Genomic DNA, 51,657 nt, shown 5'->3' on the forward strand with positions numbered 1-51,657 from the left:
GGGGGGGGGGGGGGGGGGGGGGGGGGGGGGGGGGGGGGGGGGGGGGGGGGGGGGGGGGGGGGGGGGGGGGGGGGGCGCGGGGGGGGGGGGGGGGGGGCGCCCCCCCCCGGGGGGGCGGGCCGGGGGCCCCCCCCCCCACCCACCCGCCCGGCCCAGTCCGGAGATCGCCGTTCGAGACCCAGCCACGAGGGGCCCCGCCGTTGGCTGGAACCCATCATTCCATGACGGAATTGGCGCCCAGGCCCCGCTGGGCCTACCATCGGCGGTCCCCCCCCCCCCCGCCCCTTCCATGTCCGCTCCCGCTCCCGCCGCACCGCGCCGCTGGTTCGTCGCTGGCGACTTCAATGGCTTCTTCGGCCTGGTCGTCGACAACCTCTCCATCCTTGGCTTCATCGCCATGGCCCTCATCGGCATGTTCCAGTTCCCCGCCGATGTGGTGTTTGGCCGCATGTTCCCCGGCACGGCCTTCGGCGTGCTGGTCGGCAACCTGCTCTACACCCTGATGGCGCGCCGCCTGGCCGCACGCACCGGCCGCGACGATGTCACGGCCATGCCGCTGGGCCTGGATGCGCCGACCAGCATCGGCATGGCCCTGCTGGTGCTTGGCCCGGCCTTTGCTGCCTTCAAGCAGCAGGGCATGGACCCGCACGCCGCGGCAATCGCCACCTGGCAGCTGGGCATGGCCGCGCTGGTCATCATGGGCGTGCTGAAGCTGATCCTGTCCTTCTTCGGTGAAGCGGTGACCCGCGCGCTGCCGCGTGCGGCGCTGCTGGGCTCCATCGCCGGCATCGCCCTGGTGCTGATGGGCCTGCTGCCGCTGCTGGAAACCCTGCGTTCGCCGCTGGTCGGCTTCACCACGCTGGGCCTGCTGCTGTACGTGCTGATCGCCAAGGGCAAGCTGCCGGTGCGTGGCCCGGGCGTGTTGCTGGCCTTCGTGTTCGGCACCGTCCTCTATTACGGCCTCGGCCTGGCCGGGCTGGGCGTGCCGGGCTTCCAGGTGCCGGCCTGGGTGCCGCCGCAGGTGGTGCTGCCGCTGCCCACGCTGGGCTTCATCGATGGCCTGCCGACGGCGATGACCTATCTGCCGCTGCTGCTGCCGTTCGGCCTGCTAATGGTCGTGGGTGGCATCAACGTGTCCGAGAGCGCGCGCGCGGCCGGCGATGACTACCGCACCCGCGACATCCTGCTGGTGGAAGCGGTGGCCACGCTGGTGGCCGGTGTCTGCGGCGGCGTTGCCCAGACCACGCCGTACATCGGCCAGCCGGCCTACAAGCACATGGGCGCACGCAGCGGTTACACGCTGCTGACCGGCCTGTTCGTCGGCATCGGCGGCATGCTGGGCATCATTTCCGGCCTGGTGCAGTGGCTGCCGCTGGCGGTGCTGGCGCCGATCATCGTCTACGTGTCCATCGACATCACCACCCAGGCGTTCCAGGCCACCCCGCGCCAGCACGCCGGTGCGATGGTGCTGGGCTTCCTGCCCTCGGCGGCGTATCTGCTGGCGATCAAGGCGCCGGGCTGGATTCCCGCCGACCAGATGGGCGCGCTGCTGACCCACGTCGATGGCCACGGCCTGCCGGAACTGGCGGTGATCTTCGCACTGGGCAATGGCTTCATCATCACCTCGATGCTGTGGATCGCCACCGTATCGGCGATGGTCGATGGCCGCCTGCGCCGCGCCTGCGGTTTCCTGCTGGTGGCGGCCGGCCTGACCCTGTTCGGCCTGATCCATTCGGTCGACCCGCGCGGTGGCATCTACCTGCCGTGGGATCTGCAGGGCCTGGCGCGCATCATCAGCTGGCAGTTTGCCGGGGCCTACGTGGCGCTGGCCGTGCTGCTGGGGCTGCTGTCGCTGCAGAAGCAGCCGGTGAAGCCGTTGGCTGACACCGGGCATTGATGGGGCGCCGGGCATGGCCCGGCGTCAGGTGTCCCCGTCCAGCTCGGGGTAATGGCGGAAGATGCCGTTGGTGTTGAACGCCAGCCGCCGCTCCGAGTCCAGGTAGGCGGCGATGTTCGGCCGTTTCGCCACCCGCTCCTGCAGCGCCCGCAGCAGGGGCAGGGTGGGCGCCAGGGCCTGCATCCGCTTCGGGAACATGTAGTCCAGGCCGCTCAGCAGCTGGAACAGCGAGAGGTCCACGTAGGAGTGCTCGCGCAGCGGGTGGCGACCGCCGTTGGCCTCGATCACCTGCTCGAAGTAGCCGAGGAACTTCGGCAGGCGCTCGCTGCGCATCGTTGCCGCGCGCGCCTTGGCCTCGGCCTTCTGCTCCTCGTAGTACTGCGAGGCGGCAATCGGATGATGGGTGTCGTGCACTTCGGCCACCAGATCGGCGATGGTCAACTGCAGCTGCAGCGCCTGCATCCGCCGCGAGGCCGCCTGCGGTACCAGGTCCAGCGTGGGGCCGAGGAAGTCCAGGATCGCCGCAACCTGTGCGATCACCTGCCGTCCGGCCTTCAGGAACGGGGGTGCAAATGGCTGCCCGCCCTCGGCCTGGCCCTGCAGGAACGGCTCCATGACCGCATCACCATGGACGCGTGCCATGTCCACGTACCCGGCGCCGGCATCTTCCAGTGCCAGCCGCACGAACTCGCCACGGCCCTGGATGCCGGTCCAGTAATACAGCGCGTAGTGCATGGCGTGTTCCTTCGCAACGAACCAGCTCCCAGAGTCGCTGCATCGACGCAAAGCAGGCGTGAGCGCCGGGCGTGGGCGACGTCAGTATCTGGCTTCAGGCCCGCGGCGGTGCGATGGGCAGGGCAAAGTCGAAATCGTCCGCTACTCGCATCGCGGACAGTTCGGCCACGGCCCGCAGCTGCAGTCCATAGCCCTGTGCAGGGTGCGGCTGCGGCAGGCCGGTGTACCCATGGATGGCGACGTCGTAACAGCCTGGAACCACGTCCAGATAGTCGCTGTTTGGCAGGCGCTCCTGCAGGCGCTGGCGGTAGTGCAGGAAGAAGTCCGCATCCCACGCCATCAACGCGTGCAGGTCGGCGGCGATCAACACGCCGCTGTCCACCCGCAGCGGGGCGCCGGGATGGCTGAAACAGCGTGTCGCACCCTCGGGAATAGGCGAGGGTTCAACGAAAACCGCGTAGTCGTCTTCTTCGATGGGGTACATCGGGAATACCGCGCCGGCCCGCGTGGCCGCATCACCGACCGCCGGGTCATCAACGAACCTGCTGAAAGGTGCTTCGCCCGGTGCAAGGTGCTGCCGCAGGAGTGCATCCAGCACCTGCGGATCAAACAGCACGATGCCGGGCTGGAACAGGCGTAGTGCCGCGGTGTGTTTCATTGGAACTCCAGAGTGGGCGAAGCGGGCATTCATGCGGCCTGCGCGAAGATGCAGTGTAAACGCGTCAGTACACGGTCGAGTGCGGCGGGGAACCCCGCAAACGCGTGCCGGTCTGACGTAGTCCAAGCAGTTTGCAGAGCGAGGTTGCGCATCATGCAGAAGAGTGGAAAAGCAGTGTGGCCCTGGGTGTTGGGCGTCGTGGTGGTTGGCGGTGCGGGTGCGTGGTTGTTCCGCGACCAGTGGCAGGGTCTGGCCGATCGCGTGGAGGTACCTGCCCAGACGGCACCGCCTTCGACCGCGGCACCCCCTGCGGCACCGGCCACGGAGGCCGCGCCCTCGGCACCGGCCATCCAGCATCCGTTGGACACCGACGTTGCTGCCGATCCGGCGCTGCCAAAAATGGAAGACAGCGATACTGCTGCATGGACCGCGCTGAGCGGCCTGTTGCAGGGGGAAGGCGGGCTGGCGCTGCTGCTGCGGGATCACCTGATCCAGCGCCTGGTCACCCACGTGGACAACCTGGACAAGACCAGCGTGCCACCGTCTGCGCTGGCCACGCGGCCGCTGCCCGGCGGCCTGCAGGTGGAGGCCGGCGAAAACGGCGAGCAGATCGCCGCAGGCAACGCGGCGCGCTATGCACCCTACGTGCAGGCATTCACCGCGCTCGATCCTGCGGCAACGGGTACGGCGTACAAGCGCTTCTATCCACTGATCCAGCAGGCCTACGTCGACCTCGGGCGGCCGCAGGGCTACTTCAACGACCGCCTGGTAGCGGTGATCGATCATCTGCTGGAAACCCCGGAACCGGCGCGGCCGGTGGCGGTGGTGCGTGATGAGCGGGGCCGCTATCGCTTTGCCGATCCCGATCTGCAGTCGCGCTCGGTGGGGCAGAAGGCGCTGCTGCGCATGGATGCCACGCAGGAGCGTGCGGTGAAACAGCAGCTGCGCGCGATCCGCAGTTCAATCACGCGCGGCTGAAGGCTGCAGCGGCAGATGTCATCACCACCGTGATACGGTCGGCGTCGGGTAGACAGGAGTAACCTCGATGCATGCAATGTGGTTGGGAGTGAGTGCGTTGTTCGCCACGGCGGTGGCTTCGCCCGCCACCGTGGACACAGCGAACGCCGAACTGAGCGATCCCTATCGCTACACCCGCAGCGTGCGCCTGGCCGAACTGGGCAGGCTGCAGGCGCTGGGCAAGACCCAGGGGGCAAAGGGACTGCTGGGCCAGGCAGGCTTCTACCGGGTGCGTGGGGAGCTGGAACGCTCCAGCAAAGCCGCCCAGCAATGCCTGCAGGCCGTGGCCAGTGAACCGGCCGACAGCGTGAAGGGCGTCGAGTACCTGTGCTCGGCCACCTTGGCCGGCAATCTGCTGCTGCAGGGCGATATCGCCGGATGGGCAACGCAGATGCTGCAGGTCCGCACGCTGTTGGAGCGTGATATCCGGCCGTTGTTGAAACGCCAGGTGGGCGACATCCATCTTGCCGGCATCAGTGAGCCGCATTTCGAGCGCTTCACCTCCTGGCCGCGCAATGCGCTGGTAGTGCCGGCACCTGCCAGCGATGTCAGCGTTCCCCTGCAGATGAACAACGAACTGCCGACGTTCGCCCTGAAGGTCCGTACCGCCACCGGCGAACGCGAGGTGCGCGTGCATCTGGACAGCGGCGCGGCGCATTCGCGCATCGGGCGCACGTTGGCGGCCGAACTCGGGCTGGCGCTGACCGAGGGTTTCATGGTGGCCGATGGCAAGCCTGGGCAGTTGTATGCGCTGGCGGCGCCGGCCGATCTCGAGATCGGCGGTCTGTCGGTACGCGGCGTGTCCTTCGCAGTGCTGGGCCAGGACGACCTGCCACGCATCGGCCTGGACGTGCTGCGCGCGCTGGGCCGGGTGCGCATCAACAAGGATGCGCTGGTGATCCAGGCCACTGCCACCCCGGTGCCGTGCACGCGGCGGATGGCCACGCTGTCGACGCTGTGGGGGAATGCATATGACGTCCGTTATCCGATCCGCGCCGGCAAGCAGAACGTGCTGGTCAAGGTGGATACCGGCTTCAATGGCGCCTTCCAGGCCCGTGGAACGCTGCCGGCAGCGCCGCCCGCGTCTGCGATCCGGCGCAAGAACGTGATCACCACTGCGGGCAGTGAAGACATCCAGTACGTCGAGGCGACCACGCCGGTGATGATCGGCGAGGAAGTACTGAACCTGCCGGTGGACATCGGCCTGGCACCGGGGCCTGACCCCCTGTTCAACCCGGACTGGCGGGTGGGTTTCGCCGCGACCCAGCGCTACAGCCTGTACATGGACGTTGCCGGCACCTATGGCTGCCCGGTTGCCGTTGCTGCCGCGCCGCCGCTGCTGCCACCGAAGCCGGCTGCCGCGCCACCCGCCGGCGGCTGATCGCAGCTACAGGGTCTGCAGGAATGCCTCGATGTCCTGCAGGTCCTGGCGGCTGAGCCCGCGTGGCCGCAGCAGTGGATCACGCGCAGGGAAGGGCGCCGCATCGGCCGCAGGCGAGGCCGGTGCCCGCGGGCGCGCGCCGCCGACGTTGTAGAACGCCAGTACGCCCGACAGGCGCGGGATCAGGCCGTTGTGCATGTACGGCGCGGTGCTGGCCACGCCACGCAGCGATGGCGTGCGGAAGCGGCCACTGTCGGCGGGATCGCCAGTGACTTCGTAGCGGCCCAGGTCCTGGCGTGGGCGTCCGTGGAAGTGCAGGCCGAGATTGTGGAAGCCGTTGTCGGTGAGCGCGGCCCCGCTGTGGCAGTTCATGCAGCCGGCCTGCATGCGGAACAGGTGCAGGCCGCGCAGCTGGGCATCCTCCAGTGCACCCGCATTGCCACGCAGGAAGCGATCAAAGCGGCTGTTGCGTGGCGACAGGCTGCGCTCGAAGGCCGCGATGGCCTGGCCGAGCTGGGCGGCATCGATGCGCGGTTGCGCGAACACCTCGTTGAACGCACGGCGATAGGACGCGTCGCGGCGCAGGCGGCGCACGGCGCCCTGCGCGCTGAACCCCATTTCGATGGGATCGGCGATGGGGTGCAGGGCCTGGTCTTCCAGCGTTGCGGCGCGCCCATCCCAGAACAGCGGTGATGCGTGTGCGCTGATGGCAACGCTGGGTGCATTGCGGCGGCCGGGTTGGCGGTCGTGGCCGAACGATACGCGGCGGCCATCGGCCCAGCCCAGATCGGGATCGTGGCAGCTGGCACAGGCCAGTTGCCGTGATTTCGACAGGACCGGATCGAAGAACAACCGGCGCCCCAGCGCGACCTTGGCCGGGGTGGATGGATTGCCTGCAGGATCGACCGGTGCCGGCAACGGCGCGAGTTCCTGCCAGGCAACACCGGGGTCGACCTCCGGCGCGGGCCAGCGCGTGCTGGGGCCGCTGTAGAGCGCGCGCAGGCAGGGACCGTCCGGGCGGGCGGGCAGCACCTCGGGGCAGGGCGTGTCGCGCGCAGGCGCAGGCCCGCCCGCGCTGCCCAGCAACAGGGCAGCGACGGGCAGGGCCAGGCGCAGTGGGTGCAGGCGCTTCATCGACAATGGCCCGGCAGATGCCTGCCGGGCCGCCGGCTCAGAACGAATAGCCCATTTCCAGCCAGAAGCTGCGGCCAGGTTCGAAGTACATGGTGCCGGCGGCGGCACCGCTGGCTGTGGTCAGGTTGGTGCGGTTGAGCACGTTCTGCACTTCCACCCGCACATAGGCTTCCTGCCCGCGCGGCAGGGCCCGGCGGTATTCCAGGTTGGCATCCCAGGTCCAGCTGCCGGAGAAGCGGCGCGTGGTCAGGTTGCGTACGCTTTCGCCGTCGATGACTTCCAGGGCTCCCTCGGTGGTGCCTTCGAAGCCTGCGCGGTAGCGGAAGAAGTTGTTCCAGCTCAGGCCCCAGGCTGGAATGTCGGTGCGGGTGCTCAGGCGTGCGCTCCAGGGCCGCAGGTACTGGGTGGCGGGCAGTTCATAGCGGTACATCAGCTTGCCATCCAGGCGCACGCGCTCGAACAGGTCAGGGTGGTCTTCGTAGCTGTTGTAGTTGCGGTTCACATCGGTGTGGTCGGCCGAAAGCTGGAAGCTGTTGCGGGTGCCGGCAAACTCCAACGGGCGCTGCGGGCTGACCGACAGCGTCCACGTCTGCGAATCGCTGCGGCCTTCATTGGTGTATTCGAAGGTGTTGAGGTTGTAGAGGTCGCGGTCCGGGCTGTCGACCTTGCGGCGCAGGATGTCCTTGCGGCTGCTGCGGTCCACGTACTTCAGGTGGAACTGCAGGCCGAACGCCTGCTGGTCCACGCCCAGGGTCCATTCGTCGGTGTAGGGCGAATCGACATCGCTCAGGCGGTTGGTGGCCACGTTCCTGGTGCTCTTCGCATCTTCCCAGCGGGTGCTTGCGCTGGTGCGGTCCAGCGTGTCGCGCAGGCGCTCGCGGCCATCGCGCAGCAGGTAGCTGTAGAAGCTGCGACCGTAGTAGCGGTTCACGCCGGCGTTGATGACCGTACGCTGGTCACCCAGCACATCCCACGACGCGGCCAGGCGCGGTGACACATTGGTCTGCTTCCACAGGTTGTTGCGGTCCAGGCGCAGGCCGGGACGGAGGTTCCAGTTGCCGATGCGGATGTCGTCCTGCAGCCAGGCTTCGTACTCTTCGCCGCTCACCTCGAACTGGCCGGCATGGAACAGGAACATGCGCTTGAAGTACTGGCCGGTGCCGCCGCTTCTGGTCGGCGACAGTGAGCAGCTGAAATCATCCACGCTGCCGTCGGACAGCGTGCAGCTGCGGGTGGTGGCGGTGCTCAGCAGTACCCGGTGGTCGTTCAGGCGTTGGTAGTCGCCATCGCGGCGCTGCACGCCGGCACCGAACTGCAGGGTGTGTTCACTGCTGCCCAGCTGCAGCGGTTCGCGGTCGGCCACGAAACGGTAGCCGATGCGGCGGTCGTGCTGGTCGATGTTGCCCCAGCTGCCCTCGGTGCTGATACCCGACACGCCCCAGTCGAAGTCGTCGGAGATCAGCCAGTTGCGCATGTAGTCCAGGTCGCCGCGGCGGCTGGTTTCCACCTCGCTGTAGTTCAGGGTGTTGCGCAGGGTCCAGGCCGTGCCGGTCCAGTTCGCGCGCAGGCTGGCAGTGGGCCCGCCGGACTTGATGCTGAAGTACGAATCGCGCGAATTGGAGATGAAGTAGACATCGTCGGTGGGCGCGTAGGACAGGTTGGCACCGAGCTGCAGGCCTTCACCATTGCTCCAGTCCAGGGCCACCGTGGCGCTGGTGTTCTCGCGCGTCTGGGTGCGGGTGTTGACGTCCGCGCCGGTGGTTTCACGGCCGCCGGCGTAGGCGCGCAGGGGGATCTCCGAGCGCGTGCGGGTGAAGGTGCCGATGATGCCCAGGCCGCCGCGCGTGCGTCCTTCCAGCCGCGCGCCGACGCGGTACTTGTCGTACTGCGGCTGGTATTTGTACGTGTCGGATTCCTCGAAGTTCTCCTGCTGCGCGTCGTTGGCGATGATGCTGTCCCAGGCCGAGCGGGCCATGCGGAACCAGACCTTGCCGTGCAGGCCGTCGGTTGCAGAACGGCTGCGCGCGTCCACGACGCCGCCCAGGAAGTGGCCGAACGAGGCCGGCACATTGGCGTCGTAGACGGTCAGCGATTCCAGCAGGTCCACATCCACGGCGATGCCCTGCGCGCCGCCGGGCACATCGAAGTTGTGCGCGGGGTTGCCGTTGTCGGGCGTATCGGCCGGATCGAGATCGTTGTTGATCGTGGCGCCATCGAGCAGCAACAGGTTCTGGTAGTACGGCGCGCCATTGATGCTGAAATCATCCGGGCGGATTTCGCCCATGTTGCGGCTGCTGCGGTTGGTATCGCTGAACTGCACCGCCGGGTTGCTGCGCAGGGCCGTGGCGATGTCCCCATTGCCCTTCACCTGCGCATCCAGGGCATCGGCATCCAGGGTGACGCCCTGGCCGAAGGGCAGCGCCTGCGGCAGCGCCACCTTGCCATCGGACGCCCCCACGCGCAGCGGCTGCGTCTGCCGCGTGGTCTTCGCGCCCTGCAGGGTGTAGCTGCCATCGGCCCGTCGCACTGCACGCAGGCCCGTGCCCTGCAGCAGCGTGCTGAAGCCTTCGTCCACGCCCGCTGCCTCATCGACTGGCGGCGCGGTGCGGCCCTGGGTCAGCGCCGGATCGAAGGACAGGGCGACGCCATGCTGGGCGGCAAAGGCGCTCAGCGCACTGCCCAGCGATGCCGAGGCCGGTGCGTTGGCGGGCTGCCCGGCGGGTGCGGTCTGGGCGAAGGCGGGTGTGGCAGCCAGGGCGATGGCCAGCAGGCTGTAGCGGAAACGGGGTGGCATCACAGGCATGGAGGGAGCCGGCAGAAGAAGGATTCACTTCCTCTGCCACGCAGGATCGAAAAAAGTGTCATTGCGTCGAGGCGGCCGCGCGCACGCGTACTGTCAGGCCCTGATCGATGCGCAGCGGATAGGTGGCGGCCAGCATCGACAGGCTGCGCGGCAGGTCATCCAGCGGGAATGCGCCGGACACCGGCAGGGCCGCCACGGTGTCATCCACCCGCAGCCAGCGCCGGTGGTAGCGGCCCAGTTCATGCAGCAGGACCTGCAGCGGCAGGCTGTCGGCCACCAGCATGCCGTGCAGCCACGCGTCGCTGCCGGGCGCAGCGGCCTGCGGTGCGGCCAAGCCGGCGTCCCCCCAGCGCAGTTGCTGGCCGGCTGCAACGCGCTGCGTGGCACCGGCGGCGGTGGTCACCTGCACCGCGCCTTGCTGCACCACCAGCAGGGTGGCATCGTCGAACAGGCGCACGTTGAAGCGGGTGCCCAGCGCCTGCAGCATCCCCTGCGGGGTAGCCACCCGCAGGGGCCGCGCGGGGCGGTGTGGATCGGGCGCGGTGTCGATATGGATCTCGCCGCGCCGCAGCCGCAGCAGGCGCTGCTGGCCATCGAAGGCGATATCGACGGCGCTGGCCGTGGCCAGGTGCAGCACGCTGCCGTCGTCCAGCACGCGGCGCAGGCGTTCGCCCACGGCGGTGCGCACGCTGGCGTCCCAGGCCGCATCGTCGTACAGGCGCCAGGCCAGCCAGCCGCCCAGCGGCGCCACCAGCAGCGCGGCAACGCTGCGCAGCACGGCGCGTCGGCCGGGCGATGCAGGGCGCTGCAGCGCGCCATGGGCGAGGGCGGGTGGCACCAGGCCACTCAGCGCCAGCAGCCGCTCCGCACGCTGCCAGGCGCGTGCGTGCTCGGGATCGGCATCGTGCCAGCGCTGCCACTGCGCACGCTGCACGGCATTGCCGTCCTCGTGCAGGCGCATCAGCCAGTCGGCCGCCTGTTCCAGCACACGGGGCGACAACGCCCGTTCGCCTGCAGCCTCCACGCCCATCGTCAGCAGGCGTGTGCCAGGCAGCCCATCAGGGCGCGCTTCATGTGCCGCTTCACCGTGGACAGCGACAGCCCCAGCTGCTCACTGATGGCCTCGTAACGCAGTCCATCGAACTGTGCGAGCAGGAACACCCTGCGCGCCATCGGCGGCAGGCCGTCCAGCATCGCGTCGATCTGCTGCAGCGCCTCGCGCATCAGCGCCTGTTCTTCCAGTGACGGCAGCACCGGTTCCGGAAACTGCGCCAGGTACTCCAGGTAGGCGCGTTCCAGCGCCTGGCGGCGGAACCAGTTGGCCGCCAGCCCGCGCGCGACGGTGGTGAGGAACGCCCGCGGCTCGCGCAGCGCGGCCAGATCGCGGCCCTGCAGCAGCCGCGCGAAGGTGTCCTGGGTGAGGTCGTCGGCCACATCGCGATTGCCCACGCGGCCGCTCAACCAGCCCTGCAGCCACCGGTGGTGGTCGCGGTACAGCGTGCCCAGTTGCTCGTGGTGTGCGTGCATGCGGAAGGCGCGGTCGCGCATGGATCGAAATGAGAATGATTCGCAATTATGGCATTGGCGAGGCCGGCATGCCAGCCCTGGCGCGCGGCTTGCGCTGGATCAACGCGCTGCCTACGCGCCCGGGCGCATGCTTGCCACAGGCTGACCAACCCAATGGTGCAGTCGCAGCCACCCTTGAAACCGGGTGGGGCAACCGCATCTTCCCTGCATCGCCGGCGCGGGCCGGCACTGATGACCGATGAGGATTCGCAATGCGGATGGACAAGCTCACCTCGCGTTTCCAGCAGGCGCTGGCCGACGCGCAGTCGCTGGCCGTGGGCCGCGACAACAGCATCATCGAACCGGCACACCTGTTCAGCGCGCTGCTGGACCAGCAGGGCGGCAGCACGCGTCCGTTGCTGGCCCAGGCCGGCGTCAACGTCCCGGTGCTGCGCGAGCGCCTGGCCGAGGCGCTCGACGCGCTGCCCAAGGTGTCCGGCCAGGCCGGCAACGTTTCGATGGGCAATGACCTCGGGCGCCTGCTCAACCACACCGACAAGCTGGCCCAGCAGAACGGCGATGCCTTCATCGCCAGCGAGTGGTTCGTGCTGGCCGCGCTGGAAGACAGCGGCACGCTGGGCATGGCGCTGCGCGCCGCCGGCGCCGACAAGGCGCGCCTGCAGGCCGCCATCGACAAGCTGCGTGGCGGCGAGAACGTGCAGTCGGAAAACGCCGAAGAACAGCGGCAGGCGCTGGAGAAATACACCATCGACCTGACCGCGCGTGCCGAGAGTGGCAAGCTCGACCCGGTGATCGGCCGCGATGAGGAAATCCGTCGCACCATCCAGGTCCTGCAGCGCCGCACCAAGAACAACCCGGTGCTGATCGGCGAACCGGGCGTGGGCAAGACCGCGATCGTGGAAGGCCTGGCCCAGCGCATCATCAACGACGAAGTGCCCGAGGGCCTGCGTGGCAAGCGCGTGCTGTCGCTGGACATGGGCGCGCTGATCGCCGGTGCCAAGTTCCGCGGCGAATTCGAGGAGCGCCTGAAGGGCGTGCTCAACGACCTGGCCAAGAGCGAAGGGCAGATCATCCTCTTCATCGACGAGCTGCACACCATGGTGGGTGCGGGCAAGGCCGATGGTGCGATGGATGCGGGCAACATGCTCAAGCCGGCGCTGGCCCGGGGCGAGCTGCACTGCGTGGGTGCCACCACGCTGGACGAGTACCGCAAGTACATCGAAAAGGATGCCGCGCTGGAGCGCCGCTTCCAGAAGGTGTTCGTGGGTGAGCCGTCGGTGGAGGACACCATCGCCATCCTGCGTGGCCTGAAGGAAAAGTACGCGGTGCACCACGGTGTTGAGATCACCGATCCGGCCATCGTCGCCGCCGCCACGCTGTCCAACCGCTACATCACCGACCGCCAGCTGCCGGACAAGGCCATCGACCTGATGGACGAGGCCGCTTCGCGCCTGCGCATGGAGATCGACTCCAAGCCGGAGGAGCTGGATCGCCTGGAACGCCGGGTGATCCAGCTGAAGATCCAGCGCGAGATGCTGAAGAAGGAGAAGGACGACGCCTCGCGGCAGCGCCTGGCCGATCTTGAGAATGACATCGACGGCCTGGAGCGCGAGTTCTCCGACCTCAATGAAATCTGGAAGTCGGAGAAGGCTGCGCTGCAGGGCGCCACGAAGATCAAGGAACAGGTGGAGCAGGCCAAGCTGGACCTGGAAGCCGCACAGCGCCGCCAGGATTTCGCCCGCATGAGCGAGATCCAGTACGGCCTGCTGCCGCAGCTGGAAAAGCAGTTGGCTGCTGCGCAGGCACTGGATGCCAACGACTTCAAGCTGGTGCAGGACAAGGTCACTGACGAGGAGATCGCCGAGGTTGTTTCGCGCTGGACCGGCATCCCGGTCAACAAGATGCTCGAAGGCGAGCGCGACAAGCTGCTGCGCATGGAAGAGGTGCTGCACAACCGCGTGGTCGGCCAGGAAGAAGCGATCAAGGTCGTCTCCGATGCCGTGCGTCGTTCGCGTGCCGGCCTGTCCGATCCGAATCGTCCGGGTGGCTCGTTCCTGTTCCTCGGCCCGACCGGCGTGGGCAAGACCGAGCTGTGCAAGTCGCTGGCCGAGTTCCTGTTCGACAGTGCCGACGCGATGATCCGCATCGACATGAGCGAGTTCATGGAGAAGCACAGCGTGGCCCGCCTGATCGGTGCGCCGCCGGGTTACGTGGGCTACGAGGAAGGTGGCTACCTGACCGAGGCCGTGCGCCGCCGCCCGTACTCGCTGATCCTGCTGGACGAGGTGGAGAAGGCGCATCCGGATGTGTTCAACATCCTGCTGCAGGTGCTGGACGATGGCCGCCTGACCGATGGCCAGGGCCGCACCGTGGACTTCCGCAACACCGTCATCGTGATGACCTCCAACCTGGGCTCGCACCAGATCCAGGACATGGGCAGCGATGACAGTCCGGAGGCCTACACGCAGATGAAGGCCGCAGTGATGGGCGTGGTGCAGGCGCACTTCCGCCCGGAGTTCATCAACCGCCTGGACGACATCGTGGTGTTCCACCCGCTGGACAAGCAGCAGATCAAGCAGATCGCCCGCATCCAGATGCGTGGCCTGGAGCGGCGCCTGGCCGAGCGTGGCTTGAAGCTGGTGGTGTCCGATGCAGCGTTCGACCTGCTCGGCAACGTGGGCTTCGACCCGGTGTATGGCGCGCGCCCGCTGAAGCGCGCGATCCAGGCGCAGCTGGAAAACCCGTTGGCGCAGAAGATCCTCTCGGGGGCCTTCGTCAACGGCGACACCATCGAGGTCGGCAACGATGGCGGCCACCTGGTGTTCGCCAAGGCCTGATCCAGAGGTAGTGCAAGACGGGGCGCCGCGCGGTCATCGCGCGGCGCCTTTTTTGTGCGCTGATAACGGCGGGTAAGGGCGATATGCCGAGCTGATCTGACCCGTGCGCAACGGCTGCCCTATGGTGGCCGTTTCCCGGATGGAGTCAGGTGCGATGAGTGACCCGCAGTGGCAACTGGAAACCCTGGCCGTGCATGGCGGCTACCGTCCCGACCCGACCACGCGCGCGGTGGCGGTGCCGATCTACCAGGCCGTGGCGTACGCCTTCGATGACACCCAGCATGGCGCGGACCTGTTCGACCTGAAGGTGCAGGGCAACATCTACACCCGCATCATGAACCCCACCACCGACGTGCTGGAACAGCGCCTGGCGGCGCTGGAAGGCGGCATCGGTGCACTGGCGCTGGCATCGGGGCAGGCGGCCATCACCTATGCCATCCAGACCATCGCCGAGGCCGGCGACAACATCGTGGCGGCCAGCGCGCTGTATGGCGGCAGCCTCAACCTGCTGGCGCACACCCTGCCGCAGTACGGCATCCAGGCACGATTCGCCGACCCGGCGGACCCGGCCGCCTTCGCTGCGCTCATCGACGAACGCACCAAAGCCGTATTCGTCGAATCCATCGGCAACCCGCGCGGGAATGTGACCGACATCGCCGCGATCGCCGAGGTCGCCCACGCCGCTGGCGTGCCGCTGATCGTCGACAACACCGTGGCCACGCCGTTCCTGCTGCGCCCGTTCGAGCACGGCGCCGACATCGTGGTGCACTCGCTGACCAAGTATCTCGGTGGGCACGGCACCAGCCTGGGCGGGGCGATCATCGACTCGGGCCGCTTCGACTGGGCCGCGCAGCGCGCACGCTTCGCCCGCCTGAATGAACCCGACCCCAGCTACCACGGCGTGGTCTATACCGAAGCGCTCGGGCCGGCGGCGTACATCGGCCGCGCGCGGGTGGTGCCGCTGCGCAACACCGGCGCCGCACTGTCGCCGTTCAACGCCTTCCTGATCCTGCAGGGCATTGAAACCCTGGCCCTGCGCATGGAGCGCATCAACGCCAACGCGCTGGCGGCGGCGCAGTACCTGCAGGCGCACGCGAAGGTGGCCTGGGTGCGCTATGCCGGCCTGGCCGACGACCCCGAACATGCCGCTGCGCAGCGCTACCTGGGCGGGCACGGCTCCGGCGTGCTGACCTTCGGCCTGCCCGGTGGCCGCGATGCGGGCGCGCGCTTCCTGGATGCACTGAAGTTGTTCACCCGGCTGGTGAACCTGGGCGACGCGAAATCCCTGGCCACGCACCCGGCCTCCACCACGCACCGCCAGCTCGACGCCGCCGAACTGGCCCGTGCCGGTGTCAGCGAGGACACCGTGCGCCTGTCGATCGGCATCGAACATATCGACGACCTGCGCGCAGATCTCGAACAGGCCCTGGCGGCGGCCTGATAGCCACCGGCTTGGTCGTCATCGCCAGCGGCGATCACCACCCCGCGCAGGATGGGGTACGGTGGAACTGCCTCTCCAAGGCGTGGCAGAACTGGCAATCCCCAGCAGTACAGATCCCCGACGGGTGCGGGCCCGCCGGGGATTTTTTTTTGAGATAGATCCACGCCATGCGTGGATGGATGGCCATCGAAGAGCATCCACGCATGGCGTGGATCTACCGTGTCGACCAAGGTCGACACCTACCAGAGCAGGACCAGATCGAGCCTGTTGTGCAGTAACGGGATACGACCCAGTGCCGACCAACGGTCGGCACCCACCAACAGCAGCATCCCCAGCAGCAGCATCCCCAGCAGCAGCATCCCCAACAGCAGCATCCCCAACAGCAGCATTCCCAGCAGCAGTTCCAACAGCAGCATTCCCAGCAGCATTTCCAGCAGCATTTCCAGCAGCAACATTCCCAGCAGCAGTTCCAACAGCAGCAGTTCCAACAGCAGTTCCAACAGCAGCAGTTCCAACAGCAGCGGGAACCTGTCGAAGGCGGGGTGGGTCCGGTGGCAGGGGTGTGAGCGGCATGGATGCCGCGACCAAGCCCCCATGGACGGGTTTACGGCGTCCCCTGCCACCGGACCCACCCCGCCATCCCACGGAATGCAGGCTTTTGACGTTGACGTTGACGTTGACGTTGCCTTGGCTCGCAGCAGGTGCAGGGCTGCAAGCCCTGCCGCCCGCACACCCCTCACACCACCGGAATGCTGTGCTGCCCCAGGTTCCGGTACGGCGGCGTCGACATGATCATCTCCGCCAGCGAATACGCCAGCTCGCGCTCGGCCATCACCGTGCCATCGGCACCGTGTTCCAGCAGATGCTTCACTTCCGCATCGCTGTGCGCCCGCGCCAGCAGGGTCAGGTCCGGGTTGATCGCCCGCAGCTTGGCCAGGGCCTCACCCGCTTCCAGCGGCTGCGGAATGGCCAGCACCGCGATCTTCGCGCGCTCCGGGTGGGCCTCGGCCAGTACCCGGTCGGCAGCGGCGCTGCCGCGGATCGCCGCCAGGCCCCTGGCGTGCGCCTGCTCGACGTGTTCCTTGTTGTCATCGATCACCAGCACCGGCACGCCACGGTCGCGCAGCACCTGGGCCAGCTCGCTGCCAACGCGGCCATAACCGATCACGATGGCGTGGTCATGCAGGTCGCGCGACGGGCCGGTGGCCTCTTCGGGCTCGGCCGACTGCGGCGACTGCTCCTGCTTGGCCTGCCAGCGGTCCAGCAGGCCGAACACCAGCGGGTTCAGCATGATCGATACCAGCGCACCGGCCAGCACCAGCGACTGGCCTTCCTTGGGCAGGATCTGCAGCGCCACGCCGAGGCCGGCGATGATGAAGGCGAATTCGCCGATCTGCGCCAGGCTGGCCGAGATGGTCAGCGCGGTGCTGGTCGGGTGGCCGAAGGCGCGCACGATGAAGAACGCCGCCGCCGACTTGCCGAACATGATGATGGCCACCGTCGCCAGCACCTGCCACGGGTGCTGCACGATGATGTTGGGGTCGAACAGCATGCCCACCGACACGAAGAACAGCACCGCGAACGCATCGCGCAGCGGCAGCGAGTCATGTGCCGCCTTGTGGCTCAGTTCGGATTCGTTGAGCAGCATGCCGGCGAAGAACGCGCCCAGCGCGAACGACACGCCGAACAGCATGGCCGAGCCGAACGCCACGCCCAGCGCGATGGCCAGCACGGACAGGGTGAACAGCTCGCGCGAACCGGTGCCGGCGATGCGCTCCAGGATCCACGGGATGACCCGGCGGCCGACCACCAGCATCACCGCCACGAACAGGCCCAGCTGCACGAAGGTCCAGCCGATATCGGCCAGCACGCTGCCGATGCTGTGGGTTTCCTTCGAGGCGTCGGGGCCGAACACGCCGGCCAGCACCGGCATCATCACCAGCGCCAGGACGCAGGCCAGGTCCTCGACGATCAGCCAGCCCACTGCGATCTTGCCGCGCAGGGTTTCCAGCAGGCGGCGTTCTTCCATCGCCCGCAGCAGCACCACGGTACTGGCGGTAGCCAGCGAGAAACCGAAGATGACCCCGTGCAGGGCCGGCCAGCCCATCAGCCAGGCCACGCCCCAGCCCAGCAGGGTGGCCACGGCGATCTGGCCGATGGCACCGGGGATGGCGATGGCCTTCACCGCCATCAGGTCCTTCAGCGAGAAGTGCAGGCCGACGCCGAACATCAGCAGCATCACGCCCAGTTCGGCCAGCTGGTTGGCCAGCGCCTGGTCGGCGACGAAGCCGGGGGTGAACGGGCCGACGCAGATGCCAGCCACCAGGTACCCGACCAGAGGAGACAAGCGCAGCTTGTTGGCCAGCGCGCCGAAGATGAAGGCGAGCCCCAGGCCAACGGCCACGATGTTGATCAGGTCGGTGTCATGGTGCATCGGCACTCGCAGGAAATCGGGGGGATGTCCCGATTTTCACCTAATGAGCCAGATGCAGCAAACCCTGCAAGCAAATGGGGTCAGATCCATTTTCCCGCGGGAAAAGGGCTCTGACCCCATCAGGGCCCGGGAATGCCGGCCAGCGGCCGGCACTACCGCTTACCAGTTGTACTTGATGCGGCCGTAGACGTACGCGCCGTTGAAGCCGAACGGCGAGTAGTTGCTGTAGGGCAGCATGCCGAAGGTCGAGTTCTGCAGGTCTTCGGTGCGGTCCGGGTACTCGTCCAGCAGGTTGTCGGCGCCCAGGGTGAGGGTCCAGTTGCTGCTCGGCTTGTAGCTCACCGATGCGTCCAGCACCCACTTGTCGCCGTAGGTCTGGTCGCGCAGGGCGGTGGCCGAGTTGCGCACGGTGAACTCACCGTAGCGGGTGGCGGCCAGGCCCAGCTCCCAGTGGTCCGAACGCCAGGTGCCGCTCAGCACGGTCTTGTCGCGCGGGTAGCTGTCCTCGATGCGGCCGATCTCATCGCGGCCGATCAGCGACTGGGTCAGGCCCAGGGTGCTGAACACGGCCGGGGTGCCGCCCACGCGCTGCACCTTGGTGTCGTTGTAGCTGTACGCCGCGGTCAGTTCCAGGCTGCTGGCCGCGAACGGCACGGTGTAACTGGAGACGAAATCAACACCGCGGGTGCGGGTGTCCAGGCCATTGGTGAAGTACGAGAACGCGGTCACCTGCGGCAGGCCAAGCGTGCCCAGCAGTGCGCTGGTTGCGGCGTTGGTGGTGATGCTGGACGACAGCGCGATGCGGTCATCGATGTCGATCTGGTAGGCATCGACCGTGATGTACAGGCGGTCCACCGGCTGCAGCACCAGGCCCAGACTGTAGGAGGTGGAGGTTTCAGCCTTCAGCGGCGAAGCGCCCAGCGCCTGTGCGGCTGCGCTGGTGGTGGGGAAGGTGCCGCGTTCGACGAACACGCCGTTGGTGAACTGGCTGGTCACCGCCTGGTAGCCCTGCTGGGCCAGCGACGGGGCGCGGAAACCGCTGGAGGCGGTGGCACGCAGCGCGACCTTGTCGGTGAATGCGTAGCGCGCCGACAGCTTGCCGGAGAAGCGGTCACCGAAGTCCGAGTAATCCTCGTAGCGGCCGGTGATGCCGGCGGAGAACTTCTCGGTCAGGTCGGCTTCCAGGCCGGCATAGACCGCGTAGTTGTGGCGGTCGGCGTGCACTTCATTGGTCGGGGTGAAGCCGGCGAAGCCCTGCGCACCGGTGCCGGTGTAGGAGTTCAGTTCGCCCGGGTTCTGGTCCCACTTTTCCTTGCGGTATTCACCACCGAAGGACAGGGTGACCGGGTAGGCCAGGCCCCAGTCCAGCGACTTGGTCACGTCGGCATTGAAGATGTCCTGCTGGTACTTCAGCGTGCCGTCGTAGAACGAGCGCGGGCTGGTGGCGCCCAGGCTGTAGTTGATGCTGTTGCGGGTATTGAAGTCCAGGGTGTTCTCGCCGTGGTTCAGGCTGAGGTCCCAGGTCCAGCCGCTCTCGGTGTTGCCCTTGACGCCGGCCACCAGCGAGCGGTCCTTGGAATACTGGTTGATCTCCGGCACGTAGCCGTCCGGGTAGATCTGCGACAGCAGCGCGGTCTGGCCGCTGTGGTTGGGCGAGCGGTAGAACGCGAACGAGGTGATGTCGCGGTTGCTGAGCAGCGCGCTGGCGTAGCCGGTCACGTGGTCGCTGAAGTCGAAGCTGCCGTTGAGCGAGGCCGCGGTGGCATCCACGCGCGGGTCGCCAACGATGAAGGTGGTTTCACCGATGGCGGGGAAATTGCCGGTGTTCGGCGTGGTGCCGCGGTACGGGCCAGCGCGGTTGCTTTCATCCTGCTGGCTGATCTGGCCGGCCACGTGCACGCGGCCACGGCCGTTGGCGAACTCCACGCCGGTGTCGCCGGAGAGCTGGTACTTGTTGCCGTCGCCAGCCGAGTACTGGCCATAGTCCACGGCCAGGCTGCCGCCGCTGCCGCTGCCCTTGAGCACGATGTTGATGACGCCGGCGATGGCGTCCGAGCCGTACTGCGCCGAGGCGCCGTCGCGCAGCACTTCCACGCGTTCGATGGCCGCGATCGGGATCGCGTTGATGTCCACCGCCGAGGCGCCGCGGCCGATGCTGCCGTTGACGTTGATCATCGCCGAGGTGTGCTGGCGCTTGCCGTTCACCAGCACCAGCACCTGGTCCGGCGACAGGCCGCGCAGCTGCGCCGGGCGCACGCCGCTGGTGCCGTCGGTCAGGGCCGGGCGCGGGAAGTTCAGCGAGGGCAGGGCGCGCGACAGCGCGGTGGCCAGTTCGCCGGTACCGGTGGACTGCAGGATTTCCGGGGTGATGATGTCGATCGGTGACTGCGACTCGGCGACCGTACGGTCGGCCACGCGGGTACCGGTGACGATCACCGTATCGAGGGTGTTGGCGGCGCTGCCGGCCTGCTGGGCAGCAGCGGCGAACGAAGAGCCACCGAGTGCGACAGCGACGGCGGCGGCGATCAGGCTGGTCTTGCGGGTCATCGGGGTGGGGCTCCGGTTGGCGGGAACTGGCACCGGAATCGACATCACGGGGGTGAGGCGGACGACGGTTGTTGCGGTGCGCAATACAGCAATTAACGGGAATTTAAACAGCTGTCAAATGCGCGTCATGTGAAAAAACGTTGCAAAAGCAAGCATTTAGCGCTGGCGGGCATTGGCGGGGGAGGGGCCCGGGAGGCGCGCGGACTCGACGAGGGAGAGAAGTGGAGCGACCGCGTCGCTTCCCGGGGCGCGTCAAGTATTCGTTAACGCTAGAATTGCGTCGCAGGAACAGTGCTTACCAGCACATTCCATTCGGTTATATGGACGCCTTCCCCCATGATTTCGCTTCGTAATTTCGCCTTGCGCCGCGGCGAGCGGTTGCTGTTGTCCAATGTCGACCTGACCCTGCATGCCGGTTACCGGGTGGGTGTGGTCGGCCGCAATGGTGCTGGCAAGTCCAGCCTGTTCGCGGCGGTGAAGGGCGAGCTGGAGGCGGACAAGGGCGACGTCGACCTGCCCGGCAAGGTACGCATCGCCAGCGTGGCCCAGGAAACCCCGTCGCTGCCCGACCCCGCGCTGAGCTTCGTGCTGGGCGGCGATATCGAAGTGGCCGCGGTGCTGGCCGCCGAAGCCGACGCCACCGCCCGCGAGGACTGGGAAGCCGTGGCCGAGGCGCATACGCGCATGGCCGAGCTGAACGCCTATGACGCCGAAGCGCGCGCCGGCAAGCTGCTGCACGGCCTGGGCTTCCCGGCCGAGACCCACCACCGCGCGGTGTCCTCGTTCTCCGGCGGCTGGCGCGTGCGCCTGAACCTGGCCCGCGCGCTGATGATGCCCAGCGACCTGCTGCTGCTGGACGAACCGACCAACCACCTCGACCTGGATGCGGTGTACTGGCTGGAACAGTGGCTGCTGAAGTACCCGGGCACCCTGCTGCTGATCTCGCATGACCGCGAGTTCCTCGACAACGTGGCCACCCACACCCTGCACCTGCACGGTGGCGGCGCCAAGCTCTACCCGGGTGGTTACACCGATTTCGAGCGCCAGCGCGCCGAACAGCTGCGCCAGCAGCAGATCGCGCACGAGAAGGAACAGGCCGAGCGCGCCCACCTGCAGAGCTTCATCGACCGCTTCAAGGCGCAGGCCAGCAAGGCCGCGCAGGCGCAGAGCCGCATGAAGCGCCTGGCCAAGCTGGCCGGTACCGAAGCGGTGCGCGCCGAGCGCGAATTCCGCATCGAATTCGCACCGCCGGCCAAGTTGCCGTTCTCGCTGATCCGCCTGAACCATGTCGAGGCGGGGTACGGCAAGGACGCGGTGATCCTGCACAACGTCGGCTTCGGCCTGGAAGCGGGCCAGCGCATCGGCCTGCTCGGCCCCAACGGCGCCGGCAAGACCACCCTGGTGAAGACCCTGGTGGGCGAGCTGATGCCGATCGACGGCGAGCGCTCGGCGCACCCGGACCTGAAGATCGGCTACTTCGCCCAGCACACGGTGGAATCGCTGCACGAAGGCCAGTCGCCGATGGAGCACTTCCGCGAGATCGCCCCGGATGCGCCGAACCAGTCGTTCCGCGATTTCCTGGGCAAGTGGAATTTCCCCGGTGACCGCGCGTTCGAGCCGGTCGATGGCTTCTCCGGTGGCGAGCGCGCGCGCCTGGCGCTGGCGCTGATCGCCTGGCAGCAGCCGAACGTGCTGCTGCTGGACGAACCGACCAACCACCTTGACCTGGAAATGCGCGAAGCGCTGGCCGAAGCGCTGGCCGATTTCGATGGCGCGATCGTGATGGTCTCGCATGACCGCCACCTCATCGGCCTGGTCTGCGACACCTTCTGGCGCGTGGCCGATGGCGTGGTCGAGCCGTTCGACGGCGACCTCGACGCCTACGCCGCCTGGCTGCGTACCCGCCCGCAGGCGCAGGGCACCAAGGCCCGCATGGAACAGGTGGAAGAGCCGGTGGTGGTCAAGACCGCCCCGGTGGCGCAGGTGGTGCAGAAGAAGCCGGCCAACCCGCACAAGCTGGCCTCCGCCGAAGCCAAGGTGTCCGAGCTGGAAAACAGCCTTGCCGAGCTGGACCGCCAGCTGGCCGACCCGGCCAACTACGCCGATGCCACCCGCATGGCCGTGCTCGGCCGCGACCGCGAAACCACCGCTGCCCAGCTGGAAAAGGCCGAAGCCGCGTGGATGGAGCTGCTGGAAGGGTAATGGGTAGTGCCGGGCCATGCCCGGCGGGGTTACCCGCCCTGCGCCTGCAGCCACTCGCGGAAGCGCCGTGCCGGCTCGCGCTCGGCACGCGAGCGCAGCCGCGTCAACCAGTAGCGGCCCAGTTCCAGCGTGGTCGCAAACGGCTGCAACAGGCGCCCTTCGGCCAGCTCCTGCTCGAACATGCGCAGCGGCAGCAGGGCCACGCCGGCGCCACCGGCCGCGGCCATCGCCACCGTCAACGACGAATCAAACACCGGCCCGCGCGCTTCCACGCCGCTCACCCCGGCCGTCTGCAGCCAGCGCGGCCACTCATCGCTGCGGTAGGACCGCAGCAGCGGCACCGTGCCCAGATCGCGCGGCTGCTTCAGGCGCCGCGCCAGCGCCGGCGCGCACAGCGGCGCGAACGGCGCCTCGAGGATCGCCGTGCAGGCCTGGCCCTGCCAGTCGCCATCGCCGAAGCGGATCGCCAGGTCGAGGCCTTCGCCGGCCAGGTCGATGCGGTTGTTGTGGGTCTGCAGGCGCAGCTCGATATCCGGGTGCGCGGCTTCGAACGCGGCCAACCGCGGCAGCAGCCAGCCGGTGGCAAAGGTGCCCACCACGCCCAGCGTCAGCACTTCCCGCGCCGGCCCGCCGGTGTAGCGGGCGATGCTGGCCGAGATGCGCTCGAAGGATTCATTGAGCACCGGGAACAGCGCGGCGCCCTCGTCGGTCAGTGCCACCCCGCGCGGCAGGCGGTGGAACAGGCGGATGCCCAGCCGGTCCTCCAGGCCACGGATCTGGTGGCTGAGCGCGGCCTGGCTGACGCACAGCTCCAGCGCCGCACGGGTGAAGTTCTGGTGCCGGGCGGCGGCCTCGAAGGCGCGCAGGGCATTCAGCGGCAGGGTCGGGTGCAGCATGGCCAGGTGTGAGGTGGGGTGATGGCTGATCCTAGCGCGACACGTCGCACCCTCGCCATGGCCTGGGTTCATTTGCGGCAGACATGAATTCAGTTCATGCCTTCCCCTGAAAATTCCCGCTGGTGGCGCCGCGTCGCAGCTCCCGATAATCGGTGCTCGTCCACCGGAGCCCGCCCATGCACGCCCGCCGCCGATTCCTGCAGTTCAGTGGTGCCGCCCTCGCATCCTCCCTGCTTGCGCCCGCACTGGCGCGCGCTGCCGCCGCCGTGCCGGCCGCCATTGCCAATGCCGCCGATTTCGCCGCGCTGGAGAAGGCCAGCGGCGGCCGCCTGGGCGTAACCGTGCTGGACACCGGCAGCGGTCGTCGCATCGCCGGGCATCGCCAGGACGAGCGCTTCCCGATGTGCAGCACGTTCAAGTCGATGCTGGTGGCCCACGTGCTGAGCCTGGCCGATGCGGGCCGCGTTTCGCTGGACACCCGCGTGCCGATCGCCGAAAAGGATCTGCTGTCCTACGCCCCGGTGGCCCGCCGCCACGTCGGCAAGGACCTGAGCGTGCGCGACCTGTGCCGGGGCACGCTGACCACCAGTGACAACACCGCCGCCAACCTGCTGCTGGGCGTCAATGGTGGCCCGCCCGCGCTGACGGCGTTCCTGCGCGCGCAGGGTGACGCGGTCACCCGCAACGACCGCTACGAGCCGGAGATGAACCGGTTCGCGAAGGGTGACCCGCGCGACACCACCAGCCCGGCGGCGATGGCCGCCAGCCTGGCCCGTTTCGCGGTGGGCAATGGCCTGTCGGCGGCCTCCCGGCTGCAGTTCGCCGATTGGCTGATCGACAACCAGACCGGCGATGCCTGCCTGCGCGCCGGGCTCGGCAAGCGCTGGCGGGTGGGCGACAAGACCGGCAGCAATGGCGAGGACACCCGCAACGACATCGCCGTGCTGTGGCCGCGTGCCGGTGGCGCGCCGTGGGTGGTGACCGCCTACCTGCAGGGCGCATCGGTGGATGATGACCAGCGTGCGGCCGTGCTGGCGCGGGTCGGTGCGCTGGCCGATGCGATGATCCCCTGAGCCGTGCGGGGCAGGGCGCTGCGGTTTGCGCCTGCCCGGCATGGCCGTTAGGGTTGGGGCATGAATGTACGTGCCCCCCTGCTTTCCGTCGCCGCGCTGTGCAGCCTGGCCGCCTGTTCGCAGCAGACGCCAGCGATCAACCACGATCTGTCCACGGCCCCGGCCGATGCGTTCATGGCGGCCATCGCCGCCCATTGCGGCCAGGCCTTCGCGGGCAGGGTTGTCGAGGACACCCCGGCCCCGACCGGCGAGGATCCCTTCGCCGGCCAGCGCCTGGTGATGCATGTGCGCGGCTGCGCCGACCCCGGGCATGAGCTGCGCATCCCGTTCCATGTCGGCGATGACCATTCGCGGACCTGGATCATCACCCGTACCGAAAACGGCCTGAAGCTCAAGCACGACCACCGTCATGCCGATGGCAGCCCGGATGCGATCACCCTGTACGGCGGCGACAGCAAGCCGCCGGGCACCGCCGAGCGCCAGCAGTTTCCGGCCGATGGCGATTCGGTGGCGATGTTCCGCCGTGCCGGCATGCTGGCCTCGACCTACAACACCTGGGCGATGGAGGTCGAGCCGGACCAGCGGTTCGTCTATGAGCTGACCCGGCCGGAAGGACGCCGCTTCCGCGTCGAATTCGATCTCGGCAAGCCGGTGGCGCTGCCGCCGGCGCCGTGGGGCGACGAGGCCCCGCCGGCACCCTGACCCTTCCCTCAGCCACCCGGGTAGCGCCGGGCCATGCCCGGCGGCTTTCCTGCGGTTGACCGCGCCGCTGCGCTCGCCGGGCATGGCCCGGCGCTACCCCTCACCGCGTGCCGAAGCGCGCCCGGCAGCCGTTGCTCACCCACACCTGCCCGCGCGAATAGCCCCAGCTGCGACCTTCCTGGCAGGCACTGCCCGACAACTGCTGCTGCAGCACCGGGCGGCCCTGGCGTTCATCCCAGTCGCAGTTCTGGGTGCGATTGTTGTTGCTGCTGCAGGTGACGGAATAGTTGCTGTTGCCGCCGCCCCAGCCACCGCCGTGGCCGCCGCCCCAGCCGCCACGCGACTCGGCGAATTCGCCGCGGCAGCCGCGGTTGACCCAGATGCTGCCGCGCCGGACGCCCCAGGTCTGGCCCTCCACGCAGGCCGAGCCGGAAATCTGCCGGACCAGGGTCGCGCCGCGCCAGTTGGTCGGGCAGGTGCGCTCGCGGTTGTCCTGGCTTTCGCAACGGATGGTGCCGCCGCTGCCGCCGCCCCAGTTGCCGCCATTGCCACCGCCCCAGCCGCCGCGGCCCTCCACGAACTCGGCGCGGCAGCCATTGGTGACCCAGATGCTGCCGTTGCGGCTGCCCCAGGTGCGGCCCTCCACGCAGGACGAACCGGACAGCTGGCGCACCATCTGCGCATTGCGCCAGCCGGTGTTGCAGACCCGCTCCCGGTTGTTCTGGCTTTCGCAGCGGACGACGCCGTTCTGCGCAGCGGCGGGGGCGACGGGCAGGGCGAGGCCGGCAAGGCCGCCCACGGACAAGGTCAGGGCCAGGCTGGCCAGGGACAGCGGTTTCATGGGCAATCCCCATACGGTGTGTGGTGCGCGACTATAAGGACGGGCTGGATAAAGCCCGTGTGACTGTCCGCATTTGCCCCGGCCGGGGCCTCGGCCGCAGAATACGGGGCTTTCCGGCCCCCGTCGGGTGCCGGCGTTCTCCAGCGGAGCTTTCCCCCATGCGTACCCACTTCTGCGGCCTGGTCGATGAGACCCTGATTGGCCAGACTGTCACCCTCGCCGGCTGGACCGACGTGGCCCGTAACCAGGGCGGCGTCTGCTTCATCGATCTTCGAGATCATGAAGGCATCGTGCAGGTGACGGTGGAGGTGGACAACGCCGAGGTGTTCGCCGTGGCCGCTTCGCTGGGCTATGAGGACGTGCTGCAGGTTGAAGGCGTGGTGCGCGCCCGCCACGCGGTGAACGACAAGATGGCCACCGGCAAGGTGGAAGTGATCGCCACCGCCATCACCGTGCTGAACAAGGCCGCGCCGCTGCCGTTCCACGCCCACGAGAACCCGGGCGAAGACACCCGCCTGAAGTACCGCTACCTGGACCTGCGCCGCCCGGAAATGCAGCGCATGCAGCGCACCCGCATCAAGCTGGTGCAGGCCCTGCGCCGCCACCTGGACGAGCGCGGCTTCCAGGACATCGAAACCCCGATCCTGACCAAGGCCACCCCGGAAGGCGCCCGCGACTTCCTGGTGCCGGCGCGCATGCACCCGGGCGAGTTCTACGCCCTGCCGCAAAGCCCGCAGCTGTTCAAGCAGATCCTGATGGTGGCCGGCTTCGACCGTTACTACCAGATCGCGCGCTGCTTCCGCGACGAGGCCCTGCGTGCCGACCGCCAGCTGGAATTCACCCAGCTGGACATGGAATTCGCCTTCGTCCGCGAGCAGGACGTGCAGGACTTCGTCGAGTCGATGATCCGCGCCATCTTCAAGGAAGTGGTCGACGTCGAGCTGGCCGCCACCTTCCCGCGCATGACCTGGGCCGAGGCGATGCGTCGCTACGGTTCGGACAAGCCGGACCTGCGCATCGCGCTGGAGCTGGTGGACGTGGCCGAGCTGGTCAAGGACAGCGAATTTGCCGTGTTCACCGGCCCGGCCAATGACGCCGAAGGCCGCGTGGCCGCGCTGCGCATCCCGGGCGGTGCCACCCTGTCGCGCAAGCAGATCGACGAATATGCCGCGCATGCCGCCAAGTACGGCGCCAAGGGCCTGGCCTACATCAAGATCGCCGAGAACGGCGAAGTCAGCTCGCCGATCCAGAAGTTCTTCAGCGAGGCATCCTTCGCCGCCCTGGTCGCCCACGTCGGCGCCGGCAACGGCGACATCGTGTTCTTCGGTGCCGGTGGCTACAACAAGGTGTCCGACTTCATGGGCGCCCTGCGCCTGAAGGCCGGCAAGGACTTCGGCCTGGTTGCCGACGGCTGGGCCCCGCTGTGGGTCACCGACTTCCCGATGTTCGAATGGGACGACGAAGACCAGCGCTACGTCGCCCTGCATCACCCCTTCACCGCGCCGGCCGTGGATGACATCGCCGATCTGCGCGCCAACGCCCGTACCGCCGTTTCGCGCGGCTACGACATGGTGCTCAACGGCAATGAAATCGGCGGCGGCTCGATCCGTATCCACCGCCCGGACATGCAGAGCGCGGTGTTCGAGCTGCTGGGCATCGGTGCCGAAGAGGCCCGTGCCAAGTTCGGCTTCCTGCTCGACGCGCTGAACTACGGCGCACCGCCGCACGGCGGCATCGCCTTCGGCATCGACCGCATCGCCGCCCTGATGGCCGGCACCGAGTCGATCCGCGACGTCATCCCGTTCCCGAAGACCACCGGTGCGCAGGATCTGATGACCGATGCGCCGTCGCCGATCGTCGACACGCAGCTGGCCGAAGTGCACATCCAGGTTCGCCCCAAGACCAACTGATCAGGAGATCCAGGCAATGACCGAGTTTGCGTTTTCGCTGGAGTGGGAAAAGCTGGGCAATGAAGGCTCCGAGGCCACCCTGGTCACCGAGCGTGCACGTGTATTCGGTGGTTGGCTGGTCCGCGTCGGTACCAACCCGGCGGCGATGGCCCTGACCTTCGTCGCCGACGGCGAAGGCCGTTGGGACGGTGAAGACTTCGGCGTCGAGGATTACGAGGACGACGAAGAGGAAGAGTTCGACGAGGACGAGGAAGAAGGCGAGGACGAAGACGAAGAGGAATACGAGGAAGAGGACGAGGAAGAAGAGGACGAAACCGAGTCGCCGGAACGGGCTTGACCCCGACCGTCGCCCTGGCGTCCACTCGACCCATGTATTCCATCCGCCGCGCCACCGTGGACGACGCGCCGACCCTGTCGGCGCTGGCTGCCCGCACGTTCACCGAGACCTTCGGCCATCTGTACCCGCCGCAGCACCTGCAGGATTTCCTCGAGGAGTCCTACACGGTGGAGCGGCAGCGCACCATCCTGGCCCACCCCGATTACGCGGTGTGGCTGCTGGAGCTGGACGGGGAGGCGGTCGGCCATGCCGCCGCCGGCCCCTGCGGGCTGCCGCACCCGGACGTGAAGCCGGGTGATGGCGAGCTCAAGCGCCTGTACCTCATCAAGACCCAGCAGAGCTGTGGCTGGGGCAGCCGCCTGCTGGAAACCGCACTGGCCTGGCTGGAACAGGACGGCCCGCGCACCCTGTGGCTGGGGGTGTGGTCGGAAAACTTCGGTGCCCAGCGTTTCTATGCCCGTTATGGCTTCGAGAAGGCTGGCGAGTACCTGTTCCCGGTTGGCGAAACCAACGACCTGGAATTCATCCTGCGCCGGGTGCCGCGTCCGGCATGAGGCCGTTCACCGGCGCTTGCCGGTCGATTCTGTTCAATCACCGTACGTCCCGCCCCGCCGAACGCCAGGCTGCACCGCATGACTCCCCCCGTACTGCTTCTGCATGGCATCTGGAATGCCCGCGCCTGGGTCGGGCCATTGGCCTGGCGCCTGCGCGCGCGTGGTTTCCAGGTGCATGCCTTCGGTTACTCCTCGGTATTCGGTGGCCCCGATGTCGCCGTGCCGCAGCTGCTGGAGCGCCTGGCCGATGCCGGCCCGCTGTCGCTGGTCGGCCACAGCCTGGGCGGCCTGCTGGCGCTGGAGGCCCTGCGCCGCCAGCCGCAGCTGGATGTGCAGCGCGTGGTCTGCCTGGGGTCGCCGCTGCGTGGCAGTGGCACGGCGCGGTCGCTGTCCGAGCACGGCTGGGGCCTGGCCCTGGGCCGCAGCAGCGAACTGCTGCTCGATGGCCTGCCGGACTGGCAGGGCAGGGCGAAGGTCGGGCTGATCGCCGGATCGGTGCCGCATGGCCTGGGCAGCCTGCTGGGCGCGCTGGATGACGTATCCGACGGCACCGTGGCCCTGGCCGAGACCCGCCTGCCGGGCCTGGCCGACCACTGCGTGGTGCGCACCAGCCACAGCGGCCTGGTGGTGTCGCCCGATGCCGCGCGGCAGACCGCGCACTTCCTGCGCCACGGCCAGTTCGACCACAGCCGCGACGCCGCCGCCGCGTAGGTTGGTAGGTGCGACCGACCTGCACTGGTGGGTGCGAACCGTTGGTTCGCACGCTCTTCCCCGGGCATGGCCCGGCGGCATCTACCGCCCTAGACACGGTTGCGGCCGCCGATCAGGTAGAATCCGCGCCTTGATCCTGAAGCAGCCAGACGGTAACACCCATGGGAAGAGGTCCCTCGATCGAAAACCGCAAAAACGCGTCTGACGCGAAGCGCGGCAAGATTTTCACCAAGATCATCCGCGAGATCGGCGTTGCCGCGCGCGGCGGTGGAGGCGACCCCAACAACAACCCGCGCCTGCGTGTTGCCATGGACAAGGGCCTGAGCGTGAACATGTCCAAGGACGTGATCGAACGCGCCATCAAGAAGGCTACCGGTGAACTGGAAGGCGTCGATTACGAGGAAATCCGCTACGAGGGTTACGCCCCCGGCGGCGTGGCCGTCATCGTCGACTGCCTGACCGACAACCGCGTGCGCACCGTGGCCGATGTCCGCCACGCGTTCAGCAAGTGCGGTGGCAACATGGGCACCGAAGGCTCTGTCGCCTTCATGTTCAAGCGCCTGGGCGTGCTGCACTTCGCCGCCGGTGCCGATGAAGAAGCGATCACCGAAGCGGCCATCGAGGCCGGCGCCGACGACATCGTGGTCTACCCGGAAGACGGCGCGATCGACGTGGTCACCAGCCCGGACGCGTTCAACGCGGTCAAGGATGCAATGGCCGCGGCCGGCCATGTCGCCGACCACGCCGAGATCACCTTCCGCGCCGACAACGACATCAAGGTCGAGGGCGATGTCGCCCTGCAGGTGAAGAAGCTGCTGGACATGCTGGAAGACCTGGACGACGTGCAGGACGTGTATTCCAACGCCGATCTCGGCGCCGACGCCTACGCCTGAGCCGTCCTCGACGGCCTGGGCGCGGGCCGTTGAACGGTCACCGCGGACAGTCATGAGCCCATTGCCCTGCCAGCGTTTCCCGTTCCACCCGGCCAGGAGTGCCACATGACCCGCATCCTCGGCATCGACCCCGGTTCCCAGCGGACCGGGGTCGGCATCATTGATGTCGACGCCGCCGGCAAGGTCAGCCACGTGCACCACCAGCCGCTGGTGCTGCTGGGCGCCGACGATTTCCCCCAGCGCATGAAGCTGCTGGTGCTGGGCCTGGCCGACCTGTGCCGGGAATACCAGCCGGACGAAGTGGCCATCGAAAAGGTCTTCATGGCCCGCAACCCCGATTCGGCGCTGAAGCTGGGCCAGGCCCGTGGCGCGGCGATCTCGGCGGTGGTGCTGCGCGACCTGCCGGTGCATGAATACGCCGCCAGCGAGATCAAGCTGGCCGTGGTCGGGCGCGGTGGCGCCGAAAAGCAACAGGTTCAACACATGGTCGGGCTCATGCTCAACCTGAAAACCAAGCTGCAGGCCGACGCGGCCGACGCGTTGGCCGTGGCGATCACCCATGCCCACGTAAGGGCGACGGCCAACCGCCTGGGGCTCAGTGCCCGCCAGGCCTGGGGCCGCAAATGAGGAGCTGCACGCAATGATCGGTCGACTGCGCGGCATCGTCGCCTACAAGGCACCGCCGTGGCTGGTGGTGGACGTGAACGGGGTGGGCTACGAACTGGAGGCGCCGATGAGCACCTTCTACGACCTGCCCGAACTCGGCCGCGAGGTCACCCTGTACACCCACTATTCGCAGAAGGAAGACAGCGTCTCGCTGTACGGCTTCCTGCGCGAGGGTGAGCGCCGCCTGTTCCGCGATGTGCAGAAGGTCAGCGGCATCGGCGCGAAGATCGCGCTGGCGGTGCTGTCCGGCGTCACCGTGGAAGAGTTCGCGCGCATGGTCCAGGCCGGTGACATCACCGCGCTGACCCGCATCCCGGGCATCGGCAAGAAGACCGCCGAGCGCATGGTGCTGGAGCTGCGCGACCGCGCGGCCCAGTTCGGTGCCGGCGGCGCACTGCCTACCGGCAGCGGTCCGGCCCCGGCCGACCCGCTGTCCGACGCCACCGTGGCCCTGCAGCAGCTGGGCTACAAGCCGGCCGAAGCCGCGCGCATGGCCCGCGAAGCCTTCAATGAAGGCGACGAAGTGGCCACCGTCATCCGCAAGGCCCTGCAGTCGGCGCTGCGCTGAAGCGCGCCGCCTCCCACCCCACAACCGCCTGAGCTTCGCCAGGAGAGCCATGTCCAGCAGTCAAACCCCGCACGCAGCCGCCCCCGGCGGCCATGGTCACGCCCCCCCGGCCGGGGGACTGGCGCTGATCATCGGTGCGATCGGCGTGGTCTTCGGCGATATCGGTACCAGCCCGCTGTACACCCTGAAGGAGGCGTTCTCGCCGCACTACGGGCTCAACAGCGACCACGACACCGTGCTCGGCGTGCTGTCACTGGCGTTCTGGGCGCTCAACATCGTGGTCACGCTGAAGTACGTGACCATCATCATGCGCGCCGACAATGACGGCGAGGGCGGCATCATGGCGCTGATGGCGCTGACCCAGCGCACCCTGCGCAACGGGTCGCGCTCGGCGTACGTGGTCGGCATCCTCGGCATCTTCGGTGCGTCGCTGTTCTTCGGCGACGGCGTGATCACCCCGGCCATTTCCGTGCTGGGCGCGGTGGAAGGCCTGGAGGTGGCGGCCCCGGGCCTGCATGCCTTCATCGTGCCCATCACGGTCGTGGTGCTGCTGGCTGTGTTCGCGGTGCAGCGCTTTGGTACCGAGAAGATCGGCAAGCTGTTCGGGCCGATCACCTCGATATGGTTCATATCGCTGGCCGCCATCGGCATCTACAACATCGTCGATTCACCGGAAGTGCTGAAGGCCTTCAACCCGTGGTGGGCCATCCGCTTCTTCATGGACCACAGTTGGCACGGCATCTTCATCCTCGGCGCGGTGGTACTGGCGGTGACCGGTGGCGAAGCGCTGTACGCCGACATGGGCCACTTCGGCGCCAAGCCCATCCGTCATGCGTGGTATTTCTTCGTGCTGCCATGCCTGGTGCTGAACTACCTGGGGCAGGGCGCGCTGGTGCTCAACCATCCGGAGGCGGTGAAGAACCCATTCTTCGAGGCCGTGCCGGACTGGGCGCTGTACCCGATGATCATCCTGGCCACCATGGCCGCGGTGATCGCCTCGCAGTCGGTCATCACCGGTGCGTTCTCGGTGTCGCGCCAGGCGATGCAGCTGGGCTACATCCCGCGCATGCGCATCAAGCACACCTCGCACGACACCATCGGCCAGATCTACATCCCCGGCATCAACTGGGGCATCGCGGTGATGGTCATCGGCCTGGTGCTGGCGTTCCGCAGCTCGTCCAACCTGGCCGTGGCCTACGGCATCTCGGTGTCGGCCACCATGCTCATCGACACCCTGCTGCTGGCCCTGGTGGCCCGCTCGCTGTGGCCGAAGGCGCGCAACTGGATCCTGCCCCTGTGCGTGGTGTTCTTCATCATCGACCTGGGCTTCGTCATCGCCAACGGCGCCAAGCTGCTGCAGGGCGCGTGGTTCCCGGTGGTGCTGGGCATCTTCCTGTTCACCATGATGCGCACCTGGCGCCGTGGCCGCGAGTTGCTGCGCGATGAGATCCGCAAGGACGGCATCCGCATCGACACCTTCCTGCCGGGCCTGATGCTGGCGCCGCCGGTGCGCGTGCCGGGCACCGCAGTGTTCCTCACCGCCGACCCGACCGTGGCCCCGCATGCGCTGATGCACAACCTCAAGCACAACAAGGTGCTGCACGAGCGCAACGTGTTCCTGCACGTGGAAACCCTGCCCATCCCCTATGCGATGGAAGGGCAGCGGTTGAAGATCGAATCGGTGGGCGACGAGTTCTACCGGGTCTATGTGCGCTTCGGCTTCATGGAAACCCCGGACGTGCCGCTGGCGCTGATGCGCTCGTGCGACCACGGCGGCATCTACTTCGACCCGATGGACACCACGTTCTTCGCCAGCCGCGAGACCATCGTCGCCACCGCCAACCGCGGCATGCCGATCTGGCGCGACAAGCTGTTCGCGCTGATGCACAGGAATGCCGCCCCGGCCACCGGCTTCTTCCGCATCCCGGGCAACCGCCTGGTCGAACTGGGTGCCCAGGTCGAGATCTGACCCCGATCGATCTGGTAGTGCCGGCCGCTGGCCGGCATCCCGCGATGCCTCAAATGCTCATGGGGTTGCCGGCCAGCGGCCGGCACTACCGTGCTTCCGGCCCCGGAATGCACCCATTTACCGCATAATCACGGCATGACCGACGATCGCATCATCGGCGCCGGCGCCACCCGCGAGGATGACGCCGCCGACGCCAGCATCCGACCCAAGCGACTGGCCGATTACCTCGGCCAGGCGCCGGTGCGCGAGCAGATGGAAATCTACATCCAGGCTGCCAAGGCCCGTGGCGACGCGCTCGACCACGTGCTGATCTTCGGCCCGCCCGGCCTGGGCAAGACCACCCTCAGCCATGTCATCGCCAACGAACTGGGCGTGGCGCTGCGGGTGACCTCCGGCCCGGTGATCGAGAAAGCCGGCGACCTCGCCGCGCTGCTGACCAACCTGCAGCCGCACGACGTGCTCTTCATCGACGAAATCCACCGCCTGTCGCCGGTCGTCGAGGAAGTGCTGTACCCGGCGATGGAAGACTTCCAGATCGACATCATGATCGGCGAGGGCCCCGCGGCCCGCTCGATCAAGATCGACCTGCCGCCGTTCACCCTGATCGGCGCCACCACCCGCGCCGGCCTGTTGACCGCGCCGCTGCGCGACCGCTTCGGCATCGTCCAGCGCCTGGAGTTCTACAGCGTCGAGGAACTGACCCGCATCGTGCGCCGTTCGGCGGCCATCCTGGCCATCGACTGCACCGCCGACGGGGCAGGGGAGATCGCCCGCCGCGCGCGTGGTACCCCGCGTATCGCCAACCGCCTGCTGCGCCGCGTGCGTGATTACGCCCAGGTCAAGGCCGGCGGCCATATCGACGAAGCCGTCGCACAGGCCGCCATGAAGATGCTCAAGGTCGACCCGGAAGGCTTCGACGAGCTTGACCGGCGCCTGCTGAAGACTATGGTCGACTACTTCGACGGTGGCCCGGTGGGCATCGAATCGCTCGCCGCGGCCCTGTCCGAGGAGCGCGGCACGCTGGAAGACGTGGTTGAACCCTACCTGATCCAGCAGGGCTTCCTGGTGCGCACCGCGCGCGGCCGCATGGCCACCCACAAGGCCTACCGGCACATGGGCCTGAAGCCCAAGAACCCGCCCCAGGACCTGTTTGCGGAGGTTCCCGATGTCGGTTGAGCCCCGATTCAGTTGGCCGACACGCATTTACTGGGAAGATACGGACGCTGGCGGGGTGGTCTACCACGCCCGCTACGTGGCCTTCATGGAACGGGCCCGGACCGAATGGATGCGCGCGCTGGGCTACGGCCAGGAGCGCATGCGCAGCGAGCACGGCATGGTGTTCGCGGTGCGTTCGATGCAGATGGACTTCATCAAGCCGGCCCGGCTGGATGACGCCCTGCAGGTGAGCGCCACCCTGGTCCAGCTGAAGAAGGCCAGCATGGTCTTCGACCAGCGGGTCGAGCGCGACGGCGAACTGCTGCTGTCGGCCCAGGTCCGCATCGCCGCACTGGACGCGGCCAGTTTCCGCCCGCGTGGCATGGACGAACCCGTCCTTGCCGCGCTGCAACCCTACCTCCACCCCGAATCCGAACTTTGAGGAACAACGGATGATCGCAACGCTCCTGGCCCTGCAGGCCACGGTCACCGAGGCACTGCCGGCCGATGTCAGCAATGCCGCGACCCAGACCCTTGCCCAGGCCACCACCGGCGGCGGCATCAACTACCTCGAACTGATGGCCAAGGCCAGCCTGCCGGTGAAGATCATCGTGCTGCTGCTGCTGGTCGGCTCGTTCGTCAGCTGGGTGATCATTTTCCGCAAGGCCCGCGTCTTCAAGCAGGCCACCCGTGAAGCGGACGAGTTCGAGAACCGCTTCTGGTCCGGTGCCGATCTGGGCAAGCTGTACAGCTCGGCCACCGACCGCAGCCGCAATGTCGGCGGCCTGGAAGCCATCTTCGAAGCCGGCTTCCGCGAGTACAGCCGCCTGCGCGACAAGCGCCGCCTGGATGGCCGCGCGCAGCTGGAAGGTGCCCAGCGCGCCATGCGCACCACCTACACCCGCGAAGTGGACCAGCTCGAGCGCAACCTCGAACTGCTGGCCAACATCGGCTCCACCGCCCCGTACGTGGGCCTGGTCGGCACCGTGTTCGGCATCATGGTCACCATGCACGACATGATCAGCAGCGGCGCCCAGGCCGGTATCGCCGCCGTCGCGCCGGGCATTTCCGAAGCGCTGTTCGCTACCGCCATCGGCCTGTTCGTGGCCATCCCGGCGGTGTGGGCCTACAACCGCTTCACCACCCGCGTGGAGCGCATGTCGGTGCGGTTCGAGACCTTCGCCGAAGAGTTCAGCTCGATCCTGCAGCGCCAGAGCGCTGGCGACGAGTAAGCGACTGACCCGGGAGTCCAAGCCATGTCCGCTGCCATCGGTCGCCGCAAGCGCCGCAAGCTGAAATCGGAAATCAACGTCGTTCCTTACATCGACGTCATGCTGGTGCTGTTGATCATCTTCATGGTCACCGCGCCGCTGCTTACCCTGAGTTTCGATGTCGACCTGCCGCAGTCCAACGCCAAGGCGCTGGAAAGCAAGCAGGACCCGGTGATCGTCTCGGTACGCGAGGACGGCCAGCTGAGCCTGAAGCTGCCCGACGCCAAGGAGCCGGTCGCGGTCAGCGCCGAGGAACTGGAAGGCCGCCTGGCCGGCATCGCCGCACAGGACAAGGGCGTGCGCGTGATCGTCGCCGCCGACCGTGCCGTGGCCTATGAAAAGGTCATCGCGGCGATGGATGTCATCAAGCGCGCCAAAGTCGACAAGGTAGGCCTGGCCACCGATGCACGCTGACACCCTGCCACCGCCGCACAAGCAGGAACCGGGCTGGGGCCTGCCCCTGGGCCTGGCCGTGCTGGTGCACCTGCTGGTCGCGCTGGTCTTCATCGTGGCCTGGCTGTGGTCGCCGGAACGCAACACCGAAGCCGCCGCCGGCGATCCGTCGGTCGAGGCCAGCCTGGCGCTGTCCTCCGCCGAGGCCGCCGCCGCGCGCCAGGCCCTGCGCCAGTCGGAAAAGCTGGAAGACCTGCCGCAGCCGGTGCCCGAGCCGGTACCGGTCGCCGTGCCCGAAGACACCATCCCGCCGCCGCAGCCGATCGAGGCGCCGCGCCCGCAGGACGCGCCCACGCCGCAGCAGCAACAGGCGCAGGAGCGCGTGGCCCAGCCGGACACCAAGGATCAGGATGCCGCCAACGCCCTGGCCATCTCGCAGGAGAAGGCCAAGCAGGAGCAGGAAGCCAAGCGCCGCCAGGAACAGATCGACCTGACCGAACGCAAGCGCCAGGAAGAAGCCGAGCAGAAGGCACGCCTGGCCAAGCAGCAGGAAGAAGACGCCAAGAAGAAGATCGCCGACCAGCAGAAGGTGGCGGCCGACAAGGCCGAGGCCGAGCGGCAGAAGAAGATCGCCGACATCCGCGCCAAGCGCGAGCAGGCGGAAAAGGAAGCCAAGCTGGCCGAGCAGAAGCTGCGCCAGGTGGCCGCCGCCCGCAACGCGGCAGGTGCGGCCCCGGCCGGCAGCACCAGTGCCGCGCAGCCGGCCGCCGGTGGTGGTGGCACCAGTGATGATCTTGCCGCCAAGTACGCTGCCGCCATCCAGGCCAAGGTGCTGGCATCGTGGAGCCGTCCGGACAGCGTGCCGCTGGGCCAGAAGTGCCAGATCACCATCAACCAGCTGCCCGGTGGCACGGTGCGCAGCGCGACGGTCAGCGGTAGCTGCCCCTACGACGAGGCTGGCAAGCGCTCGATCGAAGCGGCCGTGCTGAACGCCCAGCCGTTGCCGTACCGGGGGTTCGAGTCGGTCTTCGCCCGCACCATCAACTTCACCTTTACCGCCCAGGATCGCTGAGGCCGGTATCCGGGTGGCCCCGGTGGGGCTGCCCGGCTGACGTTCGCCATGAAGTTAACGGGGCGTGAGAGGCGGGGCGCGTACTGACCCGGAATTCACGTACCCTTGGTTCATGATTGCGAAGCGGTTCACCCCCGTTTTGTTATCCATCTGTCCGGTTTCCCCTTTATTGAGCGCTCCATGAAGAAGATGCCTCGCTGGCTTGCCGTGTTTGCGGCCCTCTTGCTGCCTTTCGCTGCCTTCGCGCAGCAGAAGGGGCTGGATATCGACATCATCGGCGGCAATGCCTCCGCGCTGCCGATCACCGTCGTGCCCATGCCCTACCAGGGTTCGGCCGGCGCCCCGCAGACCGATGTGGCCGGCGTCGTCCGCGCCGACCTGGAGCGTTCGGGCCAGTTCCGCACGCTGCCCGAAGCACAGATCGTGGAAAAGCCGACCCGTGGCGGCGAGATCCAGTTCCCGACCTGGCGCGCGCTGAAGCAGAACTACATCGTGGTCGGCCGTGTCATGGACGCCGGTGCCGGCGCCTACCGCGTCGAGTACGAACTGTTCGACGTGCCCAAGGGCGAGCGCCTGCTGGGCCTGGCCATGACCGCCCGCGGCAACGCCATGCGTGACGTCGCCCACCAGATGGCCGACGCCATCTACGAGAAGATCACCGGCGTGCGCGGTGCCTTCTGGACCCGCATCGCCTACGTCACCGCCAGCGGCAAGGGCGATGCCATGCGCTATGCGCTGATGGTCGCCGACTCGGATGGCTACAACCCGCAGACCATCGTCCGCTCGGCCGAGCCGCTGCTGTCGCCGTCGTGGAGCCCGGATGGCGGCAAGCTGGCCTACGTCAGCTTCGAGCGTGGCAACTCGGCCATCTACATCCAGAACATCTCCACCGGCGCCCGTGAGCTGGTCACCAGCTTCCGCGGCATCAACAGCGCCCCGGCCTTCTCGCCGGACGGCCGCAAGCTGGCCCTGACCCTCTCGCGTTCGGGCAACCCGGAAATCTACGTGATGGACCTGGGCAGCAAGCAGCTGACCCAGCTGACCAACCACTTCGCCATCGATACCGAGCCGACCTGGGCCCCGGACGGCAGCGCGGTGTACTTCACCTCCGACCGCGGCGGCCGTCCGCAGGTCTACAAGGTGGGCGCCGGCGGCGGCAGTGCCGAACGCGTGACCTTCCAGGGCAACTACAACGCCAAGCCCTCGGTGTCCTACGACGGCAAGAAGATCGCCGTGGCACAGGGCTCGGGCAACAGCTACAAGATCGCGGTGATGGACAGCTCGCTGGGCTCGGCGCGCTGGAACACGCTGTCGGTGGGCTCGCTGGACGAGTCGCCGAGTTTCGCCCCGAACGCGAGCATGGTGCTGTACGCCGCGCGCGAAGGTGGCCGTGGCGTGTTGTATGCCGTCTCGGCGGATGGGCGTGTCCGCCAGCGCCTGGTGCTGGCCGATGGTGATGTGCGCGAACCGGCATGGTCGCCATACCGTACCCAGCGCTAAAAGAGTGTTAATATTTTCGCTGTATTGACCCCTCATCGGCCTAGGAGCCACAAAGGTATTGCCATGAACAAGTCCACCCGCGTTCTGCTTGTTTCCCTGCTGTCTGTGGCCGTCCTGGCCGGTTGCTCGAAGAAGGTGAAGGAAGAGCCGGCAGCCCCGGTTGACACCGGCACCTCGACCACCGCCCCGACCGGTCCGTCCACCTCCGGCCTGTACGGCCCGGGCGACCTGGACACCGACGCCTGCCTGCGTCAGCGCGTTGTCTACTTCGATCTGGACAAGGAAGACGTGAAGCCGGAATTCCAGGCGATCATGGCTTGCCATGCCAAGTACCTGCGTGACCGTCCGTCCTCGCGCATCACCCTGCAGGGCCACACCGACGAGCGCGGTTCGCGCGCGTACAACCAGGCCCTGGGCGAGCGTCGTGGCAACGGCGTCAACTCGGCCCTGCAGGCCAACGGTGGCTCGGCTTCGCAGCTGACCGTCGTGTCCTACGGTGAAGAGCGTCCGGTCTGCACCGAGTCGAACGAGTCCTGCTGGTCGCAGAACCGTCGCGTCGAAATCGTCTACACCGCGCAGTAATCCATGCGCATTGGCATCAAACTGATGCTGGTCGTTGCGGCAGCCCTCGTGGCTGCCGCACCGGCGCATGCACAGCGGCAGAGCCTGGCCGACCGTGTCGGTTCCCTCGAGCAGCAGATGTACAACAACAGTGCCAACCAGGACCTGTTGAACCAGATCAACCAGCTGCGCCAGCAGGTCACCAGCCTGCAGTCGACCCTCGAGCAGATCCAGCACGAAAACGCCCAGCTCAAGCAGTCCTCCCAGGACCAGTACCTGGATCTGGACGGCCGCCTGAACCGGTTGGAAGGGGGCAATGCAGCGCCCGCCCTGCCGCCCGTTCCGGCTACCCCGTCGAAGGCCCCCGCGGCCCCGGCGCAGCCCAGTGCAGCGGCCACTTCCGAGCGGCCGCCTTCGGTGCATGGCGACCCGGGCAGCCTGGCGGCCACCGGTGACGAACGCACCTCGTACAACGTCGCCTTCGATGCGCTGAAGGCCGGCAAGTACGATGATTCGGCGCAGCTGTTCCTGAGCTTCCTGGAGCTGTACCCCAACGGCGTCTACACCCCCAACGCGCTGTACTGGCTGGGTGAGAGCTACTACGCCACCCGCAATTTCCCGATGGCCGAGACCCAGTTCCGCGAACTGCTCTCGCGTTATCCCACCCACGACAAGGCCCCCGGCGGCCTGCTCAAGGTTGGCCTCTCGCTGTATGGCGAAGGCAAGGTCGACCAGGCCCAGCAGACCCTGGAAACCGTCGTGGCGCAGTACCCGGGCTCGGACGCCGCGCGCACCGCGCAGGACCGCCTGCAGTCCATCCGCCTGGGCCGGCAGATCCGCTGAGCCGCTGACCGGGCGTACAATGGGTGCCCTGTAGAGCCGAGCCCATGCTCGGCTGCTTTCGTTTCCGGCGACGACAAATCGGTCGCCCGTCCCCTGAAGAATTGTTTGCCATGACCGCCGTTTCCCCGTCCGCCGCCGTCGCTACCCCCAGCGAGATCGTGCAGTCGCCGCTGCCCCGGCTGAAGATCACCGAGATCTTCACCTCGCTGCAGGGCGAGGCCGATACCGCCGGCTGGCCGACCGTGTTCGTGCGCCTGACCGGCTGCCCGCTGCGCTGCAACTACTGCGACACGGCCTACGCCTTCCACGGCGGCACCTGGTGGGATATCGACGACATCGTGGCCGAGGTGCTGGCCCAGGGCGTGCGCCATGTCTGCGTGACCGGCGGCGAGCCGCTGGCGCAGAAGCGCTGCCTGGTGCTGCTGCAGAAGCTCTGCGATGCCGGCATGGACGTCTCGCTGGAAACCTCCGGCGCGCTGGACGTCAGCGCGGTCGACCCGCGCGTGTCGCGCGTCGTGGACATCAAGACCCCGGGTTCGGCTGAAGCCGCGCGCAACCGTCTGGAAAACCTGCCGCTGCTGACCGCGCGCGACCAGATCAAGTTCGTCATCTGCAGCCGCGAAGATTACGACTGGGCCAAGGGCATGCTGGCAGAGCACGACCTGGTGAAGCGCTGCACCGTGTTCTTCTCGCCCAGCAAGGGCGAGATCACCGCGCGCCAGCTGGCCGACTGGATCGTTGAAGACCGGCTGCCGGTGCGCTTCCAGATGCAGCTGCACAAGATTCTGTGGAACGACGAGCCGGGCCGATGAGCCCGGGCGTGGTGCCCTGATGTAGTTCCGGCGCGGGACAGCGTGCTGGCTTTCCCCACCCAACCGGATGTTTTACCCATGAAGAAGGCAGTCGTGCTTCTCTCCGGCGGCATGGATTCAGCCGCCGTCATCGCCATGGCCCAGGAACAGGGCTTCGCCGTGCATGCCCTGAGCGTGCGCTATGGCCAGCGCCACACCTCCGAGCTGGACGCCGCCGTGCGCGTGGCCAAGGCCCAGGGCGTCATCGCCCACAAGACCGTGGACGTGGACCTGCGCAGCATCGGCGGCTCGGCCCTGACCGATGACATCGACGTGCCCGAAGCGGGCGGCGAGGGCATCCCGGTCACCTACGTGCCGGCGCGCAACACCATCATGCTGTCGCTGGCCCTGGGCTGGGCCGAAGTGCTGGGTGCCAACGACATTTTCTGCGGCGTCAACGCCGTGGACTATTCGGGCTACCCGGATTGCCGCCCCGAGTTCATCGCCGCCTTCCAGGCGCTGGCCAACCTGGCCACCAAGTCGGGTGTGGAAGGGGCGGGCATCACCGTGCACGCACCGCTGCAGTTCCTCAGCAAGGCGCAGATCGTCACTGAAGGCGTGCGCCTGGGCGTGGATTTCGGCCTGACCGTGTCCTGCTACAACGCCGACGCCAATGGCGCCGCCTGCGGCCACTGCGATGCCTGCCGCCTGCGCGCGCAGGGCTTCGCCGATGCCGGCGTAGCCGACCCGACGCTGTACGCCTGACGGCCCCTCGGTGGGTGCGAACCGGCTCTTGGTGGGTGCGAACTGCTCCCCCGGTGGGTGCGAACCGTTGGTTCGCACGCCCTCCGCTGTGCTGTGGTGGGTGCGAACCGTTGGTTCGCACGCTTTCCGCCGGGCATGGCCCGGCGCTACCGGTGTGCTGTGGTGGGTGCGAACCGTTGGTTCGCATGCCCTCCGCCGGGCATGGCCCGGCGCTACCGCTGTGCTGTGGTAGGTGCGAACCGTTGATTCGCACGCTTTTGCCTTCCCACCCAGCCATCAAAGTAGGTTAAAATGCCGACCCCGCCGAAAGGCAGGGCATGCACGGGCCGTTAGCTCAGTCGGTAGAGCAGAAGACTTTTAATCTTTTGGTCAATGGTTCGAATCCATTACGGCCCACCATTCTTTTCAATGAGTTAGGGGAGATGCTGTTGCATCGCCCCCGTTGCCACTAGGCTACGGTTGCCGTTTGGTTGCCGTTGGCGACGGCCTTGACCCATGCCTCGACCTCGGCAGCGACCCACACGGCGATGCGCGGAGTGATCTTCCTCGACGGCGGGAACCGTCCCTCAGCCATCAATCCGTAGACCGATGACTTCGACAGGCCGGTGATGGCCTTCACGTCTGGAAGTCGTAGCAGGCGACTCATGCGGCCACCTCGGCCACCCGGACGGGGGTAACGGCGCTGTTCGGTTTCAATGAAGGGGCCTCGAAGATTTCTACAATATTTCGGGCGTCCTGCTTCGACGGGCCTTCGGTGACCAGCAGGTTGTTCCAGCGCAGGTTGAAGCGGTCGCCATCTACGTACCGGACACGGTTACCAGGCATGGCGCATGCGACCAGCCGGGCGGCGATGGTGGTCCTGCGTCCACCCCGCGTGGCGACGTAGGGAGTGGCGTTAGCGCCCACGGTGACGCACCAGTCCGGGTGGTATCCGTCGGCGATGATCCGGCGGTAATCCTCGGCGTACAGGGAGGCGGTTCCTCGACCGTTCGCCAGTGGCACCTCGGCGACCTCGTGGCCCTCTTCAAGGCGGAAGCGGACGGCGCGGCGCGGTTCAGTGGTCTTCATTCTCAATCTCTCAGCAATAGATGCCCGTCACCGGTCTGTTCGGACCAGTGGTCAGGGAATGTGTTGTGGGTCATGCCCGGCTCATGCCTGGGCGGAATGTGGACACAGGCGGGTCACCCGCGTGCGTCTTTAGGTTGACTCGGCTTAGGGGGGTTCGCCCTATGGTCGAATGCAATCGCTGGTGTCCCAGCTCTAGCCTGATTTGGGACAGTGGATCAGGTGTCCCGCGTGGACACTTCGGTGTCGCTGGTGTCTCAGCTCTAGCCTGATTTGGGACAGTGGTTCAGAACTCAGCGGCTCTTACGGCTGGTCCTTCGGGGAACCTTGGCAGTATCCCGACCTCGTCCATCATGGCGAATCGGTGATCGTCTGCGATCAGTCCCTCGTACACCTCGGCGGCCTCGTCGGGGGCCAGCGGCTCAATCGCCTTCAGCACTGCGCGCTGGGCCTTCAGAATGCGTCGGGCGCGCTTCTGATCCACCGAGAGCGGGTCATCAGGCATCTGGTGCATGTACTTCCAATGCGGCCATTGCGACCACGGATCGAGAGCTGAACCGGGGAACTGGCTCAGGTCAATGGTCTCCAGCATCGACAGCATCCGCGCTGCCGATGACTTCGATACTCCGAACTCCGCTGCCAGCTTCCTGCACGACGGCAGCAGCTCCTTCGGTAGCGTCCCGCGATTGCTCAATCGCCCCAGCTCCTGCCAGACCACCTCGGTCAACTGTTCCGGCTCCAGCGGCAACCTCCGATCCCTGAGGTTCACCCTACGCGCCTGCACGACGGCCTGCGCCATCGTCATTAGTCGGACTCTGCCCGGAATCGTGGTCCTCCTGGCAGCGTGGTAGGCATGCAGGCGGTGGTGCCCGTCCACGACCAGCAGTCGGTCGTTGACCTGTGCCACCCAAATCGGCTCCAGATGGACCTCCAGTCCACCTCCCAGTGTCCGCGAGAGCGTCCTGACGTGGTTCTCGCTGGCCTTCTCGGCAGCGGTGCGTCGCCGGATCGGCAGGGCGACCGTCGAGCGGGCCTGTAGGTGGTCTTCGGTGTCGATGTTGGCAATTGGCAGCTCCGAGGTCGGGATCATCTCCCACTCGGTATCGTTCATTCGTTCCATTCGCCTGACCTGTCACTGGTCAGCCGGGCGGCCGATCAGTCCGAGGATGTAGTCGAGCGCTTCGGCGTTGGTGACGGTCCTGCGGTGCTGGTCGGACAAATGGCGCTGCCACAGCTTCAAGACGTCGAAGCCGGGGACGGTGAAGGATAGGGTTCGTTCGATCAGTAGCATTGGCATTCTTGTAGGTGATGAGGGTAGTGGGTGGCGCGGACGGTCGTGCCTACACCCGGTAGGACGGGGGCGTTGCGTCTATGGTCCATAACATTGACCGAGGACGTCCGTCGAAGGTGGGGGGTGTTCGCCGAGGGTGCGTGGTGAAGCCCCCGCCTTGGGGCAGGGCTAATCCGTCTACAGTCGAATGGAATCGTCCGCCATGGTCCCCAACGTCTGCCACGGGTGGGCGTAACTCGCCCCGGCTGGTAGATATCCCCCGGCCCCCGTGGACCAAAAAGACAGATCAGGCCGAGCGCGCGCGTAGAGCGGTGACCGTCGCGGCTTCCTGCACCAGCATCCGCTCCAGCGTCTCCAACGCCGCCAGCTTCTCGGCCACGTAGTCGTGTCGGTCGTAATGCCTCGTCTGCACACCGCTAAGGCCGTGCGACTGCAGCTGGCCCCGGACTTCCATCGACACACCAGCGCCTGCCAGACGGGTCTCGACGGTCCTACGCAGGTCTCCCAGCGTGAACCTGCCGCCCGGCAGTTCGCCTGCCTCCAGCATGGCCTCCACGACGCCCGCGAGTCTCTTCGAGAGCGCCGACGGGTCCACCGAGGTGGTGCCAGCGGTGACCGTCCAGATGTACTCTCCAAGCCGCTCCGGGGCCATGTGCGCGATCAGGTCCATGGCTGCATCGGTCAGCGGGAGCAGATGGACCCGGGCCTTCGACCTCCTACCTTTTGGGTCGAGCATTCGCATCGTCCTGGCCTCGGTGTCCACGTCAGCCGTGGTCAGCCGTCGCAGCTGTTCGATCCGCTGGCCGCCCGTGAGCAGATGGAAGCGCAGCGCCGGGCCGTACCCGCCTTCGACGGTCTCCAACCTGCGCCAGTAGGCCCGCAGCTCCGGCAGCGACAGTGCGCGGTCCCTTGCGTTGGCCGCGCCCTCGACCGTCAGCAGGTCGCGCGCTGGATTGGTCGTGACCCGCAATGCTCGCAGCGCTGGTGTGGCCGACGGGTCCTGCCGCGCCCTGATGGCCGCCGAGAATGCCGACTGGATGTAGGAGCGAACCCGGGCAGCGGTGCGCCGATGACCGAGCTGGACGATGCGGCCCACAATCTCCAGCAGGTCCTCCAGCGTCACCTGCGCCACTGGCAGGGCCGTGATGGCAGGCCACGGGCCGCTGACGTGCAACCGCAGCGTTGCCCGGACGTCCCTCGCGGAGACCTTCCCTGCCGCTTCCAGCGCGTCGCAGTACGCCTCCAGCAGGTGGCCGAAGGTCCGTTCGGTCTCATCCTCCGCTGCCTGCTGCCGCTGGCGTCGATTCTGCGCCTGCTCGTGGTTGAGGATGCTGCGTATATCGCGCTCGCCCGCCCTGTAACGAGCCGACAACTCCAGCGCTCGCTGCCGCGCCTGCGCTAGCGTCATGGAAGCGAGGTCGCCAATCGGGAGCGTGTCGCGCTTCCCGCCGCCGTCCACGTACCGGAAGTAGAACAGGGTCGTGGTCGCGGTCCTACGCGCCAGTAGCGTGCCAGCGCCCCTCGCTCCTCCGTCTGAGAGCCATGCGCCGATGGTGGAGGTGGTCAGTTCGCGGTGAGTGAGTGCCATGCAGGTTGCCGTTCGGTTGCCATTGGGGTTTGGAACTGGCTGGACCCCAGCGAACGCCGATCCACTCCAACTCCCTGATTTCGCTGATCTTCCTCGGTCTCACGCGACCTCGGCGACCAACCGAGGACGGCACTCTACCTGCCTTTTAATCTTTTGGTCGATGGTTCGAATCCATCACGGCCCACCAATGCATGCAAAGAGAAGACGCCCCTGAGGCGTCTTTTTTTTTGCTCCGCAAACGCCCTTCTGGGGCGCCCGGCTGTTCATGCCACACGCTCAGTGTTGGGCTTGGCCAAGGTGCCGACCAGGCAGGCGCGATCGAGCACGGAGAGAGCCTCGTGAGGGTGTCGGTTGGTCGCGCTCTGAATCACATCCGTCGAGCGGCGCAAAGAAGCGTAGCCCGGATGCCATGAGGCGCTGATCTGCTATTGCGCAGATTGATCAATCCGCGCCGCGAAGTCGAAAGGCAGGCTATTCAGGCGAGAGTGGAAATCGCGGCTCGGTCGAACGGCATACTTGCGCCCCCATGTCGTAGCAAGGAGCAGTAATTACATGACGTTTGTTGAATTGAAGCGCGTTGGCGCCATGCTTGCTGCCACGGTGGCTCTGGGGATTACGTCGGTCCAGGCAGCCGAAAAATCGGGCGCAACGCAGGGGAATGCGGCGACGCCGGCATCAGCAAGAGCAGACGGGGTCAATCCTCCAGAACGCTGGTACTACCTGGGCAGCAGTGCGTCATCCAAGACCTATATCGACAGGCAGCAGAAGCTGCGACGTGAGGGTGACACCGTCACGATGTCGATCCGCCAGGTGCTTGATACCGTACCCGACGATCTCAAGGTTCACCCCCGGACCCGATACATGGACGTCCGATCACGCTATGACTGCAAGAAGCACACCGTGGCGCACCTCTTGAGTATTGAACTCAGCGCAGACAACGAGTACCTCGGGGGCGAACCCAGGCCGCTCGATCCTGTGCCGGTGCATGCGGGCACACTGAATGCCGCGGTGATGGACGTCGCCTGCTCGGCGGGTTGAGCCCGCGCCAGGCTTCAGCGTTGCGCGGCAATCGGCTGCGCAACACCGCTTGATGATGTTGTCCGTGCGTCAGCGCGGACCCATCCGGCCTGATTGACCACCGATGCAACGTGGCCTAGTTCGGGTCGGCACCCTTGGTTTGCGCTGCACTGCGATCTGCCGCCGCCTGCGCGGCAGCCGCCGCCGCATTGGCAGACCGCGCCGCCGCAGCATGATCCGCATCGAACTGTGCCTGTCGCTGGGAACTGTGTCGCCGTTCAAGCTCAATCGCGGCGGTGAAACTGTCGGGGTACTTCGCGGCACACGCATGCTGCACCAGCAGCACGGCACGGCCACTCAGGCCGGGCTGGATGTTGGCCAGTACGCAATCGGCGTACGGCGAGGATGAGGCCGGGCCTGCGGCCAGTGCGGCGATGATCAGTGCATTCAACATGCGAACCTCCTTGTAATTGACGACTTGACTGTAAATCGGTCCGGCCCACGCAGGGGCCGGCGTGCGATGGCGATGCGGCTACTGCGGCCGGATATCCCGGCACACCAGTTCGGCCAGGCCGCGGCAGGCCAGCAACATGCCGTCCACCACGCCCTCATCCAGGTGCCGATCAGGCGTTGCCAGCACGCGGCAACGTTCGGCGGCGTGCAGCATTTCCGCCACGGTCAGCATGCCGACGGCGGCGCGCTCGACACGCGCGAGATCCTGCGCGCGGCCCGGCAGCAGCTTGGGTTCCGGCCAGCCCAGGCCGTCGGCGGCGTCTCCATCGCGGATGCGTTTGAGGCATCCCCAGAAAGTGCTCAGATCGGGCGCGGGGTTGCCGTCGTTGGCGGCCTCGTTGACGACGGTGTGGATGGAGCGGGACGCTTGGGGCGGACGCGGGTTCATCTCGTTTTCCTCGGCACTAGGGCGGAAACGCCACCGCGCGGATGCGGGTGGCGGACGGTACGTGGCTGCAAGCCCGGAAGACATCAAGCAATTAACCGGCGGGTCCGAAGACCCCCACGCACCGCCCGCCATAGAGGCCGACGGATCACCCGCCGGCACGGTCCGGAGACAGTGCCGACGGGTGAGCGCAAACAACATGCTTGATGTCTCCCCGGGCTTGCAGGCCCGGTGCCACCCGTTGTCGGTGGCACAGCATGTTGGTTACGCCCGCGCCTGGATTTCAATCGGAGTTTTCTGAAACTCTGCCGAGTGCAGGCGCGTACAACTATTGTCGCAGGCACGTTTGGCGCAGCAAACGACAGGACGCGACGCATCTGCTGGAACGCGTGGCGGATCGCGCTGAGAAATGGCGTAAATCGCAGTGTGCGGGCCATTCGGTGTGAAGCTGCTCGTGTATGGCTGGCTTCAATATTTCTTTCGAAGGCGGTCGGGCGAGCGCGTCTGGCGGCTGATTTTCAGTGCAGATGCGACAGGGGTGGGGCGACTGTTGCTGCGCCAACGGCAGCCGAGCGTGGGCTCGGCTCTACCGGGGGATGTCGCGTGGTGGGGCATCCACGCATGGCGTGGATCTACTTGCGTCGGTTGAGGACAATCGCTGCGATCACGCCGGCGATGCAGAGCGGGATCAGGATGACCGCCAGAAGGATGAGCCAATGCCAGATGCTGAATCCACCCATGTTCCAACTCCTTGTAGGAAACGATGCAGGGTAGCATCGCACAGCGCCATCGCTGCCAAGAGCGCGTTATGCTCGGCATCTTTCCCAGGACGGGTTGCTCCATGCGCTTGATCGTGCTGTCGCTGTTGTTGTCCGCCGTCGCGGCGACGCCGCTGTGGGCTGCCGAACCGGCACCGGCTGCACAGGCAGCGCCGGCCACGCCGCTGGTGATCGGCGAAACCTTCACCCTCGAATCGAAGGCGCTGGGCGAAACCCGCCGCATCAACGTATACCGTCCGCAGCCCTGGGGCCTGGACCCGAAGACACCGTTGCCGGTGCTGTACATGCCTGACGGTGGCATCGGTGAGGACTTCCTGCACGTGGCCGGCCTGGTGCAGGTGCTGAGCGGCAACGACAGCATGCGCCCGTTCCTGCTGGTGGGCATCGAGAACACCGAGCGCCGCCGCGACATGACCGGCCCCAGCAGCGACCCGGAGGACAGGAAGATCGCGCCGCGTATTGGCGGCTCGGCGGCCTACCGTGCCTTCCTGCGCGATGAGCTGATGCCGCAGGTGCGCCAGCGTTACCCGACCACCGACGAGCGCGCGCTGATCGGCGAATCGCTGGCCGGCCTGTTCGTGGTGGAAACGCTGCTGCAGGAGCCGACCCTGTTCAACAGCTACATCGCGCTCGACCCCAGCCTGTGGTGGAACAAGGGCGCGCTGCTGGCCTCGACACCGAAGCTGCAGCCGGCGGTGGCCAAGGCCACGCCGCGCGTGTTCCTGGCCAGCAGCGGGCAGCCGGAACTGGCGCAGACCACGCAGCAACTAAGCACGCTGCTGCACGGTGCCTCGCCCTCGCTGCAGGTCGACTATCAGCCGTTCCCGCAGGAAACCCACGGCACGGTCTACCACCCGGCGGCGCTGCAGGCGCTGCGCACGCTGTTCCCGGCGCACCCGCCGGTGCAGCCTTGATCGCGTCGATGGCCACAGGAGAAACACGGATGAAGCACGGACGTGGATGGAGTGCGCTGATGTGCCTGGCGCTGGCCGGGTGCGCGATGTCGGTGGCACCACCGGCCGCGCAGGACACACCGAAGCAGGGCACGGCAACAGCCACCGCCACGCCCGGCGTGGTGCTGCCCGATACCGAAGCGCTGCGCGTGCACGACCCGGTCGGCCGCGACTACCCGATCTGGGTTGCGCTGCCGGCCGACTACGCCGCACACCCTGAAAAGCGCTACCCGGTGCTGTACGTGACCGATGCGCTGTACAGCTTTCCGCTGGTGCGCAGCGTGCGCAACCTGGTGGGGCAGCAGGGCGTGAACATCGAGAACTTCATCCTGGTCGGGCTGCCGCCGCAGGAAGGCCTGACCTCCAAGCAGAGCCGTTCGCGTGATTACACGCCCAGCGATCCGGTGCGGAAGGCTGACGGTTACTACAGTGATGACGTCACCTACGGCGGTGCCGAGCATTACCGCGACTTCCTGGCCGCAGAGGTGCTGCCGATGATCGACGCGCGCTACCGCACCGATCCGGCGCGACGCGCGTTTGCCGGCCATTCCTATGGCGCGCTGTTTGGCGCTTATGTGCTCACCACCCAGCCGGACCTGTTCAGCACCTACATACTGTCCAGTCCTTCGCTGTGGTTCGACGAACTGCTGCTGCCGCGCATGCAGGACAACGCCGTGGTTCCGGCACAGCCGACCCGCGTGCTGCTGTCGGTGGGCAGCTACGAAACGGTCAGGCCGGGGCCGCGCTATTCCACCGGCAACGACATGCTGCAGCAGGCCGCTGACTTCACTGCCCAGCTGCAGCGTGGTGGCCGCAAGCTGCAGGTGGACAACGTGGTGATCGATGGTGAGGACCACCTGACGGTCTACCCGCGGGTGATCACCCGCGCGCTGCTGGAGGTGATGCCGGGTGAGGGGCCGTACACCGGTGGCTGAGGATCATGGGTGCGAGCCAATGCCGCACGAACTGGTTGCCAGGGTGGAAGCCCTGCTGGCTGAGCATCCCAGCCTGCGCGGGCAACCGGCAACGGACGCCGAGATCGAAGCGGCCCAGCAGATACTCGGTACCGTGTTTGCGCCGCAGTACGTGGCCTTCATCAAGCACTTCGGCGGTTCGTTCGGCGGCGTGGATATTCATGCGTTCGCGAACGGTTCGTTGATCGGGCGTGAGACCGTGACCGAGCTGACCCTGGGGTTCCGTGAGCGTTACGGCGACGACGTGTCGGATCACCTGCGCACTGCGCTGGCTGTTTCCGATGATGGTGCCGGTAATCCTGTTCTGATATCTGCCAGAGGTGAAATCATGCTTTACCTGCACGATGAGGGGGAGGTGGAGATGCTCTTCCCCTCGCTGTACGACATGATGAACGCGTGGCTGCCATGAGCCTGCATCTGACGGCCGACATGGAACTGCTGAAAGAGCGCTTCATCCGCCGCGTGCGCGAGCATGGCGAGGTGTGGGGCCTGCGCAGCGAGGCGCGCGGGTGGGCGTACTGCCCCTCCAATGACGGCGACGAGGACGTGCTGGTGTTCTGGTCCGACCGTGCATATGCCGCACGGCATGCGGTGGACGAGTGGGCGGATTACGTGCCTACCGTCATTGCGCTGGAGGCCTTCATGCAGCGCTGGCTGCCGGGCATGCAGCGCGACGGTGCCTTGGCCGGTGTCAATTTCAATGCTGATCTGGCGGGCCTGGAACTCCGCCCTGAGGTCCTGCTGGAAGCGCTGCGGTAGATCCACGCCACGCGTGGATCAATGGGCCTTACGCCCCCTGCGCGTCCGGGCTGGTCGACGGTCATCCACGCATGGCGTGGATCAGGGCTTCAGGCGTCCTGCGCGTCCGGGCCGGTCGACGGTCATCCACGCATGGCGTGGATCTACTTCAGTGTCAGTAGATCCACGCCACGCGTGGATCAGGGCTTCAGGCGTCCTGCGCGTCCGGGCCGGTCGACGGTCATCCACGCATGGCGTGGATCTACTTCA

Annotated in this window: 49 protein-coding genes and 1 tRNA gene; 32 read left to right on the forward strand and 18 right to left on the reverse strand. The window is 67.2% G+C overall.

The annotated features are described in order from the left end of the window. The first annotated feature begins 289 nt into the window (after positions 1-289). Complete coding sequence (locus QMZ26_RS18055) at positions 290-1,897, forward strand: hypothetical protein (RefSeq protein WP_200734271.1); 1,608 nt, start codon at positions 290-292, stop codon at positions 1,895-1,897. A gap of 24 nt (positions 1,898-1,921) precedes the next feature. Here the strand turns inward: QMZ26_RS18055 and QMZ26_RS18060 are convergent, their stop codons facing one another. Beyond that, complete coding sequence (locus QMZ26_RS18060) at positions 1,922-2,632, reverse strand: glutathione S-transferase (protein WP_079222919.1); 711 nt, start codon at positions 2,630-2,632, stop codon at positions 1,922-1,924. A gap of 94 nt (positions 2,633-2,726) precedes the next feature. After that, positions 2,727-3,290, reverse strand: a complete 564-nt coding sequence (locus QMZ26_RS18065; RefSeq protein ID WP_283222244.1) for a hypothetical protein — start codon at positions 3,288-3,290, stop codon at positions 2,727-2,729. Positions 3,291-3,443: 153 nt separating this feature from the next. Between QMZ26_RS18065 and QMZ26_RS18070 the strand changes: the two genes are divergently transcribed. After that, positions 3,444-4,268, forward strand: coding sequence for a DUF3014 domain-containing protein (locus QMZ26_RS18070; RefSeq protein WP_283222245.1), 825 nt, complete (start codon positions 3,444-3,446; stop codon positions 4,266-4,268). 88 nt (positions 4,269-4,356) lie between these two features. After that, entirely contained in the window at positions 4,357-5,688 is a 1,332-nt protein-coding gene (locus QMZ26_RS18075) for an aspartyl protease family protein (RefSeq protein WP_283222246.1), read from the forward strand. Between the two features lie 6 nt (positions 5,689-5,694). Here QMZ26_RS18075 and QMZ26_RS18080 read toward each other — a convergent pair whose 3' ends face one another. The 4 genes from QMZ26_RS18080 to QMZ26_RS18095 form a co-directional block, all read right to left on the reverse strand. Next, the gene (locus tag QMZ26_RS18080; RefSeq protein WP_283222247.1) at positions 5,695-6,822 is read right to left on the reverse strand and encodes a cytochrome c peroxidase; all 1,128 of its coding nucleotides are present in this window, start codon (positions 6,820-6,822) and stop codon (positions 5,695-5,697) included. A gap of 37 nt (positions 6,823-6,859) precedes the next feature. Further along, a complete protein-coding gene (locus QMZ26_RS18085; RefSeq protein WP_283222248.1) occupies positions 6,860-9,616 on the reverse strand; it encodes a TonB-dependent receptor in 2,757 nt (918 codons plus the stop codon). A gap of 67 nt (positions 9,617-9,683) precedes the next feature. Then, the gene (locus tag QMZ26_RS18090; protein WP_283222249.1) at positions 9,684-10,625 is read right to left on the reverse strand and encodes a FecR domain-containing protein; all 942 of its coding nucleotides are present in this window, start codon (positions 10,623-10,625) and stop codon (positions 9,684-9,686) included. A gap of 32 nt (positions 10,626-10,657) precedes the next feature. Continuing rightward, positions 10,658-11,173: a sigma-70 family RNA polymerase sigma factor gene (locus QMZ26_RS18095; protein ID WP_283222250.1), complete on the reverse strand. Its 516-nt coding sequence runs from the start codon at positions 11,171-11,173 to the stop codon at positions 10,658-10,660. Between the two features lie 230 nt (positions 11,174-11,403). Between QMZ26_RS18095 and clpB the strand changes: the two genes are divergently transcribed. Together clpB and QMZ26_RS18105 are read left to right on the forward strand one after the other, a co-directional pair. After that, the gene (clpB, locus tag QMZ26_RS18100) at positions 11,404-13,989 is read left to right on the forward strand and encodes an ATP-dependent chaperone ClpB (RefSeq protein WP_283222251.1); all 2,586 of its coding nucleotides are present in this window, start codon (positions 11,404-11,406) and stop codon (positions 13,987-13,989) included. Positions 13,990-14,143: 154 nt separating this feature from the next. Then, positions 14,144-15,430 carry an aminotransferase class V-fold PLP-dependent enzyme gene (locus QMZ26_RS18105; protein WP_283222252.1) on the forward strand — a complete coding sequence of 429 codons (1,287 nt, stop codon included), beginning with the start codon at positions 14,144-14,146 and terminating at the stop codon, positions 15,428-15,430. A 239-nt stretch (positions 15,431-15,669) separates the two neighbouring features. Here the strand turns inward: QMZ26_RS18105 and QMZ26_RS18110 are convergent, their stop codons facing one another. The 3 genes from QMZ26_RS18110 to QMZ26_RS18120 form a co-directional block, all read right to left on the reverse strand. Further along, the gene (locus QMZ26_RS18110) at positions 15,670-15,945 is read right to left on the reverse strand and encodes a hypothetical protein (RefSeq protein ID WP_283222253.1); all 276 of its coding nucleotides are present in this window, start codon (positions 15,943-15,945) and stop codon (positions 15,670-15,672) included. A 221-nt stretch (positions 15,946-16,166) separates the two neighbouring features. Then, complete coding sequence (gene ybaL / locus QMZ26_RS18115) at positions 16,167-17,864, reverse strand: YbaL family putative K(+) efflux transporter (protein WP_283222254.1); 1,698 nt, start codon at positions 17,862-17,864, stop codon at positions 16,167-16,169. Positions 17,865-18,023: 159 nt separating this feature from the next. Beyond that, positions 18,024-20,411, reverse strand: coding sequence for a TonB-dependent receptor (locus QMZ26_RS18120; RefSeq protein ID WP_079222911.1), 2,388 nt, complete (start codon positions 20,409-20,411; stop codon positions 18,024-18,026). A gap of 336 nt (positions 20,412-20,747) precedes the next feature. Between QMZ26_RS18120 and abc-f the strand changes: the two genes are divergently transcribed. Further along, complete coding sequence (gene abc-f, locus QMZ26_RS18125; protein ID WP_079222910.1) at positions 20,748-22,613, forward strand: ribosomal protection-like ABC-F family protein; 1,866 nt, start codon at positions 20,748-20,750, stop codon at positions 22,611-22,613. Positions 22,614-22,642: 29 nt separating this feature from the next. Here abc-f and ampR read toward each other — a convergent pair whose 3' ends face one another. Beyond that, entirely contained in the window at positions 22,643-23,509 is an 867-nt protein-coding gene (gene ampR, locus QMZ26_RS18130; protein ID WP_079222909.1) for a LysR family transcriptional regulator AmpR, read from the reverse strand. Positions 23,510-23,685: 176 nt separating this feature from the next. Here ampR and blaL2 point away from each other — a divergent pair, with 176 nt between their 5' ends. Both blaL2 and QMZ26_RS18140 read left to right on the forward strand, forming a co-directional pair. Beyond that, positions 23,686-24,582, forward strand: a complete 897-nt coding sequence (gene blaL2 / locus QMZ26_RS18135; protein WP_283222255.1) for a L2 family extended-spectrum class A beta-lactamase — start codon at positions 23,686-23,688, stop codon at positions 24,580-24,582. 60 nt (positions 24,583-24,642) lie between these two features. After that, on the forward strand, positions 24,643-25,284 hold the full coding sequence (locus tag QMZ26_RS18140; protein ID WP_283222256.1) for a hypothetical protein: 642 nt from the start codon (positions 24,643-24,645) through the stop codon (positions 25,282-25,284). A 100-nt stretch (positions 25,285-25,384) separates the two neighbouring features. Here QMZ26_RS18140 and QMZ26_RS18145 read toward each other — a convergent pair whose 3' ends face one another. After that, positions 25,385-26,125, reverse strand: coding sequence for a DUF3011 domain-containing protein (locus QMZ26_RS18145; protein ID WP_200733583.1), 741 nt, complete (start codon positions 26,123-26,125; stop codon positions 25,385-25,387). A gap of 158 nt (positions 26,126-26,283) precedes the next feature. Here QMZ26_RS18145 and aspS point away from each other — a divergent pair, with 158 nt between their 5' ends. The 19 genes from aspS to QMZ26_RS18240 all read left to right on the forward strand — a co-directional run bounded on the left by aspS (position 26,284) and on the right by QMZ26_RS18240 (position 42,483). After that, on the forward strand, positions 26,284-28,035 hold the full coding sequence (gene aspS, locus QMZ26_RS18150) for an aspartate--tRNA ligase (RefSeq protein ID WP_283222257.1): 1,752 nt from the start codon (positions 26,284-26,286) through the stop codon (positions 28,033-28,035). Between the two features lie 16 nt (positions 28,036-28,051). Next, positions 28,052-28,372 (forward strand): DNA primase, encoded by a 321-nt coding sequence (locus QMZ26_RS18155; RefSeq protein ID WP_283222258.1) that lies wholly within the window; start codon positions 28,052-28,054, stop codon positions 28,370-28,372. Between the two features lie 32 nt (positions 28,373-28,404). Then, positions 28,405-28,926, forward strand: coding sequence for a GNAT family N-acetyltransferase (locus QMZ26_RS18160; protein ID WP_079222903.1), 522 nt, complete (start codon positions 28,405-28,407; stop codon positions 28,924-28,926). Positions 28,927-29,004: 78 nt separating this feature from the next. Then, positions 29,005-29,637, forward strand: a complete 633-nt coding sequence (locus tag QMZ26_RS18165) for a cobalamin adenosyltransferase (RefSeq protein WP_108760523.1) — start codon at positions 29,005-29,007, stop codon at positions 29,635-29,637. A 161-nt stretch (positions 29,638-29,798) separates the two neighbouring features. Further along, a complete protein-coding gene (locus QMZ26_RS18170; RefSeq protein WP_200733580.1) occupies positions 29,799-30,530 on the forward strand; it encodes a YebC/PmpR family DNA-binding transcriptional regulator in 732 nt (243 codons plus the stop codon). Between the two features lie 105 nt (positions 30,531-30,635). After that, on the forward strand, positions 30,636-31,157 hold the full coding sequence (gene ruvC / locus QMZ26_RS18175) for a crossover junction endodeoxyribonuclease RuvC (protein WP_079222900.1): 522 nt from the start codon (positions 30,636-30,638) through the stop codon (positions 31,155-31,157). Positions 31,158-31,170: 13 nt separating this feature from the next. Next, on the forward strand, positions 31,171-31,764 hold the full coding sequence (gene ruvA, locus QMZ26_RS18180; RefSeq protein ID WP_006386266.1) for a Holliday junction branch migration protein RuvA: 594 nt from the start codon (positions 31,171-31,173) through the stop codon (positions 31,762-31,764). A gap of 49 nt (positions 31,765-31,813) precedes the next feature. Continuing rightward, positions 31,814-33,733 (forward strand): potassium transporter Kup, encoded by a 1,920-nt coding sequence (locus QMZ26_RS18185; RefSeq protein ID WP_234455822.1) that lies wholly within the window; start codon positions 31,814-31,816, stop codon positions 33,731-33,733. A 135-nt stretch (positions 33,734-33,868) separates the two neighbouring features. Further along, entirely contained in the window at positions 33,869-34,909 is a 1,041-nt protein-coding gene (gene ruvB, locus QMZ26_RS18190; protein ID WP_079222898.1) for a Holliday junction branch migration DNA helicase RuvB, read from the forward strand. Continuing rightward, positions 34,899-35,330 (forward strand): tol-pal system-associated acyl-CoA thioesterase, encoded by a 432-nt coding sequence (ybgC, locus tag QMZ26_RS18195; RefSeq protein WP_079222897.1) that lies wholly within the window; start codon positions 34,899-34,901, stop codon positions 35,328-35,330. The genes ruvB and ybgC overlap by 11 nt, the downstream gene beginning before the upstream one ends. A 10-nt stretch (positions 35,331-35,340) precedes the next feature. Next, entirely contained in the window at positions 35,341-36,120 is a 780-nt protein-coding gene (tolQ, locus tag QMZ26_RS18200; RefSeq protein WP_079222896.1) for a protein TolQ, read from the forward strand. Between the two features lie 24 nt (positions 36,121-36,144). Continuing rightward, on the forward strand, positions 36,145-36,573 hold the full coding sequence (gene tolR, locus QMZ26_RS18205; RefSeq protein ID WP_079222895.1) for a protein TolR: 429 nt from the start codon (positions 36,145-36,147) through the stop codon (positions 36,571-36,573). Further along, a complete protein-coding gene (gene tolA, locus QMZ26_RS18210; protein ID WP_283222259.1) occupies positions 36,563-37,624 on the forward strand; it encodes a cell envelope integrity protein TolA in 1,062 nt (353 codons plus the stop codon). The genes tolR and tolA overlap by 11 nt, the downstream gene beginning before the upstream one ends. A gap of 180 nt (positions 37,625-37,804) precedes the next feature. Beyond that, positions 37,805-39,124, forward strand: a complete 1,320-nt coding sequence (gene tolB / locus QMZ26_RS18215; RefSeq protein ID WP_079222893.1) for a Tol-Pal system beta propeller repeat protein TolB — start codon at positions 37,805-37,807, stop codon at positions 39,122-39,124. A 63-nt stretch (positions 39,125-39,187) separates the two neighbouring features. After that, positions 39,188-39,706 carry a peptidoglycan-associated lipoprotein Pal gene (gene pal / locus QMZ26_RS18220; RefSeq protein WP_079222892.1) on the forward strand — a complete coding sequence of 173 codons (519 nt, stop codon included), beginning with the start codon at positions 39,188-39,190 and terminating at the stop codon, positions 39,704-39,706. A 3-nt stretch (positions 39,707-39,709) separates the two neighbouring features. Then, positions 39,710-40,528, forward strand: a complete 819-nt coding sequence (gene ybgF / locus QMZ26_RS18225) for a tol-pal system protein YbgF (RefSeq protein ID WP_283222260.1) — start codon at positions 39,710-39,712, stop codon at positions 40,526-40,528. 110 nt (positions 40,529-40,638) lie between these two features. Continuing rightward, positions 40,639-41,340: a 7-carboxy-7-deazaguanine synthase QueE gene (queE, locus tag QMZ26_RS18230; protein WP_108760530.1), complete on the forward strand. Its 702-nt coding sequence runs from the start codon at positions 40,639-40,641 to the stop codon at positions 41,338-41,340. A gap of 78 nt (positions 41,341-41,418) precedes the next feature. Continuing rightward, positions 41,419-42,084 (forward strand): 7-cyano-7-deazaguanine synthase QueC, encoded by a 666-nt coding sequence (gene queC / locus QMZ26_RS18235; RefSeq protein WP_200733577.1) that lies wholly within the window; start codon positions 41,419-41,421, stop codon positions 42,082-42,084. 323 nt (positions 42,085-42,407) lie between these two features. After that, positions 42,408-42,483, forward strand: a tRNA-Lys gene (locus tag QMZ26_RS18240). Positions 42,484-42,532: 49 nt separating this feature from the next. On the opposite strand, the gene QMZ26_RS18245 is transcribed toward QMZ26_RS18240, so the two are convergent. The 5 genes from QMZ26_RS18245 to QMZ26_RS18265 form a co-directional block, all read right to left on the reverse strand. Then, positions 42,533-42,730, reverse strand: a complete 198-nt coding sequence (locus QMZ26_RS18245) for an AlpA family phage regulatory protein (RefSeq protein ID WP_099596985.1) — start codon at positions 42,728-42,730, stop codon at positions 42,533-42,535. Then, on the reverse strand, positions 42,727-43,152 hold the full coding sequence (locus tag QMZ26_RS18250; RefSeq protein WP_099596984.1) for a hypothetical protein: 426 nt from the start codon (positions 43,150-43,152) through the stop codon (positions 42,727-42,729). Before QMZ26_RS18250 ends, QMZ26_RS18245 begins: the two co-directional genes overlap by 4 nt. 283 nt (positions 43,153-43,435) lie before the next feature. After that, positions 43,436-44,260: a ParB N-terminal domain-containing protein gene (locus QMZ26_RS18255; RefSeq protein WP_158230241.1), complete on the reverse strand. Its 825-nt coding sequence runs from the start codon at positions 44,258-44,260 to the stop codon at positions 43,436-43,438. A 21-nt stretch (positions 44,261-44,281) separates the two neighbouring features. Continuing rightward, the gene (locus QMZ26_RS18260) at positions 44,282-44,440 is read right to left on the reverse strand and encodes a hypothetical protein (protein ID WP_158230240.1); all 159 of its coding nucleotides are present in this window, start codon (positions 44,438-44,440) and stop codon (positions 44,282-44,284) included. A gap of 286 nt (positions 44,441-44,726) precedes the next feature. Beyond that, positions 44,727-46,028: an integrase family protein gene (locus tag QMZ26_RS18265; RefSeq protein ID WP_099596982.1), complete on the reverse strand. Its 1,302-nt coding sequence runs from the start codon at positions 46,026-46,028 to the stop codon at positions 44,727-44,729. A 552-nt stretch (positions 46,029-46,580) separates the two neighbouring features. Between QMZ26_RS18265 and QMZ26_RS18270 the strand changes: the two genes are divergently transcribed. Beyond that, the gene (locus tag QMZ26_RS18270) at positions 46,581-47,066 is read left to right on the forward strand and encodes a surface-adhesin E family protein (protein WP_283222261.1); all 486 of its coding nucleotides are present in this window, start codon (positions 46,581-46,583) and stop codon (positions 47,064-47,066) included. Between the two features lie 115 nt (positions 47,067-47,181). Here QMZ26_RS18270 and QMZ26_RS18275 read toward each other — a convergent pair whose 3' ends face one another. Both QMZ26_RS18275 and QMZ26_RS18280 read right to left on the reverse strand, forming a co-directional pair. After that, complete coding sequence (locus tag QMZ26_RS18275; RefSeq protein WP_283222262.1) at positions 47,182-47,499, reverse strand: hypothetical protein; 318 nt, start codon at positions 47,497-47,499, stop codon at positions 47,182-47,184. Between the two features lie 78 nt (positions 47,500-47,577). Beyond that, complete coding sequence (locus QMZ26_RS18280) at positions 47,578-47,946, reverse strand: hypothetical protein (RefSeq protein ID WP_283222263.1); 369 nt, start codon at positions 47,944-47,946, stop codon at positions 47,578-47,580. A gap of 838 nt (positions 47,947-48,784) precedes the next feature. On the opposite strand from QMZ26_RS18280, the gene QMZ26_RS18285 reads away from it, so the two are divergent. From QMZ26_RS18285 to QMZ26_RS18300, 4 genes are read left to right on the forward strand one after another with little or no spacing between them, the layout of a single operon-like run. Further along, complete coding sequence (locus tag QMZ26_RS18285; RefSeq protein ID WP_283222264.1) at positions 48,785-49,636, forward strand: alpha/beta hydrolase-fold protein; 852 nt, start codon at positions 48,785-48,787, stop codon at positions 49,634-49,636. 29 nt (positions 49,637-49,665) lie between these two features. Continuing rightward, positions 49,666-50,610, forward strand: a complete 945-nt coding sequence (locus tag QMZ26_RS18290) for an alpha/beta hydrolase-fold protein (protein WP_283222265.1) — start codon at positions 49,666-49,668, stop codon at positions 50,608-50,610. A 19-nt stretch (positions 50,611-50,629) separates the two neighbouring features. Beyond that, complete coding sequence (locus tag QMZ26_RS18295) at positions 50,630-51,058, forward strand: SMI1/KNR4 family protein (RefSeq protein WP_283222266.1); 429 nt, start codon at positions 50,630-50,632, stop codon at positions 51,056-51,058. Further along, entirely contained in the window at positions 51,055-51,408 is a 354-nt protein-coding gene (locus QMZ26_RS18300) for a DUF2750 domain-containing protein (RefSeq protein WP_079222883.1), read from the forward strand. Before QMZ26_RS18295 ends, QMZ26_RS18300 begins: the two co-directional genes overlap by 4 nt. The last annotated feature ends 249 nt before the right edge of the window (positions 51,409-51,657 follow it).

Source organism: Stenotrophomonas sp. PFBMAA-4 (assembly GCF_030053215.1).
Lineage (GTDB): Bacteria > Pseudomonadota > Gammaproteobacteria > Xanthomonadales > Xanthomonadaceae > Stenotrophomonas.

Coding starts and splice junctions, on each gene's coding strand:
- QMZ26_RS18300 (WP_079222883.1), top strand. CDS start 51,055: ATGAGCCTGCATCTGACGGCCGACATGGAACTGCTGAAAGAGCGCTTC.
- QMZ26_RS18285 (WP_283222264.1), top strand. CDS start 48,785: ATGCGCTTGATCGTGCTGTCGCTGTTGTTGTCCGCCGTCGCGGCGACG.
- QMZ26_RS18250 (WP_099596984.1), bottom strand. CDS start 43,152: ATGAAGACCACTGAACCGCGCCGCGCCGTCCGCTTCCGCCTTGAAGAG.
- QMZ26_RS18105 (WP_283222252.1), top strand. CDS start 14,144: ATGAGTGACCCGCAGTGGCAACTGGAAACCCTGGCCGTGCATGGCGGC.
- pal (WP_079222892.1), top strand. CDS start 39,188: ATGAACAAGTCCACCCGCGTTCTGCTTGTTTCCCTGCTGTCTGTGGCC.
- QMZ26_RS18085 (WP_283222248.1), bottom strand. CDS start 9,616: ATGCCACCCCGTTTCCGCTACAGCCTGCTGGCCATCGCCCTGGCTGCC.
- blaL2 (WP_283222255.1), top strand. CDS start 23,686: ATGCACGCCCGCCGCCGATTCCTGCAGTTCAGTGGTGCCGCCCTCGCA.
- QMZ26_RS18260 (WP_158230240.1), bottom strand. CDS start 44,440: ATGCTACTGATCGAACGAACCCTATCCTTCACCGTCCCCGGCTTCGAC.
- QMZ26_RS18140 (WP_283222256.1), top strand. CDS start 24,643: ATGAATGTACGTGCCCCCCTGCTTTCCGTCGCCGCGCTGTGCAGCCTG.
- QMZ26_RS18145 (WP_200733583.1), bottom strand. CDS start 26,125: ATGAAACCGCTGTCCCTGGCCAGCCTGGCCCTGACCTTGTCCGTGGGC.
- QMZ26_RS18275 (WP_283222262.1), bottom strand. CDS start 47,499: ATGTTGAATGCACTGATCATCGCCGCACTGGCCGCAGGCCCGGCCTCA.
- QMZ26_RS18160 (WP_079222903.1), top strand. CDS start 28,405: ATGTATTCCATCCGCCGCGCCACCGTGGACGACGCGCCGACCCTGTCG.
- ruvA (WP_006386266.1), top strand. CDS start 31,171: ATGATCGGTCGACTGCGCGGCATCGTCGCCTACAAGGCACCGCCGTGG.
- tolB (WP_079222893.1), top strand. CDS start 37,805: ATGAAGAAGATGCCTCGCTGGCTTGCCGTGTTTGCGGCCCTCTTGCTG.
- tolQ (WP_079222896.1), top strand. CDS start 35,341: ATGATCGCAACGCTCCTGGCCCTGCAGGCCACGGTCACCGAGGCACTG.
- QMZ26_RS18290 (WP_283222265.1), top strand. CDS start 49,666: ATGAAGCACGGACGTGGATGGAGTGCGCTGATGTGCCTGGCGCTGGCC.
- ampR (WP_079222909.1), bottom strand. CDS start 23,509: ATGCTGCACCCGACCCTGCCGCTGAATGCCCTGCGCGCCTTCGAGGCC.
- QMZ26_RS18060 (WP_079222919.1), bottom strand. CDS start 2,632: ATGCACTACGCGCTGTATTACTGGACCGGCATCCAGGGCCGTGGCGAG.
- tolR (WP_079222895.1), top strand. CDS start 36,145: ATGTCCGCTGCCATCGGTCGCCGCAAGCGCCGCAAGCTGAAATCGGAA.
- tolA (WP_283222259.1), top strand. CDS start 36,563: ATGCACGCTGACACCCTGCCACCGCCGCACAAGCAGGAACCGGGCTGG.
- QMZ26_RS18120 (WP_079222911.1), bottom strand. CDS start 20,411: ATGACCCGCAAGACCAGCCTGATCGCCGCCGCCGTCGCTGTCGCACTC.
- QMZ26_RS18165 (WP_108760523.1), top strand. CDS start 29,005: ATGACTCCCCCCGTACTGCTTCTGCATGGCATCTGGAATGCCCGCGCC.
- abc-f (WP_079222910.1), top strand. CDS start 20,748: ATGATTTCGCTTCGTAATTTCGCCTTGCGCCGCGGCGAGCGGTTGCTG.
- QMZ26_RS18265 (WP_099596982.1), bottom strand. CDS start 46,028: ATGGCACTCACTCACCGCGAACTGACCACCTCCACCATCGGCGCATGG.
- QMZ26_RS18245 (WP_099596985.1), bottom strand. CDS start 42,730: ATGAGTCGCCTGCTACGACTTCCAGACGTGAAGGCCATCACCGGCCTG.
- queE (WP_108760530.1), top strand. CDS start 40,639: ATGACCGCCGTTTCCCCGTCCGCCGCCGTCGCTACCCCCAGCGAGATC.
- queC (WP_200733577.1), top strand. CDS start 41,419: ATGAAGAAGGCAGTCGTGCTTCTCTCCGGCGGCATGGATTCAGCCGCC.
- ruvB (WP_079222898.1), top strand. CDS start 33,869: ATGACCGACGATCGCATCATCGGCGCCGGCGCCACCCGCGAGGATGAC.
- QMZ26_RS18065 (WP_283222244.1), bottom strand. CDS start 3,290: ATGAAACACACCGCGGCACTACGCCTGTTCCAGCCCGGCATCGTGCTG.
- QMZ26_RS18270 (WP_283222261.1), top strand. CDS start 46,581: ATGACGTTTGTTGAATTGAAGCGCGTTGGCGCCATGCTTGCTGCCACG.
- QMZ26_RS18170 (WP_200733580.1), top strand. CDS start 29,799: ATGGGAAGAGGTCCCTCGATCGAAAACCGCAAAAACGCGTCTGACGCG.
- QMZ26_RS18080 (WP_283222247.1), bottom strand. CDS start 6,822: ATGAAGCGCCTGCACCCACTGCGCCTGGCCCTGCCCGTCGCTGCCCTG.
- ruvC (WP_079222900.1), top strand. CDS start 30,636: ATGACCCGCATCCTCGGCATCGACCCCGGTTCCCAGCGGACCGGGGTC.
- ybgF (WP_283222260.1), top strand. CDS start 39,710: ATGCGCATTGGCATCAAACTGATGCTGGTCGTTGCGGCAGCCCTCGTG.
- aspS (WP_283222257.1), top strand. CDS start 26,284: ATGCGTACCCACTTCTGCGGCCTGGTCGATGAGACCCTGATTGGCCAG.
- QMZ26_RS18295 (WP_283222266.1), top strand. CDS start 50,630: ATGCCGCACGAACTGGTTGCCAGGGTGGAAGCCCTGCTGGCTGAGCAT.
- QMZ26_RS18055 (WP_200734271.1), top strand. CDS start 290: ATGTCCGCTCCCGCTCCCGCCGCACCGCGCCGCTGGTTCGTCGCTGGC.
- QMZ26_RS18255 (WP_158230241.1), bottom strand. CDS start 44,260: ATGAACGATACCGAGTGGGAGATGATCCCGACCTCGGAGCTGCCAATT.
- QMZ26_RS18280 (WP_283222263.1), bottom strand. CDS start 47,946: ATGAACCCGCGTCCGCCCCAAGCGTCCCGCTCCATCCACACCGTCGTC.
- ybaL (WP_283222254.1), bottom strand. CDS start 17,864: ATGCACCATGACACCGACCTGATCAACATCGTGGCCGTTGGCCTGGGG.
- QMZ26_RS18070 (WP_283222245.1), top strand. CDS start 3,444: ATGCAGAAGAGTGGAAAAGCAGTGTGGCCCTGGGTGTTGGGCGTCGTG.
- QMZ26_RS18095 (WP_283222250.1), bottom strand. CDS start 11,173: ATGCGCGACCGCGCCTTCCGCATGCACGCACACCACGAGCAACTGGGC.
- clpB (WP_283222251.1), top strand. CDS start 11,404: ATGCGGATGGACAAGCTCACCTCGCGTTTCCAGCAGGCGCTGGCCGAC.
- QMZ26_RS18185 (WP_234455822.1), top strand. CDS start 31,814: ATGTCCAGCAGTCAAACCCCGCACGCAGCCGCCCCCGGCGGCCATGGT.
- ybgC (WP_079222897.1), top strand. CDS start 34,899: ATGTCGGTTGAGCCCCGATTCAGTTGGCCGACACGCATTTACTGGGAA.
- QMZ26_RS18155 (WP_283222258.1), top strand. CDS start 28,052: ATGACCGAGTTTGCGTTTTCGCTGGAGTGGGAAAAGCTGGGCAATGAA.